This window comes from Vibrio sp. 1562, assembly GCF_033340155.1.
Classification (GTDB): domain Bacteria; phylum Pseudomonadota; class Gammaproteobacteria; order Enterobacterales; family Vibrionaceae; genus Vibrio; species Vibrio alginolyticus.
In genome coordinates this window covers 1-57,671 of record NZ_JAWOVY010000023.1, presented here as the reverse complement: position 1 = coordinate 57,671, position 57,671 = coordinate 1, and the positions used below count along the sequence as shown (strand labels likewise).

The 57,671-nt window shown below is 44.6% G+C and carries 54 protein-coding genes and 2 pseudogenes (1 of these 56 running past the window's edge); 19 read left to right on the top strand and 37 right to left on the bottom strand.

Translation table 11 applies throughout. The features are described 5' to 3' along the window. Positions 1 to 866: the 3' portion of a hypothetical protein gene (locus R7Z49_RS19490; RefSeq protein ID WP_025575956.1), read on the top strand. Its footprint begins 265 nt before the window's first position; 866 of the gene's 1,131 nt are visible here — the last part of the coding sequence; its start codon lies beyond the left edge, outside the window; the stop codon is at positions 864 to 866. A gap of 107 nt (positions 867 to 973) precedes the next feature. Here the strand turns inward: R7Z49_RS19490 and R7Z49_RS19485 are convergent. Continuing rightward, positions 974 to 1,384 (bottom strand): annotated as a pseudogene (locus tag R7Z49_RS19485) (type I restriction enzyme endonuclease domain-containing protein); the annotation flags it as partial. On the opposite strand from R7Z49_RS19485, the pseudogene R7Z49_RS19480 reads away from it, so the two are divergent. Together R7Z49_RS19480 and R7Z49_RS19475 are read left to right on the top strand one after the other, a co-directional pair. Further along, positions 1,350 to 1,697: pseudogene (locus tag R7Z49_RS19480) on the top strand (hypothetical protein); the annotation flags it as partial. The pseudogenes R7Z49_RS19485 and R7Z49_RS19480 sit on opposite strands and share 35 nt — an antisense overlap. Positions 1,698 to 1,808: 111 nt before the next feature. Continuing rightward, a complete protein-coding gene (locus R7Z49_RS19475; protein ID WP_238852393.1) occupies positions 1,809 to 2,549 on the top strand; it encodes a hypothetical protein in 741 nt (246 codons plus the stop codon). A gap of 173 nt (positions 2,550 to 2,722) precedes the next feature. Here R7Z49_RS19475 and R7Z49_RS19470 read toward each other — a convergent pair whose 3' ends face one another. Further along, positions 2,723 to 4,285 (bottom strand): sensor domain-containing diguanylate cyclase, encoded by a 1,563-nt coding sequence (locus R7Z49_RS19470; RefSeq protein WP_025576417.1) that lies wholly within the window; start codon positions 4,283 to 4,285, stop codon positions 2,723 to 2,725. A 368-nt stretch (positions 4,286 to 4,653) separates the two neighbouring features. Between R7Z49_RS19470 and R7Z49_RS19465 the strand changes: the two genes are divergently transcribed. After that, positions 4,654 to 6,189, top strand: a complete 1,536-nt coding sequence (locus R7Z49_RS19465; RefSeq protein ID WP_182016965.1) for a putative bifunctional diguanylate cyclase/phosphodiesterase — start codon at positions 4,654 to 4,656, stop codon at positions 6,187 to 6,189. Positions 6,190 to 6,657: 468 nt separating this feature from the next. Here the strand turns inward: R7Z49_RS19465 and R7Z49_RS19460 are convergent, their stop codons facing one another. From R7Z49_RS19460 to fabR, 4 genes are all read right to left on the bottom strand, one after another. After that, positions 6,658 to 7,563, bottom strand: a complete 906-nt coding sequence (locus R7Z49_RS19460) for a GGDEF domain-containing protein (protein ID WP_025576420.1) — start codon at positions 7,561 to 7,563, stop codon at positions 6,658 to 6,660. Positions 7,564 to 7,991: 428 nt separating this feature from the next. Then, positions 7,992 to 9,269, bottom strand: coding sequence for a tyrosine-type recombinase/integrase (locus R7Z49_RS19455; RefSeq protein WP_025576334.1), 1,278 nt, complete (start codon positions 9,267 to 9,269; stop codon positions 7,992 to 7,994). A gap of 295 nt (positions 9,270 to 9,564) precedes the next feature. Continuing rightward, positions 9,565 to 9,930 carry a YijD family membrane protein gene (locus R7Z49_RS19450; protein WP_186584597.1) on the bottom strand — a complete coding sequence of 122 codons (366 nt, stop codon included), beginning with the start codon at positions 9,928 to 9,930 and terminating at the stop codon, positions 9,565 to 9,567. Further along, positions 9,930 to 10,571 (bottom strand): HTH-type transcriptional repressor FabR, encoded by a 642-nt coding sequence (gene fabR, locus R7Z49_RS19445; protein WP_005378632.1) that lies wholly within the window; start codon positions 10,569 to 10,571, stop codon positions 9,930 to 9,932. Before fabR ends, R7Z49_RS19450 begins: the two co-directional genes overlap by 1 nt. Before the next feature lie 263 nt (positions 10,572 to 10,834). Here fabR and sthA point away from each other — a divergent pair, with 263 nt between their 5' ends. Beyond that, a complete protein-coding gene (sthA, locus tag R7Z49_RS19440; protein ID WP_186584596.1) occupies positions 10,835 to 12,265 on the top strand; it encodes a Si-specific NAD(P)(+) transhydrogenase in 1,431 nt (476 codons plus the stop codon). 57 nt (positions 12,266 to 12,322) lie between these two features. On the opposite strand, the gene dinF is transcribed toward sthA, so the two are convergent. The 3 genes from dinF to lexA form a co-directional block, all read right to left on the bottom strand. After that, on the bottom strand, positions 12,323 to 13,672 hold the full coding sequence (gene dinF / locus R7Z49_RS19435) for an MATE family efflux transporter DinF (RefSeq protein WP_186584595.1): 1,350 nt from the start codon (positions 13,670 to 13,672) through the stop codon (positions 12,323 to 12,325). Between the two features lie 55 nt (positions 13,673 to 13,727). Then, positions 13,728 to 14,522, bottom strand: coding sequence for a class I SAM-dependent methyltransferase (locus R7Z49_RS19430; RefSeq protein ID WP_025768172.1), 795 nt, complete (start codon positions 14,520 to 14,522; stop codon positions 13,728 to 13,730). Positions 14,523 to 14,706: 184 nt separating this feature from the next. Further along, entirely contained in the window at positions 14,707 to 15,327 is a 621-nt protein-coding gene (lexA, locus tag R7Z49_RS19425) for a transcriptional repressor LexA (protein ID WP_005378682.1), read from the bottom strand. 368 nt (positions 15,328 to 15,695) lie between these two features. Between lexA and plsB the strand changes: the two genes are divergently transcribed. Continuing rightward, entirely contained in the window at positions 15,696 to 18,122 is a 2,427-nt protein-coding gene (gene plsB / locus R7Z49_RS19420; protein ID WP_104979835.1) for a glycerol-3-phosphate 1-O-acyltransferase PlsB, read from the top strand. A 64-nt stretch (positions 18,123 to 18,186) separates the two neighbouring features. Here plsB and ubiA read toward each other — a convergent pair whose 3' ends face one another. Both ubiA and R7Z49_RS19410 read right to left on the bottom strand, forming a co-directional pair. Then, on the bottom strand, positions 18,187 to 19,041 hold the full coding sequence (gene ubiA, locus R7Z49_RS19415; protein WP_005378684.1) for a 4-hydroxybenzoate octaprenyltransferase: 855 nt from the start codon (positions 19,039 to 19,041) through the stop codon (positions 18,187 to 18,189). Next, positions 19,042 to 19,581, bottom strand: a complete 540-nt coding sequence (locus R7Z49_RS19410; RefSeq protein ID WP_005378686.1) for a chorismate lyase — start codon at positions 19,579 to 19,581, stop codon at positions 19,042 to 19,044. 161 nt (positions 19,582 to 19,742) lie between these two features. On the opposite strand from R7Z49_RS19410, the gene R7Z49_RS19405 reads away from it, so the two are divergent. After that, the gene (locus R7Z49_RS19405; protein WP_005378687.1) at positions 19,743 to 20,153 is read left to right on the top strand and encodes a flagellar basal body-associated protein FliL; all 411 of its coding nucleotides are present in this window, start codon (positions 19,743 to 19,745) and stop codon (positions 20,151 to 20,153) included. Positions 20,154 to 20,215: 62 nt separating this feature from the next. On the opposite strand, the gene glpG is transcribed toward R7Z49_RS19405, so the two are convergent. The 6 genes from glpG to ftsY form a co-directional block, all read right to left on the bottom strand. Continuing rightward, a complete protein-coding gene (gene glpG, locus R7Z49_RS19400) occupies positions 20,216 to 21,058 on the bottom strand; it encodes a rhomboid family intramembrane serine protease GlpG (RefSeq protein ID WP_017636076.1) in 843 nt (280 codons plus the stop codon). Continuing rightward, entirely contained in the window at positions 21,058 to 21,378 is a 321-nt protein-coding gene (gene glpE / locus R7Z49_RS19395) for a thiosulfate sulfurtransferase GlpE (RefSeq protein ID WP_005378691.1), read from the bottom strand. The genes glpG and glpE overlap by 1 nt, the downstream gene beginning before the upstream one ends. 493 nt (positions 21,379 to 21,871) lie before the next feature. Further along, complete coding sequence (rpoH, locus tag R7Z49_RS19390) at positions 21,872 to 22,729, bottom strand: RNA polymerase sigma factor RpoH (protein WP_005378693.1); 858 nt, start codon at positions 22,727 to 22,729, stop codon at positions 21,872 to 21,874. A gap of 187 nt (positions 22,730 to 22,916) precedes the next feature. Beyond that, positions 22,917 to 23,885 carry a permease-like cell division protein FtsX gene (ftsX, locus tag R7Z49_RS19385; protein WP_005378695.1) on the bottom strand — a complete coding sequence of 323 codons (969 nt, stop codon included), beginning with the start codon at positions 23,883 to 23,885 and terminating at the stop codon, positions 22,917 to 22,919. Further along, positions 23,875 to 24,549 carry a cell division ATP-binding protein FtsE gene (gene ftsE, locus R7Z49_RS19380; RefSeq protein ID WP_005378697.1) on the bottom strand — a complete coding sequence of 225 codons (675 nt, stop codon included), beginning with the start codon at positions 24,547 to 24,549 and terminating at the stop codon, positions 23,875 to 23,877. Before ftsE ends, ftsX begins: the two co-directional genes overlap by 11 nt. Before the next feature lie 22 nt (positions 24,550 to 24,571). Beyond that, positions 24,572 to 25,780, bottom strand: coding sequence for a signal recognition particle-docking protein FtsY (gene ftsY / locus R7Z49_RS19375; protein WP_065645992.1), 1,209 nt, complete (start codon positions 25,778 to 25,780; stop codon positions 24,572 to 24,574). A 230-nt stretch (positions 25,781 to 26,010) separates the two neighbouring features. Between ftsY and rsmD the strand changes: the two genes are divergently transcribed. Further along, positions 26,011 to 26,610 (top strand): 16S rRNA (guanine(966)-N(2))-methyltransferase RsmD, encoded by a 600-nt coding sequence (gene rsmD / locus R7Z49_RS19370; RefSeq protein WP_005378702.1) that lies wholly within the window; start codon positions 26,011 to 26,013, stop codon positions 26,608 to 26,610. A 25-nt stretch (positions 26,611 to 26,635) separates the two neighbouring features. After that, positions 26,636 to 26,902: a DUF1145 domain-containing protein gene (locus R7Z49_RS19365; protein ID WP_005378704.1), complete on the top strand. Its 267-nt coding sequence runs from the start codon at positions 26,636 to 26,638 to the stop codon at positions 26,900 to 26,902. A 56-nt stretch (positions 26,903 to 26,958) separates the two neighbouring features. On the opposite strand, the gene R7Z49_RS19360 is transcribed toward R7Z49_RS19365, so the two are convergent. From R7Z49_RS19360 to R7Z49_RS19345, 4 genes are all read right to left on the bottom strand, one after another. Next, positions 26,959 to 27,543: a YhgN family NAAT transporter gene (locus tag R7Z49_RS19360; RefSeq protein WP_005389671.1), complete on the bottom strand. Its 585-nt coding sequence runs from the start codon at positions 27,541 to 27,543 to the stop codon at positions 26,959 to 26,961. A 106-nt stretch (positions 27,544 to 27,649) separates the two neighbouring features. Next, positions 27,650 to 27,871, bottom strand: coding sequence for a YecH family metal-binding protein (locus R7Z49_RS19355; RefSeq protein WP_005378711.1), 222 nt, complete (start codon positions 27,869 to 27,871; stop codon positions 27,650 to 27,652). A gap of 69 nt (positions 27,872 to 27,940) precedes the next feature. Further along, entirely contained in the window at positions 27,941 to 28,561 is a 621-nt protein-coding gene (locus tag R7Z49_RS19350) for a lysoplasmalogenase (RefSeq protein WP_005389670.1), read from the bottom strand. A gap of 1,081 nt (positions 28,562 to 29,642) precedes the next feature. Then, a complete protein-coding gene (locus R7Z49_RS19345; RefSeq protein ID WP_005378717.1) occupies positions 29,643 to 30,011 on the bottom strand; it encodes a hypothetical protein in 369 nt (122 codons plus the stop codon). Between the two features lie 328 nt (positions 30,012 to 30,339). Here R7Z49_RS19345 and R7Z49_RS19340 point away from each other — a divergent pair, with 328 nt between their 5' ends. After that, a complete protein-coding gene (locus R7Z49_RS19340) occupies positions 30,340 to 30,669 on the top strand; it encodes a DUF2500 domain-containing protein (RefSeq protein ID WP_005378719.1) in 330 nt (109 codons plus the stop codon). Here the strand turns inward: R7Z49_RS19340 and R7Z49_RS19335 are convergent. The 7 genes from R7Z49_RS19335 to rhtB form a co-directional block, all read right to left on the bottom strand. Further along, positions 30,666 to 31,679: an acyltransferase gene (locus R7Z49_RS19335; RefSeq protein WP_132937315.1), complete on the bottom strand. Its 1,014-nt coding sequence runs from the start codon at positions 31,677 to 31,679 to the stop codon at positions 30,666 to 30,668. The genes R7Z49_RS19340 and R7Z49_RS19335 overlap by 4 nt on opposite strands. Positions 31,680 to 31,962: 283 nt before the next feature. Next, on the bottom strand, positions 31,963 to 33,180 hold the full coding sequence (gene arsJ, locus R7Z49_RS19330) for an organoarsenical effux MFS transporter ArsJ (protein ID WP_054575539.1): 1,218 nt from the start codon (positions 33,178 to 33,180) through the stop codon (positions 31,963 to 31,965). A gap of 254 nt (positions 33,181 to 33,434) precedes the next feature. Further along, on the bottom strand, positions 33,435 to 33,929 hold the full coding sequence (locus tag R7Z49_RS19325; RefSeq protein WP_053307418.1) for a cyclin-dependent kinase inhibitor 3 family protein: 495 nt from the start codon (positions 33,927 to 33,929) through the stop codon (positions 33,435 to 33,437). A 12-nt stretch (positions 33,930 to 33,941) separates the two neighbouring features. Next, a complete protein-coding gene (locus R7Z49_RS19320) occupies positions 33,942 to 34,943 on the bottom strand; it encodes an ArsJ-associated glyceraldehyde-3-phosphate dehydrogenase (protein WP_005383630.1) in 1,002 nt (333 codons plus the stop codon). A gap of 42 nt (positions 34,944 to 34,985) precedes the next feature. Then, a complete protein-coding gene (locus tag R7Z49_RS19315; RefSeq protein WP_258489826.1) occupies positions 34,986 to 35,321 on the bottom strand; it encodes a metalloregulator ArsR/SmtB family transcription factor in 336 nt (111 codons plus the stop codon). 154 nt (positions 35,322 to 35,475) lie between these two features. Next, positions 35,476 to 36,699: an EAL and HDOD domain-containing protein gene (locus R7Z49_RS19310; RefSeq protein WP_017636082.1), complete on the bottom strand. Its 1,224-nt coding sequence runs from the start codon at positions 36,697 to 36,699 to the stop codon at positions 35,476 to 35,478. A 24-nt stretch (positions 36,700 to 36,723) separates the two neighbouring features. Then, on the bottom strand, positions 36,724 to 37,341 hold the full coding sequence (gene rhtB, locus R7Z49_RS19305) for a homoserine/homoserine lactone efflux protein (protein WP_132937316.1): 618 nt from the start codon (positions 37,339 to 37,341) through the stop codon (positions 36,724 to 36,726). 65 nt (positions 37,342 to 37,406) lie between these two features. Between rhtB and R7Z49_RS19300 the strand changes: the two genes are divergently transcribed. Further along, positions 37,407 to 38,417 (top strand): alpha/beta fold hydrolase, encoded by a 1,011-nt coding sequence (locus R7Z49_RS19300; protein WP_005378733.1) that lies wholly within the window; start codon positions 37,407 to 37,409, stop codon positions 38,415 to 38,417. Between the two features lie 244 nt (positions 38,418 to 38,661). Continuing rightward, complete coding sequence (locus R7Z49_RS19295) at positions 38,662 to 39,486, top strand: Cof-type HAD-IIB family hydrolase (RefSeq protein ID WP_005378734.1); 825 nt, start codon at positions 38,662 to 38,664, stop codon at positions 39,484 to 39,486. A gap of 50 nt (positions 39,487 to 39,536) precedes the next feature. On the opposite strand, the gene R7Z49_RS19290 is transcribed toward R7Z49_RS19295, so the two are convergent. Continuing rightward, positions 39,537 to 40,007: an EVE domain-containing protein gene (locus R7Z49_RS19290; RefSeq protein WP_132937317.1), complete on the bottom strand. Its 471-nt coding sequence runs from the start codon at positions 40,005 to 40,007 to the stop codon at positions 39,537 to 39,539. Between the two features lie 47 nt (positions 40,008 to 40,054). On the opposite strand from R7Z49_RS19290, the gene R7Z49_RS19285 reads away from it, so the two are divergent. Both R7Z49_RS19285 and R7Z49_RS19280 read left to right on the top strand, forming a co-directional pair. Beyond that, positions 40,055 to 41,605 (top strand): COG3650 family protein, encoded by a 1,551-nt coding sequence (locus tag R7Z49_RS19285; protein WP_132937318.1) that lies wholly within the window; start codon positions 40,055 to 40,057, stop codon positions 41,603 to 41,605. Further along, positions 41,605 to 42,201: a tRNA-uridine aminocarboxypropyltransferase gene (locus R7Z49_RS19280; RefSeq protein ID WP_033907272.1), complete on the top strand. Its 597-nt coding sequence runs from the start codon at positions 41,605 to 41,607 to the stop codon at positions 42,199 to 42,201. Before R7Z49_RS19285 ends, R7Z49_RS19280 begins: the two co-directional genes overlap by 1 nt. A gap of 82 nt (positions 42,202 to 42,283) precedes the next feature. On the opposite strand, the gene R7Z49_RS19275 is transcribed toward R7Z49_RS19280, so the two are convergent. The 7 genes from R7Z49_RS19275 to lptM form a co-directional block, all read right to left on the bottom strand. Then, positions 42,284 to 44,770 carry an EAL domain-containing protein gene (locus R7Z49_RS19275; RefSeq protein ID WP_186584593.1) on the bottom strand — a complete coding sequence of 829 codons (2,487 nt, stop codon included), beginning with the start codon at positions 44,768 to 44,770 and terminating at the stop codon, positions 42,284 to 42,286. Positions 44,771 to 44,908: 138 nt separating this feature from the next. After that, the gene (gene yigB, locus R7Z49_RS19270) at positions 44,909 to 45,625 is read right to left on the bottom strand and encodes a 5-amino-6-(5-phospho-D-ribitylamino)uracil phosphatase YigB (RefSeq protein ID WP_053350826.1); all 717 of its coding nucleotides are present in this window, start codon (positions 45,623 to 45,625) and stop codon (positions 44,909 to 44,911) included. An 8-nt stretch (positions 45,626 to 45,633) separates the two neighbouring features. Then, entirely contained in the window at positions 45,634 to 46,566 is a 933-nt protein-coding gene (gene xerC / locus R7Z49_RS19265) for a tyrosine recombinase XerC (RefSeq protein WP_132937319.1), read from the bottom strand. Beyond that, a complete protein-coding gene (locus tag R7Z49_RS19260) occupies positions 46,532 to 47,263 on the bottom strand; it encodes a DUF484 family protein (RefSeq protein WP_186584592.1) in 732 nt (243 codons plus the stop codon). The genes xerC and R7Z49_RS19260 overlap by 35 nt, the downstream gene beginning before the upstream one ends. Further along, entirely contained in the window at positions 47,257 to 48,087 is an 831-nt protein-coding gene (dapF, locus tag R7Z49_RS19255; RefSeq protein WP_005378744.1) for a diaminopimelate epimerase, read from the bottom strand. The genes R7Z49_RS19260 and dapF overlap by 7 nt, the downstream gene beginning before the upstream one ends. A gap of 10 nt (positions 48,088 to 48,097) precedes the next feature. After that, positions 48,098 to 49,351: a diaminopimelate decarboxylase gene (lysA, locus tag R7Z49_RS19250; protein WP_005378745.1), complete on the bottom strand. Its 1,254-nt coding sequence runs from the start codon at positions 49,349 to 49,351 to the stop codon at positions 48,098 to 48,100. 61 nt (positions 49,352 to 49,412) lie between these two features. After that, a complete protein-coding gene (lptM, locus tag R7Z49_RS28140) occupies positions 49,413 to 49,529 on the bottom strand; it encodes an LPS translocon maturation chaperone LptM (protein ID WP_005378746.1) in 117 nt (38 codons plus the stop codon). Positions 49,530 to 49,603: 74 nt separating this feature from the next. Between lptM and cyaY the strand changes: the two genes are divergently transcribed. Further along, positions 49,604 to 49,918 carry an iron donor protein CyaY gene (gene cyaY, locus R7Z49_RS19240; RefSeq protein WP_005378747.1) on the top strand — a complete coding sequence of 105 codons (315 nt, stop codon included), beginning with the start codon at positions 49,604 to 49,606 and terminating at the stop codon, positions 49,916 to 49,918. Positions 49,919 to 49,987: 69 nt separating this feature from the next. On the opposite strand, the gene R7Z49_RS19235 is transcribed toward cyaY, so the two are convergent. Continuing rightward, positions 49,988 to 52,516 (bottom strand): class I adenylate cyclase, encoded by a 2,529-nt coding sequence (locus R7Z49_RS19235; protein WP_053350817.1) that lies wholly within the window; start codon positions 52,514 to 52,516, stop codon positions 49,988 to 49,990. A 346-nt stretch (positions 52,517 to 52,862) separates the two neighbouring features. Here R7Z49_RS19235 and hemC point away from each other — a divergent pair, with 346 nt between their 5' ends. The 4 genes from hemC to R7Z49_RS19215 are packed head-to-tail and all read left to right on the top strand — an operon-like array spanning position 52,863 to position 56,942. After that, a complete protein-coding gene (hemC, locus tag R7Z49_RS19230) occupies positions 52,863 to 53,801 on the top strand; it encodes a hydroxymethylbilane synthase (RefSeq protein ID WP_132937321.1) in 939 nt (312 codons plus the stop codon). Between the two features lie 2 nt (positions 53,802 to 53,803). Continuing rightward, a complete protein-coding gene (locus tag R7Z49_RS19225) occupies positions 53,804 to 54,532 on the top strand; it encodes a uroporphyrinogen-III synthase (RefSeq protein WP_005383386.1) in 729 nt (242 codons plus the stop codon). 17 nt (positions 54,533 to 54,549) lie between these two features. Then, complete coding sequence (locus R7Z49_RS19220) at positions 54,550 to 55,761, top strand: uroporphyrinogen-III C-methyltransferase (RefSeq protein ID WP_104979849.1); 1,212 nt, start codon at positions 54,550 to 54,552, stop codon at positions 55,759 to 55,761. Further along, positions 55,761 to 56,942 carry a heme biosynthesis protein HemY gene (locus R7Z49_RS19215; RefSeq protein WP_042523916.1) on the top strand — a complete coding sequence of 394 codons (1,182 nt, stop codon included), beginning with the start codon at positions 55,761 to 55,763 and terminating at the stop codon, positions 56,940 to 56,942. Before R7Z49_RS19220 ends, R7Z49_RS19215 begins: the two co-directional genes overlap by 1 nt. Positions 56,943 to 57,671: the final 729 nt, after the last annotated feature.

Below are 57,671 nucleotides of genomic sequence, written 5' to 3'. Positions count from 1 at the left end.
ACGTTAAGTACAAAGTGCTACATGAAAAGTGTTCAAGTTATGGCTGTGAGGTAAAGTTAGAGGTTAAGGTTGAGGTTGACCCTAGAGAGAAAATAAAAGATCAAAATGCCAAAAGAAGAACAATCGCTGTTGGTAGTTTTTCTGGCCCAAAAGGCACTATTATCGGCAAAAAAGTCGAAGAACTTTTGGTGCAAGACCGAAAGTTCAAAGTACTATATGACAGACTCGACCCAACGTTACAGTATTTTGTAACTGGTCAGGTTGTTACTGCTAACACTAACAAAAGTGTCGTCGATAACTCACGTACCGTAGAGCTCACAGGGGAAAGCATTAAAGATGTGAAAACCTACTATAGCTCTAAAGTTTTGGTAAAATTTCAAATTCTCGATGTTGTCAATAATCAAGTGAAATGGTCAGCAACTATTCCAACCACTTCAAGTAGAAACAATTTGAATCTTCTGGTTGATATTGCTTCGAAAAAAATATTTAACCAACTAAAAGATAACATTTATCCGTTAGTGGTTTTAGTTGGCGATAATGGCTCTTTAGTTTTGAACTCGGGCGGCAATACAGTTAAGCAAGGACAATACTTTGATGTCTTCAATTTGGGTGAAAAATTTATCGATCCAGTGACAAAAGAGAGTTTAGGCCACGATGAAATCAAAGTTGCGACCATTGAAGTGACCAAAGTATTGCCTAAGTTTGCCTATGCAAAAGTAGTAAAAGGAAATATTGCAGAAATCGAAAATCATAGTATTGCACGTAAGTCCGCTTATACGAAGTCAAAACGAAAGCAAACAGAGCATGCGAAGCCAAAAGTCGTTAAGCCTAAAGAGGAAAAGAAAACTACAGGGATCATTCTCTAAATACAAACACACTTTAAATAATATTCAGCAGAAAGTGGGATGATAAGACAGGACCAATGTCAGCACTAATGGAAAGGCAAGGCTCTCAGACCTTGCCCTTCATTTAATCATGCCGCATACCACCCGTCAGCCAGCACTTCAGCTTGATCCAGAACCAGCTTAATTGCCTCTTCTGCTGCATCAGGTGGATATTTCCAGCGACGCAATAAACGGCGTACAAGGTTGCGCATCCGCGCACGCACGCTTTCTCGTTTCTGCCAATCTACAGTAGCCGATTTACGCAGTTGGTGCGTGAGTTCAATAGCGAGTTGGCGCAAGTTGTCATCGCCTAAGGTGCGCACAGATGCCTCGTTGGTGACCAATGCACGGTAAAACGCAATTTCATCAGTGGAAAGCCCCAGTTTTTCCATCATCTCAGCGTCAGCTTGCATCTCTTTCGCCCACTGTATCAGCTCTTCAATCACCTGCGCGGTTTCAATGTTGCGATTATGGTATTTCTGCAGAAGAGCCATCGCTCTATTTTCTAGCTACCTGTTTGATATCAAAAGTGAAGAACATCATTTCTTCGATTCTAAGAACTTAATTCATCTTCTGGATAACGACCCTGGGCCAATCACAAAAGAGTGGTTTAAAGATGAATGCATCGAATGTTGGGAAGCGCTTTATGTAGATGGCCCACGTTATGCTTATACCGAGCTTGTCTACCCTGACGACAGTGGTGTCATTTTTGAAGAATACGTACCACTAGACATGGTAAGTGAAGATGTATGGGATTCGCTTTATGAGCGCTATAAAAACAAACTGAAAGAACATGTAGAGTTCGCCCAATAACTCTTGTGTCTTACCTCTCATCAAACTAAGAAAATAACCGTCAATAATAGGAACCAAGAGAAAATGACCGCGACAATTTCAGTCAGTAAAAGTGCGATATTTGAGCTAATCATGGCTGGTTTAGAGGCTTATGCGATAAAGCACGAGGGCAGCAAATCAGTCTCCATAGAGACAGCGGCCCACCTTTGGGGATATGCGAATAAAGCCCACCCATTTAAATGTACGATAAATCATGTTTCTGTTGAAACATCAGCTAAAAGAAAACGCTCTTCAGTTGAATGGAACCCACTCTCTCTTTCAATAAAAAAAGATATCGCTAAAGTTTTCGGCGAGGATTATCAATACATTGGAACGGCTCATTCTCATCCCTACTTACGCGAAGAGGTCATTGACGCAGCAACGATTAGAAGCAATAAACTGTACGAGCTATCTTCTTCGGATCACTGGTGTGAGCTTGCGCGTCCTGAAATACAGGTTGCAGGAAGATCATACAGTGTGGCAATGATATTAACGGTCCACTCTATGCTAAAAGCCAACAATCGAATGGATGGGATTTATGGTGAAGCACCGCTTATTGAATTTTCACTAGGAAATATCAAATGCTGGTTATATGGTCGAGTATTTGAGCACAAACTTAAGTCATCTTTAACTGACGAAGAACAACACAGCTTTGAGCGCTATCAACTGGATATTAACGATTTCTCAGACGATGAAACTATCGCAGTACCTGTAGAAACCATCTTAGAAAGCAACATCGCTCTTGATGTATTATGTGAAAGTTTTGGTCGGCTGAAATTTGAAGGGAATAACTCAACATATCACTCGGCTGACGATGCTGAGGGCAGATGGTAAAGAAACGAAGCAGAAGTCTCGTGAAATAACCACCTCTAGCCACCTATCAAAACTAATTCGCCCCCGACTTCTGTTCTTCCTAATACTTGAAATCAGGTATTAGGAAGGTGATTGCTCCTTCCTAATACTTAAGCACTGCGCATAATGGGGCTATATCATTAATTTCAGGCCTCTCACTTGAAGAGATCGAGTTCGGTGCGATTCCTACCATTATGTTTAGCTTGATAAAGAGCATCATCGGCACGTTTAAGAGTCTCGCTAATCGGCTCATCTTCTGCTGACCAATGAGACACTCCGATAGAAATCGTAACATGCCCTACGGCATCAAACTTGTTTAATGCAATAGATTTACGGATTCTCTCGGCAACGAGTTTAGCCTGATGTATGTCGGTTTTGACTAAGAAAACGATAAACTCTTCGCCACCAGAGCGGCAAACAATATCAACTTCTCGTGCCTGAGCCTTGATCATACTTGCCACACTGACTAATAAATCATCGCCGACATCATGACCAAAGCTATCATTCACTTTTTTAAAGTAATCAACATCCAAAACTAGCACAGAAAAGGGAGTTTTTTGTGCGAGCAAGGTATCAATCGCCTTACCTTGACCTCTGCGGTTCAGTAGCCCAGTCATGGGATCAGTTAAAGTATCTAGGTGCAGCTGATCAATAGTGCTGGATACAATATTGAACGTGCTGAGAAATGAACGTTTCAAGTATGACGCTTCAAAATACCAAGGCTTCACTTCATTTAAGTCTTGCTTGGTAGAGTTATGGCTTTCAAAACTTTTGACTACACTGGCTAATTGCCATAAAGGTTTCGATATAAAAATAGAAGAAACCCAAATAATCAAAAATATAAGAACACTAACTGGGAGTGACTCTATAAACATATGCCACATTTGATCGTCAAGCATAGACAAAACGCGCTCTTCTGGCTTCTCAGCAATAATCCCCCAGCCAGCATGTTTTACGGGCGCGTATCCAGAGAGCATGCCAACGCTCTGGGAGTTAACGATAGCTTTTCCCCCTTCCTCACCACGACTTACCGCTCTTATTGCTTCGTTATTAGTAATAACTTCTCCAATTCGTTGCGGATCAGGGTGATAAATCAACGTCTGATGCTTATCGACAACATACAAATATGACCCATCTTTGTAACTATGCTGCCCAAGAATTGTCCTTAATATATTTTTTTGATCGAGGTAGATGGTTCCCGCAACATAGCCTAAGTAATCGCCGTTTTCAGAAAAGATAGGATACGACATGCTTGTCAAATAGTTACCAGCAGGGGATACAAATGGATTCGTGATAAGTGGAGTTTTCGCGTTTAGAGACTGTAACGCGCTTTCTTCAGTTAATTGAACACCTTTCACTTCAATAGTTTCTGGTGAAACCGATATGATGACGCCGTCCGCATTAACAATTACGACAGAGTTGAAAGAGTCGGTTTGAGTTCGCAATCGATTTGCCTCTTGCTGCAATACAAGCGGTTCAAGCATTCTACGGCTGATTATAGGTGCGCTGTACTCTAGTTGGGATAAAGCATAATCAATAAAAGTATCCGTTATTTCCGCCATTTTAACGGCATATACACGGTTGGACTCTATGGTATTGTTAACTAGCAGCTCATGCTGAACTCTATATATGGAGTGAAAAGTATTAAGAAGAGTGACTAGTACACTGAACACACTCAGGCACAGAATTAACTTTCTCAGATTTAACTTATCCCTCATCTGTTTCATTTCCTCCATATACTCCATAAGTTAAATCATCCATTTTTTCATTAGATATAAAAGACATTGCCACTCACAGATCTATACTAACTCAAAGACTTAATCAGACCTTTGAATACTCTGTATGAAACATCACTCCTTACTTAGAGTTATCTTGAGCAAAACCCCATAGAGAGTAACTCCAAGACGTGACTAACCAACATACATTAAAACGCCAGAATAGCCCTAACAGTCTGTGATTGATGCTCGATGTAACATTTTTAACACTTTAGTGATGTGCCTCTAGATTGACATGCAATTTAATGATAATTTACTTATTTAAGTATAAACTTACTCATGGGCAGTACACAAATAATACTGTGGTCAGTATGAAAAGAGATATAAAATCCTCCACTAAGTTCGTTTTTACTTACTTTGTGTTTGCGTCGCTATGGGTTTGGTTCTCAGATAAAGCAGTAGAACTCCTATCGAGCAATACACAAGTCTATACCTTGGTTCAATCACTGAAGGGAATGTTATTTATAGTGGTCACATCTTTATTGCTGTGGGGACTGGTAAAAAAGAACAATCGAGAACTTGAACAAGCGAATGACATTGACTCTGTAACCGGTTTACACAGCCCTTTGGTATTTTTTCGCTACCTAGAACAAAAAATCCAAAGTGCCAAAGAAGATGAACACTACGTTCTTTTTCTTCTTGATATTGATAACTTTAAACCCATAGCCGATCACCTCGGTTTTACGAAAAGTAGTCAGTTTCTAAAGGATATCGCACAATCTATTGACTCTCATACGGTCTTTCCTCTTCTCTCATCACGAATACACTCTGATGGGTTTGCTTGTTTGGTACGAATGCATGATGAAAACCAAATAGCTCTGCACTTAGCTCGCGTTCAAAAGCAGTTTAATCAACATGCAAAAAATCATGAGATTGATGTGACATGCTCTATTGGTGTGGCCTTCTACCCGTATGATGGAGAGAGTGTCAAGCAACTCATGTCGTCGGCAAAATATGCTCTAGCTCAGGCAAAAAAAACAAAAAATACTATCCGATACCACGACAAAAAACTCGCTGAAGAAGATTTCCAAAAACAACGCATGATTATAGAGTTGCGTCATGCGATTCAAGAAGAGCAAATACAGATAGTCTTTCAACCAAAATATCGCCTAAAAGACAAGAGAATGACGGGAGTTGAAGTGCTATCTCGCTGGACCCACTCTCAATACGGAGATATACCTCCATCAGTATTTGTCACGCTGGCAGAAGAAAATAATCTTAGTAGCGCTTTAACGAAGCTAGTAATCAAGCAAGCATCAAAGCAACTTAAAGAAGCTCAGCTCCTAGGCCGTGTCATCCAAAGCGTATCTGTAAATATTTCAGCGACTGAGCTAAATAGCATTGAGGGTATTCATCAAATTGAGTATCAGCTAAATCAAGACACTGAACTTTCAAAGTACCTATGCCTTGAAATCACAGAGACAGCCACACTTAAGAATATAGAAAAATGTGCAAGCCTAGTAAAAAAAATGAAAAGGTCTGGTGTAGCGTTCTCTATCGATGACTTTGGGGTCGGTTATACCTCATTTGGAATTTTCAATAGACTCGACGTCGATGAAATCAAGATAGATCGTAGTTTCATCAAAGATATTGCGGTTGATTATCGTTCAAGAGCGATCACTTCAGGCATTATCGACATTGCAAAAGGGTTCGGAATTCAAGTCGTTGCGGAAGGAGTAGAAACCGATCACCAGTTACGAATTCTTGAAGAGTTAGGCTGTGAACAAGCCCAAGGTTTCTATCTAAGCCACCCAATACCTGTTGAAGAATTAAAAGAGAAATTAAATATAACTTCGCAAGACAATAAAGTTGATTTCATTGCAGTGTCTAGCAGGCCCAAAAACTGAAGGAGCGTTTGTCCCAAACGCATGCTGTGGAGGATTGCTGAACTGCCGACGACGAGCATCATTAATTGAGCGCGTTACTCAATACTGGAGTGATGCTAGACAACTTGTTCTATCGAGGAGAAACAGCTCCCCCTGAAACGGTTTTCAGTGCTTGATGTTTACTTTTGCTTTTTGTTTTTTTCTGCTTCAATTTTGCTAGTAGCTTAACTGCTTCAGCCCTAGTCAAGTGACGTTCATTTTTAAGCAGCTTCTCTAATTTTCTCTCTATACGACTGACCACAACTCAAATCACCTACGGCATCTTAGTTCATCAGTCAAACTACTAAAACTTTCGAGTAGATACCATACTCTTTGCAAATCGCTTTGTCCCATTGTGAGTTACGACACCAGCACATTCGCAGTACGACCTAGTTGTACTAACCTGTGGGTTTGTAAGGTCAAGCATGAGTTGCGACACTTTAGTTCAGTCTAAATCTTCTTTACTCGCGTTTTCTCGTAGTACATATTCTCATCGGCTTTAGTTATCGCTGACTCTAGGGAAAAGTCTGCTCCTTCAATAATATACTTACCTATTGACGTACCTACCTGCACCTTACCTTTGCCGATATTTATTGGACCAGCGAGTGCACTCTCAATTCTCGACATCACCTCTTCCGTGTAGTATTCCGCTTCTCTATTGCTACTCCCAACGCTCCCTAAAAATACGACAAACTCATCTCCGCCATACCTTGATACTAGGCCGGAAGCCCTCACACTACTTTTCATACGTTCACTTACTTCACGTAATATGTGATCGCCTACTGTATGGCCATGATCATCATTAATTTTTTTGAAATCGTTCAAGTCAATAAATAGAAAAGCAGAAAAAGTGTTTTCACTTATCCTCTTTTTTAGGTATCGTTGTACGCTTTCGATGAGTCCACGCCTGTTGAAAACTTTAGTTAATTCATCCATTTGAGCTTGCTGGCATGCCTTCTTTTCGAGTTCCTTTTGCTTTGTAATATCAGTCGAAATACCTAAGATAGCTACAACCTCATTAGAGGATTCGGGGCTATAAATTGGTGATTTCATCTCAAGATAAATCCGTTGCTTACCATTTGCATCATTAATGAAAACCTCTTCCCTAGTCGTTTCTCCCTTGATGACCTTAGCATCAATATGCTTTATGAACTCAACGGTATCCTCTGGTAAAAAATCCGAATCTCTTATTTGACCCAGTTTTTTCTTATCAATTCTCATTAACTGCAGGCTTAGGTTATTTGCATAGATATATCTGGATTGCGTATCTTTGATGAACACATATGTCTCGAGATGATCAAGAGATTCAATAAGATCATCAAGATTAACTCCCAGCCTTCCTAATTGAAGATACATTATGGCCTCCAGCATGCAGCAAAATATTTTATGTATATGATAATTTTTTGTTATTTTTATTGGTGTACTGTATTACATTTGAAAATATTGATTTTAGTAATACTAAAGAGGTATTAAACATACCACTCAATAGTACTAAAGCACCGTCAATGTGAGGGACTTTTTGGAGTAGTTATTTGATCTATATAACAGTCAACGTTTTGATGAAGGTTAACCCTAAGCTCGTTTAGTTGGAGAGATGATAGTGGATGCTGCCGATGGACAAGAGAAGGGAGCATACGAAAAATCTTAGCGAGTTATGTATTCTCTCTATCGTCTTCCAAAAGACTTCCCCATTCATGAAGCCCACATAGCCAAAGAGCCACGATTAAATTTCGCTCAGATAAAGAGTAACACCCCCTAACTAGTAAGAATAATCTCTAAGAATTTTACAAATGCTTAGGCAACTTCATCGACTCTAAAGGAATGACATTGCTTGTATCTAACGCTTGCAACTTTTCTCCCCATGCTTGCAGTACCACTAACTGCTCTTCAAGATAGTCGTGATGGTTATATACCCGCAACATACCTGGTAGCTGGTGACCAACCGTCTTTTCAATCGCCACGATATCCAGCCCCATTTCGCTACAACGGCTGATAAAGGTGCGGCGTAGATCGTGTGGCGAAAAACGCTCAAAATCTTCCGGTAAATTGCGTTTGATCAGAGCACGTACTGCTGCGGGTTCTTGAAGTTTGTCATCCATAAGCTGCGGCCAAACAAGTTTCCATTTGCTTGGTACATTCTCACGCTGCTCTTTAAGAAGTTTCAGTAGGTAATCACTTAATGGTACTTTTCGGCTCTCCTGACTCTTGGTGTGACGTTCTTTTGAACTGGCTGGCAACAACCATACCTTCTCTTGCAAATCTACCTCACTCCAACGCATTTCAAGCACAGCACTAATACGTTGCCCACACCCGAGCAAAAACTGCATTAGACGGACGTTTGAGGGCTCTGTACGCCAAGAAGGCAAGCTTGTTAGCAATGTTTTCAATTCTGAAAAGCTCAAATTGCGTTTTGTGACCTTAGAACCACCACCGACATCCTTGGATTTCAAATGTGGTGCAGGGTGTGCACCAATCATATTCAAAGCTAGCGCATGGTTGATCACCTGATTGATAATTCTATGGCATGCATTAATCGCACCCGCTTTTCGCTGTCCATTCTCATCAACCTTTGCATCAAATACTTTATTAAGATCATGAATTCTCAACTCTTCTAATTTGATGTGACCAAGAAATGGTTTGACATCCCGGCTATAGGTTGCCCTCGCTTGTTCTCCTCGTAGCTGCTTGGACAAACGCTTCTCGTCAAAACTGGCAAAAGCATCATCAAAAGTTTTTGCTTCCTCTTGCTCGCGCTGTTCACGTGCCAGTTCCTGTTTCGGATTTTTATTGTTTTCCAGCCAGCTACGGTAACGCCCCGCTTCTGTTCGAGCCTGTTCAAGTGTCATCCCCGTTTCCGGTTTCAACTTAACATACCGTCCCATGGTGATTTTTTCGTGTTTGTTACCAGCCTGAAAGCGAAAGATCCAAGTCATCGTGCCCGTTGGTCGAACGCGAATATTCAATCCTTCGATTTTCTTATCTGGAATTAAATATTCCTTGCCTTGTGGCTTCAATGCTTTCAGCGTGGCATTCGTACTAATTTTATCGACTGGCTTGATCATGACTGAAAAACCTCTGTATTTCTGGGTACAGCTCTGGGTACGGCGTGGGGTACGGGGAAAGACGAGTTTTCATTGTACGGCTAAAGACATCCTTGGACAAGGAACAATTAAAATCCGATTAAAAACAACATATTAAAATGAAAAGTTGGATTTTAGAAGACGTTACAAGATTCAGAGTTCGATTTACCCACCACATGGAAGCTGGCGTGCTATTGGAACGTAAAGCTTAGTCCACCAGCTTCAGACAAAAAAAGCGAGCTCAATGGCTCGCTTTTTTTAATTTGATTCGTTTTACTTATTCCGCAGAAGTCTTCTTGCTGACAAAACCTAGCTTCTTACCAATCCATGCGAGTAAGATCATTGAAACCATGATCGCAAAGAAGTTTGAGCCTGCTTCTGGGTATTGCGCTTTAATAAACGCAGAGTGACCAAACGCACCTACGAAGAAACACGCCAAGCCAACTAATGGGATATCTTCTGATACCGGATTATTTAGGTACTCTTGGTAAAGAGCTTGTACAGCCAGTACGAGTGCAATCAATGGGAAGATTGAAAAAGACACTTCACTCATGGTCAACCATGACAACAAAGCATCACCACACATACCTGCAACCAGTGCCAAAATCAGCGTTTTCTTTTCAGATTGATTTCCATTCGACATTATTCTATCCCGCCTTTTAATCGGTTACGTTCACGTTCTTTGCGATACCAATAGGCCCCTTTGGCTATCATTCGCAATTGCATGATCAATCGCTCGGCGAGTTCATCGCGCTCACGTCGATCTAAATCTAAAGCTTCAGCTCCCGAACTGAAAACCAAAGTCACAGACGCTTCTGCTTGAGTATACGCCTCTTCTCTGGTCACGCCGGTGCTCATTAAATACTCGGTTAATTCTGCCGCAAAATGCTGGATTTCTCGAGCAACAGCGGTACGAAATTCAGCAGAAGTGCCGGAGCGCTCACGCAACAACAAACGAAAAACGTTCGGACTACTTTCAATGAATTCCATAAAGGTTTCGACCGAGGTACGAATTACGCTACCTTCTTTCACAATACGTTGACGCGCCTGACGCATCAGTTGACGTAGTAGCAAACCGCCTTCATCGACCATAGTTAAGCCTAGCTCATCCATATCTTTGAAGTGACGGTAAAAAGAAGTCGGTGCAATCCCTGCCTCTCGGGCGACTTCTCGCAAGCTAAGGCTGGAAAAGCTGCGATCCGCACTTAACTGACTAAATGCCGCATCGATCAATGATCGACGTGTCTTCTCTTTTTGCTGTGCGCGGATTCCCATCGATTTCATTCTTAACTTGCTCTTTTTCTGTAGGGTACAAGAGCCTCAATATAACGCAATTTGCTCCTACGGAGAAAGATATGTTGCTTCGCTCGCTCTGAGCGCCGAGAACGTTACTATTGGCATGCATCTAATTGCAATGTTCTCGATGCAATTTATAGACATACAACATACCAAATCACCCTTTTGGTCGATTCTGCGTGATCACTTCCACTCTCTAACAGGCATTACGTGTACCAATAGAGTAAATGAGTTAAAATCGCGCTAAAGCAATGTTAAGCAAATATAACAAGGAAGGCATCATGGCGCATGTTAATCACTATGACGTGATCGTAATCGGTAGTGGCCCTGGCGGAGAAGGGGCTGCAATGGGATTAACCAAAGCGGGACTGAATGTTGCCATTGTCGAGAAAGAAAGCAGTGTCGGCGGCGGTTGTACTCACTGGGGAACTATTCCATCTAAAGCACTGCGTCATGCCGTTAGCCGCATCATCGAATTTAATAGCAACCCGCTATTTTGTCGAAACAACACCAGCGTTCATGCAACATTTTCTGACATTTTAGGTCATGCTAAATCGGTCATTGATAAGCAAACTCGACTTCGTCAGGGCTTTTATGACCGTAACTCATGCACACTTTTGTTCGGAACCGCGCGATTTATCGATAACTACTCAATTGCAGTGATGCAAAGCGACGGTACAGAAGAAATCTATTCTGCGGATAAGTTTGTCATCGCGACGGGTTCTCGCCCGTATCAGCCTAACGACGTAGATTTCTTGCATGAGCGCATCTACGACAGTGATTCCATTCTGAGCCTGAAACACGACCCTCGCCATATCATCATTTACGGTGCGGGCGTTATCGGTTGTGAATACGCTTCTATCTTCCGCGGCCTTGGAGTGAAAACCGACCTTATCAATACCCGCGACCGCTTGTTGGAGTTTTTGGATAACGAAGTGTCAGATGCGCTGTCTTACCACTTCTGGAACAGCGGTGTGGTAATTCGTAATGATGAGACCTATGAAAAAATCGAAGGCACAGAAGATGGCGTGATTATTCACCTACAATCTGGCAAGAAGATGAAGGCAGACTGCTTGTTGTATGCGAATGGTCGAACAGGTAACACCGATAAGTTGAATTTGGGTGCAGTGGGTCTGGAAGCGGACTCTCGCGGACAACTAAAAGTAAACCGTAACTACCAAACCGATATCGAACACATTTACGCTGTAGGCGATGTCATCGGTTACCCTAGCCTTGCAAGCGCCGCTTATGACCAAGGGCGATTTGTCGCACAAGCCATTACGAAAGGTCAGGCAGAAAACTATCTGATTGATGATATTCCAACGGGTATCTACACCATCCCAGAGATTAGCTCTGTGGGTAAAACCGAGCAAGAGCTAACAGCTGCGAAAGTACCGTATGAAGTAGGACGCTCTTCGTTCAAGCATCTAGCTCGTGCACAGATCGCAGGAAAAGACATCGGTAGCTTGAAGATATTGTTCCATCGTGAAACCAAAGAAATTTTAGGGATTCACTGTTTTGGCGAACGTGCCGCGGAAATTATCCACATCGGTCAAGCCATTATGGAACAAAAAGGCTCAGCGAATAACATCGAGTATTTCGTCAATACCACCTTCAACTATCCAACAATGGCCGAAGCGTATCGTGTCGCTGCGTTGAATGGTTTGAACCGCTTGTTCTAATCTATGCTTCTTGATAGCAGACAGAAAAACAGCAGGCTTGGACCTGCTGTTTTTATATCAACATTGTGCTAGGAAGGTATCCTTGTGCCATTGGTAGAGAAAGATAACCCCTAAACCAATACCCCGCATCAACATAAAGCTCGTCATTGCAAACCACAGCGCGTGATTTTCCCACTCGGCGAACAAGTAAAAGACAACGAAGAAACTGCTGGTCGCGACAAACATACTATTGCGCATGTCTTTGCCTTTGGTTGCACCGACAAAAATGCCATCCAATAGAAAGCACCACATCGACGCAAGTGGCATCACCACCAGCCAAGGTAGATACACCGCTGCTTGCTGTTGTACCGCCTCAATTGAAGTGATCATGGCGATCAACTGCGATCCCGCCAAACCAAAGAGCGCGGTCAGTCCTAAACAAATAACCAAACTCCAAAAGAAAGTGCCGACAAGCGATTCACTCAATTGTTGCCTATCTTTGGCACCAATCGCCTTCCCGACCATGGCCTCCATTGCGTAAGCAAAGCCATCCATGCCATACGAGATAATCATCAGGAAGCTCATCAGAACCGCATTTGCAGCGACAACCTCATCACCAAAGCTCGCACCTTGGAACGTCATAAAGCTAAAAGCCGCTTGCAGACACAAAGAGCGCAAGAAAATATCGCGATTCAATTTCACGAAGCGCCCTAAACCGTGTTGAGTGCTGGTTAGCAACTTTTGAGGTGATGGTAATTGCCTCTCTCGCCAGGTTTTCCAGACACACATGAGACCAAAACCCATGCCTGAGTAGTCAGCAATCACCGATGCCAGCGCAGCGCCTTCTACTTTCCACCCCAAACCAATCACAAACAACAAATCGAGGGCAATATTAGTCACGTTGGTGATGATCACCATCCACATTGGTGCTTTGGAATTTTGCGTCCCGAGCAGCCACCCCAACAACACAAAGTTCATTAGCGCAGCGGGGGCACTCCACACACGGATAGAGAAATATTGCATGCCGTAGTGTTTTACCTCTGCGCTGGCGTCACTCCAGCCAAAGATCAAATCAGCAATCGGGTTATGGGCAATAAGGAAGACTAACGCAAACAGCAGTGCCATGAGTGAGCCTTGCATAAACACCAAGGCAAGTTGCTTTCGGTCTTCACCGCCATAGGACTGCGCCGCCAACCCTGTAGTCGACATACGCAAAAAACCAAGCAGCCAAAACGTCACGCTGATCATGGTGCTGCCCAACGCAACACCGCCCAAATACCAAGCGTGGTCTAGATGACCAATCACCGCAGCATCGACCAAACCGAGCAATGGAACAGTAATATTCGACAGCACCATAGGTATCGCTAAAGCTAAGACTTGGCGATGAACTTTTGGGTTAGATAAAGGAGAGAAGATTGAATTTGTCACAGGCACCTCATCAGTAAGATCGACGAGTGTACCTGAGCGCTTAACGACTAGCCAATTACCACTTGATGTGAACGAGGACTGGCGTGAGGCGATGCTTCAACATTGGAATCTTATTAAGCCAACGCTGCCAAGCTTTCCAACGAGAACAGAATCTATCGAATGGCGAGAAAGCTTTCGCCCATTGTGCCCATGGTAACCATTGCAATATCTGTGCTGCAGGCGCTTCAAAGCCATGAGCATAACGATCAGAGCCAAGCTTTTTCCCCCACTTGGTTTCCGTTAAATCTCCTGCCAGCACCATACACAGTTCAGCAGAAACAAAATGTCGACCCAAGGTTTGAATAAATTTCGCGACTTGACGCTCTGTGCAATCGAGCAGTGCCATTTCACATAAAATGAGTACCGGTGCTTGCTCTGGAATGGCTAACGTCTCTAGCCACGACATTTCATCCACACTGCCACAGCGATGTTCATAACGTTCATTTTTGTGGAACAAACGCTGACGCCATACCAAATTTTCCGTCACATCCAGCTCTATCCAATGGCAGCGTCCATTATCCAAACGATAAAAGCGGGTATCCAACCCCGCTCCAACATTGATTATCCAAGCATCGGGATACTGCTGTAAGAAGTGACTAACCTGCTGGTCACAAAGCTGAGTCAGCGTCACGTGCAGCAATTGCTTCTGCGCAATATCACCACTCAAACAGTCCGGCGCCATCTTACAGCTCAAACACGCTTTAGCAGCTATCGGATCGTACACCAAGCCATTGTCGACCATGCTTTCACGGCTACGCAATAACAGTGGCTTTAATAAATGGTTAGGAACTTGATGTTTAGACTGAGACATGGGCATTTCCTGCGCCAGAGAGAAAACATAGACATTAATAAAGATGATAATGAATATCAATTACATTATCAAGCTTATAAATTGGTCAAAACAAACAAGGTCAAGATGATGAGCAAGCTTTTGGAGGAAGTAGAAAAAGAGAAAAGACAAAACAGCCCAGATGAACTGGGCTGCTTAAATGCACTTACATCCAATCGGTATTACGAATAATACCAACGGCTAAGCCTTCTATCGTAAGGTGCTGAGACGTTAAGTCCACTTGAATTGGGGCAAACTCTTCATTCTCAGCATGCAGTAATATGGTTGAACCTTTGCGCTCCAAACGCTTCACAGTCACATCATCATCAACACGCGCAACGACAACTTGACCGTCTCTCACGTCTTGGGTTTTATGCACCGCGAGCAGATCGCCATCCATAATCCCGATGTCTTTCATACTCTCGCCATTTACACGAAGTAAGAAATCCGCTTGCGGTTTGAACATCGCAGGATCGACTTGGTAGTGCGCCTCTACGTGCTCTTGAGCCAAGATTGGCTCACCCGCTGCGACTTGACCAATCAAAGGCAAACCCTGCTCATCATTGGCTGCGTCTTCAAGCAGGATACGAATCCCACGAGAAGCGCCTGGAATAATTTCAATTGCTTGCTTACGAGCAAGCGCTTTTAGGTGTTCCTCTGCGGCATTCGCAGAGCGGAAGCCAAGCTCACGCGCAATCTCTGCACGAGTTGGTGGCATTCCGGTGTCGTCGATTTTACTTTTAATCAAATCGAAGACTTGTTGTTGGCGTGGCGTTAACGGCTTCATGTCTCACCTGTCTTTTTATACAGTTAACTGTGAGTATATCCAGTAAATGCTCAAATGAAAACCCAATTGGTTGTTTTTTAATTTATTTGTGGGGAGCTTTCAGCTTACCGATTAAGTTCATTCTTTATTCGTTTAAAACACCGACTTTTCAGTTAATCAAGTCAAAGCAATAACTTAGGGGTTCGACTAATTTACAGCCAATAAAATTAAAAGGTTTGACCAGTTTCTGGTATCCTTGCAGCGCTTAAATTTTATCGCCTAGGCTTATTTCTATTGCCCTACTCATCTCTTTTTATAGAGAAGACATGCAAAGCGGAAACTGAAATAAGGTTAGGCCTGTTTGAATACCTATTGAGGCTGTGAACTTTATGTCTTCTGGACAATCATTTTCACGTTCATTACTAAAACTACCTTTATCGGTACTGGTAAAGGGCACCACAATCCCGTCGAACCCGATTGAAGATCTGAACATCGACCTAACTAAACCGATTGTATATGCCCTGCCGTTCCGCTCGAACGTGGATTTGCTGACACTGCAAAAACAAGCCATGAGCCTTGGTCTACCCGACCCGCTCAGCCCGCTGGAAATCAATGGCAAAACGCTGAACCGTTTCGTCTTTATCGCTGCGCGTCCAACTGTGATGAACAACGATAATGATGTCCCAACCGATTCTGTTTCTCTGTTCACTGACTTACTGGAACTGCACAAGCTGGATAGTGAGTTGGATGTTCAAATGATCCCTGCAACCGTGCTTTGGGGTCGTAAGCCAGGTAAAGAAGAGAACCAAAAACCTTACCTTCAACCGATGAATGGTCCGCAAAAAGCCAAAGCAGTAATAGCGGCGGGACGCGACTGCTTAGTTCGCTTTAGTCCCGTGGTATCTCTGCGTTATATGGCAGACTCTCACGGTACCGACAGCGCAATTGCGCACAAACTGGCTCGCGTGGCGCGTATCCACTTCTCACGCCAGAAACTGGCTGCTTCAGGCCCAAACTTGCCACAACGCCAAGTGTTGTTTGCTCGTTTACTAAAATCTCCAGCTATTGAACTGGCGATTGCTGACGAAGCCAAGAGCAAAAACATCTCGATTGATAAGGCACGTAAAGAAGCCCACGACATCATGGATGAAATCGCCGCCGACTTCTCCTACAGTCTGGTGAAAAACGGCGACCGCATCCTGAGTTGGTTATGGACAAAACTATACCAAGGTTTGCACATCAATAACGCCTCGACTGTGCGTCGTTTAGCGCAAGACGGCCACGAAATTGTGTACGTTCCGTGTCACCGTAGTCACATGGACTACCTGCTGTTGTCTTATGTTTTATACCATGAAGGCATGGTGCCTCCGCACATTGCGGCAGGCATTAACTTGAACTTCTTCCCGGCCGGTCCTCTTTTCCGTCGCGGTGGGGCGTTCTTTATTCGTCGTAGTTTTAAAGGCAACAAACTGTACTCAACCATTTTCCGTGAGTATCTAGCTGAGCTGTTTGCCAAAGGCTATTCAGTCGAGTACTTCAGTGAAGGTGGTCGTTCACGTACAGGTCGCTTACTGCAAGCGAAAACGGGTATGCTGGCTATGACCATCCAAGCAATGCTACGTGGTCTAAACCGCCCAGTAACACTAGTACCGGTCTACATCGGTTACGAGCACGTAATGGAAGTAGGCACTTACGCGAAAGAGCTGCGTGGCAAACGCAAAGAGAAAGAAAACGCAGGGCTTGTACTGCGTACTCTGCGTAAACTGCGTAACTTTGGTTTGGGCTATGTGAACTTCGGTGAGCCAATTCAGCTCAACCAATACTTGAACGAGCATGCTCCTGAGTGGACGAAAGACATCGACAGCATGGGTGGTAACAAACCACAATGGATGAATCCTGTGGTCAACGACCTTGCTAATAAGATGATGACGCACATCAATGATGCGGCGGCAGCAAACGCGTTGACCTTGTGTGCAACCGCACTGCTTGCTTCTCGTCAACGTGCACTTTCTCGTGACTCGCTGATCAATCAGATCGAGTGTTACTTAAAGCTACTCAAAAATAATCCGTACTCAAGCACCTCCACTATCCCTACCGAAAGTGCTGAGGAGTTGGTCGATCATGCAATTTCGCTTGATAAGTTCGTGATTGAAACCGATAGCATGGGTGACATCATTTCGCTGGACCGTAGCCAATCGATCCTGATGACTTACTATCGCAACAACATCATTCACTTGTTCGCTCTGCCGTCATTAATTGCCCAAATGCTCATTCGTCAGCGCAACCTTTCGGTAGCCAAGATTCAAGCGAATGTCGCGCAAATCTACCCATTCTTGAAGAAAGAGCTGTTCTTAAGTTACCAGGAAGACGAGTTAGATGAATTGGTCGTTAAAACGCTGCATGAATTTGCCGATCAGAAAATGATTAGTCTTGATGGTGATAAGCTAGAGATCAATCAATCGAACAACCAGCCTTTGGTTCTGCTAGGTCGTACGATAACTGAAACGCTGCAACGCTACTCTATCGCGATGAACTTGCTTGTTGCTTACCCTGAGCTGGGTAAATCGGACCTAGAGCAGAAGAGCCAAGATATTGCTCAGCGCCTAGGGCGTTTGCACGGTATTAATGCGCCAGAATTCTTCGATAAAGGTGTGTTTACCGCGATGTTCAATACGCTCAAACAGCAAAAATACCTCGATAACGATGGTAACTGTGACACGAAGAAAACGCAGCAATTTGCACGGCTACTGTTCACTCTGCTTTATCCAGAAGTGAAACTGACGATCGAAGAGAGTATTCACCAACTTCGGTCGTAACCGTTTTACCTTCGTCCAATAAGAAAAAAGGCATCCAATCGGATGCCTTTTTCTATTTCTTCGCTTACCAAAATGCGACCAGTAACCCTATCGCTATCACCATGCCAACATAATTGTTGTTAAGGAAAGCCTTAAAGCACAACTCACGCTCACGGTGACGAATTAAGTGCTGCTGATAAACAAACAACGACGCTGCAATCAAAAGGGTCCAGTAGTAACTTTGTCCCAATTGGTAGAACTGCCCTAACCAAACCAACATCGCGAGTGTAATCAGTTGCAACACACCAATAATAAGCTTGTCATGACGACCAAACAGAATTGCCGTCGATTTAATGCCAATCTTTAGATCATCATCTCGGTCTACCATCGCATATTGAGTGTCGTACGCAATGGTCCACAAAGCATTAATGAGGAACAAAAACCAAACAATTAATGGTAATTCCCCAGTTTGTGCAGCCCACGCCATTGGAATCGCCCAGCTAAAAGCCAAGCCTAAAAATAGCTGTGGAATATGAGTGTAACGCTTCATAAATGGATAGATGAACGCCAACACAATGCCAGCGAAGGATAGCTGAATCGTCAGCGGGTTCATGGTCAGCACTAACAAAAACGAGCTGATACCCAAAACCAAAAATAATCCAATCGCTTCTTTTGCTGTCACTTTCCCTGATGGCAGTGGACGTTGCTTAGTACGCTTTACATGGCCGTCGACTTTGCGATCTGCAAAATCATTAATCACGCACCCCGCACTACGCATTAGGAAAACACCCAATACAAACACGATGAATACATCCCAACTTGGCATCCCTTGGGCTGAGATAATTAGCGCCCAAATCGTTGGCCACATCAGTAACAGTGAACCAATCGGGCGATCCATGCGCATCAGTTGCCAATATGCTTTGGCTTTTTCTGCGGACATTTACACTGTCTCCTTAGCGTAAACTGGTGAATTAGATAAGAATAACTCGGCGACTAGCATCGGTTTGTGATTCATCCACAACCTTGAGCGTCGTGCTAACAAACGTCCTTCTGGTACGGCTACCCATCCCATTTGCAAAGAGTCCCGCTCAACGTTATCTGCGCTAAACACAGTTAGTCCTAATGGGATATCCCCTTGTTGAGCCAAATCATACTGCTGATCAACTAAGGTTGAACGAGGAATCAATGTCCGCCCAATAACCCAGTTATTATTGTCACCGCACAAAATTACCTCTCTCAGTAAGCAATCTTGTTCGGACAATAACTGGCTTTCGTCCTGTTTTAATGTCGCTGCAGTGACGATCTGATTTTGTAGCAATTCTACCGTTAACGCTTGGCAGTGCTGTTTTAAACGACGTGACAAAGACCCTTGCTCTTCAAGCCAATGCTTGGCAAATTCATTTGGAAATTCGAATTCTTCGGGGTTTTGCCACTCTACTTCCAATAAAGAAGCAAGATAGAGTGATGTTGGCTGATTCATACTAGTATTCAATTGGAGGCTTTATGCGTACAATAAAGCAACAACTTACCGTCCATAGTAATGTATGTAACCGTAAGTTCCGTTATTTGTTATAGACGGCCCATTGTATCAAGACTGAAGCGATTCGAATATCGCGATCCAGAGAAAGAAAAGTTAGAAATATGTACAAACGTTATATAGCCCAAATTATTTTTGCGTTAACCATACTATTCGCCGCACCAAGTTGGGCTGAAACGGAAGAAGCTGGACCTAAGTTGGCATACTTTACCCTAGAGCCTGACCTCACTACTAACTTTTACACCAAAGGCAAAAAGTTAGGTTATGTGCAAGTGCGCATCGACATCATGGTAATGAGTCAACAAGATTTATCAGTTGTTGAGCATCACCAACCTTTGATTCGCGATGCAGTGATTGAATTATTGGGTAAGCAAACAGAAGATACGATTAAGTCCCTGTCTGGCCGAGAAGATCTGCGCAAAACCTTAGTGACGACCCTCAACGAAACGCTTTTGCCTGAAACAGGTAAAACCATCATTGCCGATTTGTTGTTTACAAAATACCTTTATCAATAAACCCAAATCCGTTTTGAACATAAAAAAGACCGCTCTTGAGCGGTCTTTTCATTTCATCTGCTTTAGGCTTGCTGTTGGTATTTCATCTTGCCTGAATCAAACAGCGCAATCGCCATCCCCGACAGTAGCCCAACTAAGTGAGCGGTGTTTGCAATCGCCATAAATGGCTGCACAAAACCAAGAACTAACCATACCAACATAAAGACGATGATTGGCTTGGGTAGCGTAAGGCCTAAATGTGGCAAGCGGTAACCCAATATCCACAAATAACCAAGCAGTGCATAGACCACACCAGACAAGCCGCCGAAGTTAGCCCCTTCAACATAGAACTGGCCTGCCCCTGAAAGCGCTGCCGACACCACAAAGAGTTGCAATAGCTTACCGGAACCGAGACGACGTTCGATGTCGCCCCCCAACTGCCACCACCATAGTAAGTTAAACACGATGTGAGTTACTGAAAAGTGCAGTAACGCATGACTTAGCCATCGCCACACTTGCCATTGTTGCCCCTCAAAAGCCGGGAAGTGCAACAACTTAAACACGCCATTGCCAAAGCCAAACATTTGTAACAAGTAGATGATGATACAGACTGTCATGATCAGCAAAGTCATGGGGCCAGCTTTCGCTTTGACCATGCTCATGATACTCGGGCTGGAATAATGAAATGTGCTCTTACGAGTATCGGCAACGTCCCACGAGGCGGCGCTGTATTTTGAATCAGACGGGTTAGCAAGGAACAGCTTAAGTTCGGCTTCCGCTTCTATTTCATGCTGGCTATCAGTCAGCCACAGCGCAAATTGCCCATCCCCTTCAGGCATCATTTCGATGTCAATTTGGCGAGAGGCCATATAATCAATAAAGGCTTGCGCCATACGTGGATTATTTAACGTTACCAATCTCTTCATTAACTTCTCACTATCGGTAGTTCTGCTCGATGCCAGGCTTCAAAGCCACCATCTACACTGTACACCTGTTCAAAGCCTTGGTTAACTAAATATTGCGCCGCACCTTGGCTACTAATGCCGTGGTAACACATCACCAGAATAGGTTGTTCGAACTCCACTTCATCCATAAACGCAACGATCGTATCGTTAGTTAAATGATACGCAGACTCCGCATGCGCAACGGCAAACGATTGAGGGTCACGGATATCTACAAGCTTCGCATCACCCTGCTCGAGCAGCGCTTGCGCACCTTGTACATCGATATGCTTAAACTGATCCATTTACTTTCTCATTGTCTTATTAATATACCCAAGCAACCTCGAACCTAACGTACTAATCAGCACCCGTGGTACAGCATAAAATCCATATTTGAAGCTGCTTGGGTATACTGCCGCTATTGTAACCTATCCAACGGCAAACTTAGACACATGGATAATCAGGTTTTCCAAAAGTGTACACATTCCAACCATTTGTGGATAAAGCTGTGAATTGCGTTGATAAAGTGTATTTGGATCTTTTGATCCACAATATGTAGTGATGATCCTGATCTAACTGTGTGTATATCTATAACTATCCCCAGATGGAAAAGTGCTTGAATCCCTTATTTTGTCCGGGTTTCGAACAGTTGATAAATAATTACTTCACAGAGTTATACACAGGTAGCACATAAAATCCGGATCGCAAACGCTATCGATTTTCGATCGACAATAAAAAAGCCGAGATCACATGATCTCGGCTTTCTATGAAAATCTTACTTTCAATTAGCAGTGGAAATTAAAATTCACCCACGGCCAATTTTAGTTTCTTCATTGCATTTTTTTCTAGCTGGCGAATACGCTCGGCGGAAACACCGAACTCATCAGCTAAGTCTTGCAATGTTGCTTTCTCATCATCTAACCAACGAGAACGCACGATGCGCTGACTACGCTCATCCAAACTCGCTAATGCATGACCCAAGCGATTGTTGGTATGCATTTCCCAGTTGGCGGCTTCAATGTTGTCGGCCACATCAGACGATTTGTCTTCTAGGTATAGCATCGGCGCTGTGTAAGCGTTTGAACTGTCGTCTTCATCAGTTGGCATATCAAAGGTTGAATCCACCGCCGCTAAGCGTGATTCCATCTCGCGAACTTCAGAAGGCTCAACACCTAACTCGCGCGCAACGGTTTCCACTTCACCGTTGTTAAACCAACCCAAGCGCTTTTTCGACTTACGCAGGTTGAAGAACAATTTACGTTGCGCTTTAGTGGTCGCAATTTTCACGATACGCCAGTTACGTAGCACGTATTCGTGGATCTCTGCTTTGATCCAGTGGACAGCGAAAGAAACCAAGCGAACCCCTACTTCTGGGTTAAAACGCTTAACGGCTTTCATTAGACCGATGTTACCCTCTTGCACAAGATCCGCCATTGGCAAACCGTAGCCAGAGTAACCACGAGCAACGTGAACAACGAATCGTAGGTGCGAAAGAATTAGACCTTTTGCAGCCTCAATCTCACCTTTATAGTGTAATCGTTCTGCCAGCTCACGCTCTTCGTCTGCAGTCAGCATTGGGTAGCTGTTTACTGAGCGAATATAGCTATCAAGGCTATCTTGCGTGACTAGAGCCATCGGATACGCTTCTTTTGTCATTCAATTCCTCATCAATCTCTGATCAATCTCTGATCTGGAGCATTACATTGCAATTTAGCTTCGATATCTTGAACTCAAAATGAACAAGTTTCAAGAAGGGGAAGCAATTATCCATAAACATTTGGTCTAAGCAAGGGTTCAAAATTAGCTAGTGCTAATAAAATCCAAGTAATAAGACCGCCATCACTTAAACTGGTTCAATTTCTTTTAAATGTCGTTGCGCAGAAAAGCGCGCCGCAATACATCCCAAAAGACTCCCAATGATGATTAGTAACAAAGATTCATCCCAACTTAGACCAATCAGGCGGAACTGGCTATCGTACAACGCAGCAAGGTCTTCCACCGCACTATTCATGACAATGGTCACTAAAGCCGTTACCAACCACGCAATAGTGGCACCTAACACGCCAAACCACATACCTGTGTACAAGTAAGGGCGCAGAATGAAACTGTCCGTCGCACCGATCAGTTTCATGGTTTGAATCTCTTCTTTATTCGCCAGCACATTAAATCGCAATGTATTGCCAACGATTAAAAATACCGCACCGAGCATCAGCACTGTCAGGGTAATGACAATAATACTCGCGAGAGTTTTGATTGCATCAAGACGCGCCAGCCAGTCTTCGTCAAGTCTCACGTCGGTCACATCTTGTTGCTCTCGAACGTCTTTGGCTAATGACTGAATATCACTTTTTAGCTCCGAATCTGGCGTAATCACCAACACACCAGGAAGCGCATAGCCACTTAAAAGACTGATAGCTTGGTCGAACCCTGCATATTGGCTTAAATCAGATAGACCTTGTTGCGGTGAAATATATTCTACCTCTTTTACCAAAGGCCAAGTTTCAATTTGATCTTTGAGAACCATCACTCGCGCATCCGGCATGCCTTCAACTAAGTAAGCACTAACTTGTGAAGGAGAAGCGACATCTTCCGCTGCCCCTGCAACGTTTTTCCCCAATAGATACAAACAAGCTGGCATGGCAAGTGCCATGGAGATGACCGCTAGGGTCAGAATGTTGCCTAGTGGTCGTTGCCATAAGGCGCTAAAAGAGGATTTAGCTTGTTTTGCGTGGACAGAGAAAAAACCATCGGTATTCGCACGCTTGGCACTGCGGCCTTTCCCCTTCTTTTGGGAGTGCTTGTTACCTGCCATAGTCTTCTACCTCACTTAGGAAGCCTTGGTTCAATTCAAAATGACGATACTGTGGGCGAGTGTTTACTAACCCCACATCGTGCGTGGCAAGTAAGATTGTCACGCCCGCACGGTTAAATTCTTCGAATAGACGCAACACACGGTTGGATAATTCTGGGTCAAGGTTACCCGTAGGCTCATCAGCCACCAGCAACGTTGGTCGATTAACCACAGCACGGGCAATACCGACGCGCTGTTGCTCACCACCAGAAAGTTGACTAGGTAGACAACGAGCTTTATCGAGTAAGCCCGTTTTATCTAACGCCGCAGAAACACGGCGTTTGATTTCGTTTTCAGAAATCGATTCGATACGCATTGGCAGAGCGACATTGTCGTACACACTGCGATCCATCAATAGGCGATGATCTTGAAAAACAATCCCAATATTGCGGCGCAAAAAAGGGATGTCTTTGCCTGGAATACGCGTGATGTCGTGGCCATTAAAATGGATTTTGCCATCGGTTGGTCGCTCTATCGCGCAGATCAATTTCAGCAAGGTACTTTTACCAGCCCCGGAATGTCCGCCTAAAAACGCCATTTCACCGCGCCTCAGGTGAAAATCGACTTTTTGCAGTGCTTGTCGACCACCTCGGTAAGCTTTGCTTACTTGCTGAAATTTGATCACCGTTGATTTCCTCTAACTCTTTTTATTCTTCACGACTAAACAGTGCGTCAATAAACTCTTGAGTTTCAAATGGACGCAAGTCTTCGATACCTTCACCCACACCAATGTAACGAATTGGAATACCGAACTGATCAGCGATAGCGAAAATTACGCCGCCCTTGGCTGTACCATCCAGCTTAGTCAAAGTAATCCCGGTTAGAGGGGCAACATCACTGAAAAGTTTCGCTTGGCTAATGGCATTTTGTCCTGTACCTGCGTCAAGCGTTAGCATGATCTCATGTGGTGCAGAGTCATCAATTTTCTTCATCACACGTACAATCTTACGCAGCTCTTCCATTAGGTTCGCTTTGTTCTGTAGACGACCTGCTGTATCAGCAATCACCACATCCACACCACGTGCTTTTGCCGCTTCAATCGCATCATAGATAACAGAGGCACTGTCTGCGCCAGTATGTTGAGCAATCACAGGAACATTATTACGTTCACCCCACACTTGTAGCTGCTCAACCGCTGCGGCACGGAAAGTATCTCCCGCTGCAAGCATCACTTTTTTGCCTTGAGTTTGGAACTGCTTGGCAAGCTTACCGATGGTCGTGGTTTTACCCACGCCATTTACACCCACCATCAAGATGACGTAAGGCGTTTTGTTGCTATCGATTTCTAGTGGCTGTTCGACTTTAGAAAGAATCTCAGCCATTTCTTCTTTCAACAAACCATAAAGGGCTTCGCCGTCTTTCAGATCGCCACGTGTGGCTTTTTCTGTCAGGTTGTTGATAATTTTTGTTGTGGTATTCATGCCCACATCAGCAATAAGCAGTTGCTCTTCTAGCTCTTCAAATAAGTCTTCATCGATTTTCTTACCGCTGAACAGACCGAAGAAGCCAGCACCAATATTTGCTTTTGTTCGGCTTAGGCTGCGTTTAAGACGAGCAAAAAAGCTTTCTGTTGGCTTTTCTTGTTCTTGAACACGAGGCGCGGCCGATACGACTTCTGGCTCCTCTGCTTCTGCTTCTGCTTCTGCTTCTGCTGGGGCAGCCTCTGATTGTTTCTCTTCTTCTTCAAGTTCTGGCGTTGCTTCCGCTTGCTCAGCAACCGCTTCGGTTTGCTGCTCTTCAGAAGGCGCTTCCACTGCTTCTTCTTTTACTGTTTCTTCAGTTTTTGGTTTTGGGCTTTGTTCTTCGTCACCAAAACCTAGCCACGAAAGTAATCCGCGCTTCTTTTTTTCCGTCATCTGGGGCTATCCTAGATTGTTCTTTTATCTATTAATGACTCTTTTTTGACAAGATTATTATCTGTCTAAAAAAGGCTAATGACAAAGTTCTGAAAACTTTCCGATTAGGTAATTCTAATCTTATTAGTGTTACACTCTGTCATCTTGAATATTCTGGGCTGTATCCAAGCTCCAAGCTTATTGCTTGGGCGATTAGATATAGTATCACTTTATTAGCGGTCAAAAAATCTATGGTAAGACGTCGCCAGCAAAACTCATCACAAAAAAAGCCAACAACGGGCTTTGTTCGCATTATTAGTGGCTTATGGAGAGGCAGAAAACTTCCTGTACACGATGCTGAAGGCTTACGCCCCACGACAGATCGCGTCAAAGAAACGCTGTTTAACTGGTTAGCTCAAGATGTACCACAGGCAAAATGTCTCGACTTGTTTGCTGGCTCTGGCGGCTTGGGATTTGAGTCAGCTTCGCGCCAAGCAGAGCAAGTGACCATGGTTGAGCTAAACCCACAAGCTTTCCAACAGTTACAAAAGAATGTTGCCTCTCTTAACGCGAACAACATCCAAGTGGTAAATACCGACGCACTGAGTTTTTTGAAGCAACCGGGTTCTGCTCACCATGTGGTGTTTATTGACCCACCGTTTCGCAAAGGTCTATTGGATGAGACCGTGGCTCTGCTAGAACAAAATGGCTGGCTCGCGGAAGATGCGATGATTTATATTGAAACAGAAAAAGAACTCAATATTGCCGACTTACCAGAAAACTGGCAATTACATCGAGAAAAAACAGCAGGCCAAGTGAGCTATCGTCTTTACGAACGTACCTCCGCATAACGCCTCGATTTAAAAGGATACTTAAATGAAAGCACTAATTATGCTGGCCAAAGCGGCTATCGCCTTTGTTTGGTTAGTATTAATCCTAAATATTTTTATGCCCTTTCCCGGCAATGCCGCGATTGCGCTTTACATCATGACCGCTTTTTTGTTCATCATGCACGGTTTACAAATGGCCATCTTCATTGGTGCATTTGGCGACAAAATAAAAATGAGCAGTTGGGAAAAATATTCAATCCTGATTTTTGGTATTTTTGCCCTACTCGATATTCGTCGTAAACACATGATGTAATCGCTAAGATACGAAAAAGCCGCTCTTGTGAGCGGCTTTTTTCTGCGTTTCGTTCGTCACCCAATGTAACTTTTTACACCATCCAAGAACATTTGAGTGGAGATCATCACCAGTAACAAGCCCATTAAGCGTTCTACCGCCTTCAAGCCACGTTCACCCAACAAGCGATTAAAGAAGCCATAAAACATCAGTATAAAAAATGTTGCGCCCCACGCAATTACGACTGATGCTGACATTTCCAACATTTTCTCTGGATGTTGCGAAGACAGTAAAAGCAAGGCTGCAATCACTGAAGGGCCCGCGATCATAGGAATGGCCATCGGAACAATAAAGGGCTCCTCGCCTGCTGCCAGTCCAGTGATGCTGCCAGCACTCGGGAAAATCATCTTAATCGCAATAATGAAGAGAATAATGCCACCTGAAATGCTGAGCGTTTCTGGCTGGACATGCAAAAAACTTAAGATGCTTTGTCCTGCAAACAGAAACAACATCAAAATCAGTAAGGCAAACAGTAGTTCACGAATCAATACCTTACGACGACGCTTGGGATCGATATGTTTGAGAATAGACAACACAATCGGCAAGTTACCGAGAGGGTCCATGATTAGAAACAGCATGGTCGCTGCAGAAAGAATGTCCATATTCTGGCCTCACCTCAAAAATGGCGGCCAGTGTATAGCAAACTGACAACATGAGTATATGACTGAGGGCGAAAACACCATAGTCACCCTCGATCTTAGCCGCCGTTTAGTGATTGCAAACTCGCGCCATATTGACCACAAACTTACCTTCAAGCTCACGAATTTTGTCGCGCTTGAGCAAAAATGCTAGTAATGCATCTAAGTCTAGATCATTCAGTTTACAGGTGTGAAAGCGAACGCTAGCACCAAAGTGCTGTGTGAGGGCTTCGCGATCCATTGGTGTTTCTCTAAGTAGGTTTAGCAGCTCGTGAGCATGGATTTCACTCATTATTGACTCCAGTTATTAAGAACAATGCGTTCAGTTTACTGAAATCCTCAAGAGCTGCTTTGACTTAAATTAGTAAATGATTGAGGCAACAATGAGGGCATGAGCAAAAAAGTAACTGCCACTCACCCACAAATAGGCGTGTTTCATCGGTTTTCGATAACCGTGTATCGCGTATGCCAGCGCCGAATAGATGAGAACTAAGGTTCCGCTAAAGCCGATAGCATTGGCGTAACTCGGCACTTGTAACCAAACTTCACCGGCTGCCCAAGCAAGTTGAACCAGCATCATCCCCATGATCACAACAGGGAATACTAGAGAGTCGAGTTGAGGTAGCAACAAAAAGAACGCCACGATACTCGCTGCAAGCAACAGGGCCAACAGCCACCAGACAATCTCACCATTAAGCTGCACCCAAAATGACTTGCTGTAGCATACCTGGGCAACCAGATAAGCCGTAAAATAGATTAGCTTACGAGTTTTAAACGAGTGCAGCGTATCTGCCACCATAGACACAATAAGCCCACCCGCAATCCAGTAGGTATATGTTGCGGATGCACCTTGAGTTAACACCAACACAAGAAGAAGTAGCAGAGTAAAGATTTTAAACACGAGGGATTGTGTCGGGTTAGCTTGCTTTGCTCCCAACACGGAATACACACCTGATAGCCCTATCGCCAGCCAACTCCACATGCAGTATACACCTTTTACTTAAACTCGCCGCTAGTCTAGGTAGACCAGTTTTGATGTAAAGACACAATCTACGAAAGTTGGATCTCGCTAGCGATTCGAAACATTTTGTAACCCTCAGCCTACGTAATAATAAAGCCGATGAGCCTGAATGATGCCACTAAACATTGGGGCCAAGCTTTGCTCATCAGCCGAACCCATCAAATCACACGACACAATAACCAACGCTTTCTAAAACTATTTAACTGAAAAACAGATAAGTGCTCCAGGTAAGCCGCCATTTCACAAACTGACGATTAAACCACCAGGATGTATGTAATGCAGGCAACAAGAATAAATAACAGACACAAAATAGAAAATAGTCTTAGTAGCGCTCTAAGAGAGGAGAAACCACTGATGACTAGGGGTAAAAACTAAGAAAACCGACCTTAATTCAGTAAAAAAAACATCAGACAAGAAAAGTAAGTCAATGATAAATAAAACCATAATTTCAATAACAGATAAAAGTGCGGACTTCATAAACCATAGAATCACTAAACACTTTTGAAGCCCATATTTTCTCATAAGGTAAGAAAATCTCACTCCATGCTTTCGATTTGACGATGCAACCTCATAGCACATTTTTTAATTTTCTCAATTTTTGAGAAATACAGACAAAATAAACACCCAACATACCACTCGAAACAAAAAACAATTACAAAGCCAACATCACAAACCATTTAACATTATAAAATCATACACTTAAAACAAAAAAGGATAGAAATAAAACAATGTGAACACTTTAAATACAGCACAAAAAACATAGTTTCATTAGTCAGAATCACGTAAAACCAGACAAGTTAAGTGTGGTTTTTGAAAAGATTAACGAGCATATGTTGATCAAACCCCAAAAACAGTGCTATATTAAATTCATCGAGTTCATCAAAGATTAAGGGGTAGTGTTATGATTTCATCTTCTCAAAAACAAGGGCTGGTTATGATTGCAGTGGTTGTGGGTTTAATGACACTGCCAATGATGTACTAACCCAATGATTTAAAATAAAAAAGGACGCAAATGCGTCCTTTTTTATTTATCTGTATAGCTCTACTGAATGTGCTTAGACAAAATATCCCAGTGCATATAGTAGAAACCAAGAGCGGCCAGCGTAATCAACGTCATTAGCAAAATTGCTGTACGCCAAATAAAGCGAGAGCTTCTTGGTGTCAGCTCTTTTTCACAAGCATCACATGCCGCCATAAAGCCTTTACGATCATCCAGCTTGTAATCGTCTTCGTGCACCACTTTGTTACGCACGGTTGCGATGAATCGAAGCTTTGCTATCACGTCATGCGGTAAACGTTCTTCACAACTATTAATAAGTTGGTGCAACCCTTTCCCTTCTGCATGGTACTGAGTACGCAAAAGTTTTTCGATCGTTCGGGTACGCATGACTACTTTTTCAATATCTGACATCGTAACCCTCCTTACCAGACCCTTCCTATGTTCATTATTTTTATTCTTCTATAAATTTAGAGCTTTTTCGAGCCGTTAAGTGCAATTTTACTTTCAATTTGTGCCCTTGAGCTCATATAGCCAGACAAGTGAAAGCTGCTTAGTTCAGCTTTAGTGACGTAGCTTACAGATGAAGCAACAATTTCATCGCGTCCCCATTGAGATAAACCGTGAAGTGCGCCGAATAAAATTCATGTCCCTTTCATTAGATTATGAATAAGTTACCTCAACTCATCGTTTCGTCAGCGAGTTCTGTAGAATGGGACCCGATAAAACATTGGAGGTTAATATGCCAATCTCACTTATTTTCGCCCTATTCGCCCTTATTGCCTTGGGCGCGTGGGTGTTTTTCCGTTTTTATAGTAAGCACTATGTGGGCGAAGACGCTCCAGAGCAAAGCGCGCAGGTAACGGTTTTAGATAAACAAGCGATAGACATACCAAACGCACCACCAGGTCAAGACGATCAAGAGTATTGGATTTACGTTCAACGTGGTTCTATCGGTCCAAAGCGTGAATTCCAAATTGGAGTACATTACTACCATGCACTCAACCCTGGAGATAAGGGAACACTGACCTATCGCGGCAACAAGTTCCTTCACTTCGCTATCAAACGTTAAGGCAGTAACCAACGAGTCTTGGCAGAACGAGAAAAGAGATAGCTCATCGCCAAGGCTCCAGATCCACTTAGAACGATCCAGACTGGAATCACCCAAGCAGGATGTCCTGTGTACCAACCGAACTCTTTCATCGGCCATAAGAAAATAGGGTGAAGTAAGTAAATCCCCAAGCTGTGCTGACTGATCACACTGACCACTTTTTGTACTTTTGGTGATAAGCCTTCACCAAAGTAACGCCCGATCATAAAAATCATCGAAGCCGCTAGAATCACATTCAGTGTTTTATAAGAGAGCCAGCGCCCAACCGTATACTTCTCCGCCTCTAAGCTATTTGTCACAACCATCGTAAAGGTCACTGCCAACGCCACGAGTCCTAGCCCAACAAATAAGGTCACCATAGAGCGATTCAAAGGTACCTTTTGAAATAAAACATACCCCAGTGGAAGGTAACCCATATAAAGCCACATCTGATTACTCCAAGGGCCATCAATCTTGAACAAGAACAGAGTGCTGGTGAAAAGCCAAAATGCGAGATAGGTATACAAGACGTTGTCATCCACGTTGCGTACCATCCATTGAAACAGCGGAATCACAAAATACAGTGGTATAAAGTAATAGAAAAAGCCGAGATGGTAATACGTTGCTTGGAATGGGCTATTGCTTAATACCTCTTTTACGGTTTCAAAATCAAAGCCTTGAGAAGTCCAGCCTGAAAGGTATGCATAAAACATCGACCAAATAAGAAATGGAACTAAAACTTTGCCCAAACGCCTTTTGATATAATACTTACCGTCAAATGGTCGAGTGTCACTGAGCATTAGCGCTCCGGTGATCAAAATAAAAACTGGCACTGCCCAGCGGGTTACGCTATTCACGCCTACCGCTGTCAGCCATTGGTCAAATGGAATCACTCCTAACTCATTTCGATACGGTGCCAAGACGTGAATGGCGATCACTGCTACCGCTGCGAAGCAGCGCAATAAATCAAAAAACAGAACCCTTTCTCTCATACCTTTCCCTACTTTGAGTCGCTTATCGTTTATAGCATAGGGTAAATCTCAACCAGTGAAATAGTTAACAATCTGTTTTTGCTTATTTTTAACTCAACAATGACCTACAACGGGGATTTCATCACCACTCTAATCACTTAACGAGAACCAAAAACCAAGCATCAGTATTCACTCTCCATGCCAAACCGACACAATCTGATTACACCAAACGGCGCATAAGAAACAAAAATGGCTCCGATTTGGAGCCATTTATACCATCTACAGATAGCGATACTGGGGATAGTTACGCAGTAGCAACATCAGCTTTTGGCAACTTAATTGAAATCAGCGTCGTCAGTGCCAAGAAAGCAAAAGAAACCCATAAGCACGCCGCAAGACCAGCCTCTTGGTAGATCCAACCCGATAATACCGTGCCAATCAAACGTCCCATCGCATTGGCCATGTAATAAAAACCGACATCCAACGAGACGCCATCGCCTTTAGCGTAGCTCACTATCAAGTACGAGTGCAGCGAAGAGTTAATGGCAAACACAGCGCCAAAAATCATCAAACCTACCACAATCACCAATTCAGGCTGCCAACCGATTTGCACACCATAAGCAATACCAGCCGTAATTAACGCTAGGACTCCTGCCCACACCAATGCTGCACTACCATCAGGCACACGACCTTGCGCTTTGCCAGTAATACGCGGCGCAATGCCTTGCACAAACCCATAAGCAATGACCCACGCAGCGAGAAAGCTACCAACCCACAAGTGATCCCAGCCAAACACGCTACCAAGATAAATAGGCAGAGCAACGACAAACCACACATCACGAGCACCGAATAAGAACATGCGAGCTGCGGATAAAATGTTTATCGATTCAGACTTGGAGAATATTTGGCGAAACTTAGGTTTACTCTTTGCTTTACCCATGTCCGCTTCTAGCCAGATCATGCTGCAAACAAACACTAATGTAAGTACACCCGCCATAATAAACATCGAGTTTTGAAAACCCACCCAAGACAGCAGCAAGCCGCCAACAAAAAAGCCCGCTCCTTTGAGTGCATTCTTCGAGCCAGTTAAAATCGCTACCCATTTGTAGAGCGCACCTTGCTGCTCGTCTGGTACTAGCGTTTTAATCGCGCTCTTAGCACTCATTTTGTTCAGATCTTTGGCAATCCCCGACAGAGCTTGCGCTGCCATCACCCAAGGAATGGTCAGCCATGCATTTGGTACTGCGAGCATCAGCAACGCAAACACTTGCATCGCTAAACCAATGTTCATGGTTTTATTTAGGCCTAACCTTGCGCCCAACCAACCACCAACCAGGTTTGTCACCACACCAAAAAATTCATAGAAAAGAAACAGTGAGGCAATAGCTAACGTGGAATAACCTAAGTCATGAAAATAGAGCACCACCAGCATACGCAGTGCGCCATCGGTCACCGTAAAGTTCCAATAGTTAAACGTCACTAACATGTACTGACGAATACTTTTGCTTAATTGAGAAATCATATTGACCTCATATGTACAGCGATAGAAGCATTTAGATCATCATGTTCTAAATACTTTCTAACCTGTACAGCAACATTGACCAATATAATGTTGCTGTGATTTTTAAAAAATGCCCCAACATCAATAAAAAGCAAAATACACCTTAAAAACAATGCATTAGTTAATATTAATGGCTTTTTTTGTAAACAGTCGTATCCTGAAGAAGCTCGAATTTAGCTTTTGGATCATAATGAACCAAAAGCTATTTAAGCTGATCAAGCGTCTTGAGCCACGCGTTCGATGTACTCAACTTGCACAGGTTTTGTAAATGCACCAGGGCGCAATGCCTGCACTTCTCGCACGATATCTTCTAACTGCCATTCCTTTTCTAGGAGTAGGTGAGCAGCGAACAAACCTGTGCGCCCCGAACCACCCATACAATGCATCGCAATTTTGCCACCTTGAGCAAGAATCTCGTGCAGTTCCGGACTGGCTTGTTGCCACTTCGTCGCAAATTCTTCATTTGGTGCGCAGTCGTCTTCAATCTCGATCTGGAACCATTTCATACCCAGTTGCTGAGTGGCTTCACCCAATGCAGAGACATTCTTCGCAGCTAATTCACTATCATCTAATGCAGTAACGACCGCTTGAACACCCTGCTCTTTCAACTGTTCTAACGACGCATGCAAATCGACACCTTTCGTTCCTGGGCACGGTGTTAAGATTAAAGCACCGGAGTCCAAATCTAATTGCCATGTAGGATGAGACATTGTGACCCCCTTTTAAGCCAAACCAACGTTACGAACCAGCTCTGCTGTGCGCGTTGCATAACCCATTTCGTTATCGTACCAAGCATAAATCTTAACCATACGAGAACCCACAACCATGGTTGATTGCGCATCAACGATGGTTGAACGTTGGTCGCCTTTATAATCGATAGAAACTAAAGGACGCTCTTCGAAGCCAAGGATGCCTTTCAAATCACCTTCAGATGCTTCTTTTAACAGTGCATTCACTTCTTCTGCTGTGGTATCACGCTTCACATCAAAAATGATGTCTGTTAACGATGCGTTTGCTAGAGGTACGCGAACCGCATGACCATTAATTTTGTCTTTTAATTCTGGGAAAATTTCGACAATCGCCTTCGCGCTACCCGTCGTAGTCGGGATAAGGCTCATGCCGCATGCTCTTGCACGGCGTAGATCTTTGTGTGGCGCATCCAAAATAGTTTGCGTATTCGTCAGGTCGTGAATGGTCGTAAAAGAAGATTGTTCGATACCCAATTTCTCATGAATGACTTTAACCACAGGTGCGATACAGTTAGTCGTACACGAAGCTGCTGTCACGATACGATGTTTTTCAGGGTCGAAAATATGGTCGTTCACGCCCACCACAATGTTCGCGATACCTTCTTCTTTCACAGGTGCGCTTACCACGACACGTTTCACGCCTTGCTCTAGGTATTTGTTTAGGAATGATGTTTTGCGATGTACGCCTGTCGCTTCAATCACAACATCACAATCAGACCAGTTCACCGCATCGATATCGCGTTGTTGAGTCGTGGCGACACGCTTGCCGTTGATGACGAGCTCACTGCCTTCGACCTGAACTCCATGATGCCAACGACCTTGCACTGAATCGAATTCTAATAAGTGACCAAGCGTAGCGGCGTCACCTGCGACATCGTTGATTAACACAAACTCCAATTCTGGCCAATCAAATGCCGCTCGCAGCGCTAAGCGACCAATTCGGCCAAAGCCATTAATTCCTACTTTAATTGTCATAGTTTTACCCTCTAATCTTCTACCTTGAATCTCTATTCGCTGTTAACAGCAAGCCTCACGACTTTTATCGTGTAAGCGTGTGATGTCGTCTTGGTATTCCTGCTTCAAACAGTTTGATGCCACTAAGTCTTCAATTAACTTTCGCACCCAACCTGGCAATTGCTGTGATAACTCGTAATACACCCATTGCCCTTGGCGTTTATCCACCAAGATGCCACTGGACCGTAACTGAGCAAGATGACGAGAAACTTTCGGCTGGCTCTCTTGCAGAGCAAACGCCAAATCACCAACGCAAGTTTCACCTTCACGGGCCACGAGCATTAAACAACGTACGCGTGTTTCATCGGATAACAGCTTAAAAAACTGATGTGGAAGCATAATGAACATACCTATATATGGATATGCGTATATGTTTATTTAATTAAGATATATCGTCAAGAGGAAACCGTCCATCGTCATAAAAGTTTCACATCTAACGAACAGCTTGATTGTAAAGAGAGAGATTCAAAGAGATAAAAGATAAGACACGAAATTATGCAGTCGCGATGCTTTGACTCCAGCGAACCGCTTCACCTAAGGAGAGCTTCACTTCCTCTAAAGGCAACCCCAATTGCATCGTGATTTTTTCAACCCCTGACCAATCGGCACGCTCGTAGCACTCTTCGAGGGAAATAAGTGCACCATAAACCCCTTTGCGATGTAATAGCGCTTGTTGTACTGAATGACTAAGCGGTAACTGCCTAACTAAAGATTCCACCGAAAGATCCAACAGCGCATCTAGAATCGACAGCAAACCAACCATAAAACCTTGTTCGTTGAGGTGAGAGAAGGGCTGATAGCGCGACATCAATTGGCAAAATTGAGCTCGTTGCAATGAAAGGTGATACAGCTCTCGAGGCTTGTTACTGGAGATATACGATGCCACAACCAAAGAGACAAACTGCTTAAGGTTATCCTGGCCAAGATAAATCAATGCCTGACGAAAAGAGCTGATTTCGACAGCCAAATTCGGCGCTTGCGTATTTACAAAACGCAATAATTTATATGACAACGCGACATCTTGCGTAATGATGGACTCGATACGAGTAAAGTCAGGCTCAGGAGCACAAACTTCACGAAACAGTTGCAATGCCAACACTTGCTCAGGACTGACGTATTTAGTCTGCGAGACGAGTGGCTTGCTAAAAAAATAACCTTGGAAAAATTTAAAGCCAGCCGCTTTCGCTTGCTCAAACTCTTCTGCGGTTTCAACACGTTCTGCTAAAAAGTGGTATTTGACGCGTTTGGCAAGGTGTGTTGTGACAAGTTCACAGGCCTTTTCGAGCCCCATCGCCATAATGTCGAGCTTCACAATATGCACATATGGCAAAAAACGGCGCCATTCTGGTGTTAGGGTGAAGTCATCCAAAGCGATCAAGTAACCTTCTCGATAAAACTCACGAATCGCATCAAGAAGCTCATCCGTAGGTTGGCACGTTTCCAACACTTCGATGACAATTTTGTTTTTCGGCAAACTGCGCGGCAAACGTCGCACCAAACTTTGATGAGGAAAGTTAATAAAGCATCTTGAAGAGGCAATCACTGGGTTAGTACCCAGTGATAGGAAGTTTTCGACGATCAGTCGGTATGTCGCTCGATTTGAATCAATATGTGAAGGGTATGCGTTACTCTCCCCGTCTCGAAACAACAATTCATAACCCAGCGTCTGTCTTTTTCGGTTAAAGATCGGCTGGCGAGCGACATACGTTGTATTCATGCTAAAGAAGGACCTATAAATGGCTTATGACTTTGCAGCTGCTAATAATGCACCACAACCCATGAACATTGAACCGAATACTTTGTTTATTTTTCCCATGATTTTATCGGAGCGAATAAAGCGTCCCATTTGTGCTGCCAAGCTCGTGTAACCCAACATTACACACGCATCAATCACGACCGTAGTGACGCCAAGCACCAACAGTTGCGTGATTTGGTCTTTTGCCGGGTCAATAAACTGCGGGAACAACGCCACCAGAAAAACAATCGATTTAGGGTTGGTGAGGTTAATTAACACAGCCTTGTACAACAGCGCCGTGCCTGACATCTCGTTGTGGTTTTCAGCTGCGACTAAGCTTGACGTATCGCGCCATTTCAGAATCCCCAACCAAACCAGATAAGCGGCACCAACCCATTTAATGACAGAAAATGCGGTTGCTGACTGCGCGACAAGCGCACCAATACCCGCCCCCACCAGCGCGATGTGGATAACTAAACCAATTTGTAAGCCAATAATGGCACCCAGTGATTTACGGGTACCGTAACTCAAACCATTACTGATTGAGTTCACCGTGCCAGAGCCCGGAGCCAAACTAAAAACGATTGCTGTTACTACATAAGCTAACCAGACATGGGTATCCATTGCATTTCCTCACTAATTCTTCGATGATACATCGCGTAAACAACGTATCTTCAGGTAATCAACTAATGGCGACTAACCATTCACCTTTGACTTATACTCAAGAGACATTATTTGAGCAAGCAATTGGTGGTCCGATCGCAGCACTTTGGCAAACTCGCCAAGAGGGCTTTGTTAAAGGGACTGAGAAAAAGAACATTTACTGGTGCAAGCTAACCAACCCAGAGCATAAAAAAGCCGTGCTCATCGTAAATGGACGCATTGAGTCTTCCTGGAAATACCAAGAGCTGTTTTACGATCTCTACCGCCAAGGTTTCGATGTCTATTCCTTTGACCACCGCGGACAAGGTTTATCAGATCGTTTATTATCTGACTCAGATATGGGTCACGTCTATGACTTTACTGATTATATTGATGATATGGACATCGTCGTAAAAAAACACGACCTTAGCGAATATCAACAATGCTTCATCATCGCGCACTCTATGGGCGGCGCGATCGCCACACGTTACCTGCAAACTCACCCAGAACACCCTTTTACTGGTTTGATTCTAAGTGCGCCCATGTTTGGCATTAACCTGCCATGGTACCTATCACCAATAGCGATTCCGGTCACACAAATTATGTCAGCGGTATCGACTTTGCCACGCTATGCACCAGGACATCAGGCCTACTTCCCTAAGCCCTTTGAAGATAACCCACTTAGCCAAAGTTACGGCCGCTACCAATGGTTCCGAAACCTATATACGGAAAAACCGGAACTGCAAGTCGGTGGGCCAAGCACTCGCTGGGTTTGGCAAGGGCTCATGGCCGCTAAGCAGTGCTTTTTATTAACTCGCCAAGTCAAAATACCAGTAATCCTAATCCAAGCCGGAAACGATCGGATTGTTAGCAACCTCGCGCAAAAGCGTTTTATTGATAAATTGCGGAAAACCAACCCGCACGCGGAGCTGCTTTCTATCGAAGGCGCACAGCATGAAATCTTGTTCGAGACCGACAAGTATCGTAATCAAGCGCTCGATGCGATTTTCCGCTTTATGAATGACCCTAAATCACCATCAAACGAACAAGCACAATAAGAACTCTAGGCGACCATTTCACGACTAAGATTAAAGAGGAAATGTCTACACATCGATTTACCCTCTTTTTCATCCTCATTTTGGCGTACACTGCTTGAACTTGGCTACTTTGACACTGTGTTTAACCGCATAGTGCTATGAGCCCAAGTTCCCCCGCATTCGGAGCAGTACGATCTAGTCAGTCTGCTGTACTCCGTTTGCAATTCACCTGTTCCACACTATCCAAACCGTTTACGAGGACTTCATGAGCACATCGCTACCTTGCAAAGAGATCACCAAAATCGTTGCCTCTGATCTGGATGGCACGTTACTCGCACCTAACCATCAGCTCAGTGCTTACTCAAAAGAGACGCTAAAAGCGCTGCATGAAAAGGGTTATACCTTTGTCTTTGCAACCGGCCGTCACCACGTAGACGTTGCGAGCATCCGTCGCCAAGTTGGCATTCCAGCTTATATGATCACGTCGAATGGTGCCCGAGTGCATGACCAGGAAGATCAGCTAATGTACAGCGAGAATGTCCCTGCGGAACTGGTACAAGGCGTGATCGACACGATCAAACATGATCAAGAAATACTTATTCACATGTATCAAAATGATAGCTGGTTGATGAACAAGGATGATGAAACGTTACGTGACTTCCACGATGAATTCACTTACGTCTTATTTGATGAAGACCAAGCCCCAACTGACGGTATTGCGAAAGTTTTCTTCACGCATCCTGGAGAAGACCACGAACGTTTGGTCGTATTTGAAAACAAACTACGTGAGCAGTTTGGTGATAAGCTGAACATCGCATTTTCAACGCCTTGGTGTTTGGAAGTAATGAGCGCTGGCGTGTCTAAAGGTCATGCTCTTGAAGCGGTAGCGAAAAAACTCGACCTCACGTTAGAAAACTGCGTAGCATTTGGTGATGGCATGAATGACGTAGAAATGCTGTCGATGGCAGGTAAAGGGCTAGTTATGGGTACATCACACGAAAAAGTGATGAAAGCTCTACCAAATAATGAAGTAATTGGCAGCAATGCAGAAGATGCGGTTGCACACTACCTACAAGAACACTTGCTGTAAGCTTCAATACTCCAAATTATGAAGGGCTGCACATTCGCAGCCCTTTTCTTTTATCGCTGACTTGGCAGCTTCTCTTTGCCAAGAATCGCGTCCCATTCTTCTTCTATCACGGGCATAATCGACAAGCGATTTCCACGTTTCACCAACGGCATGTTCTCAAGTTCTGGCATCGCTTTCATCACCGACAACGGAATCACTCGCGCCGTTTTACGTACAAACTCTACATCCACCATAATCCAACGCGGGTTGTCTGGGTCTGACTTTGGATCGTAATAATCGCTTTCGGGATCGAATTGGAAATGATCGGGATAGGCTTCTCTCACAACTTTAGCAATACCTGCCACGCCAACATGTTTACAAGAAGAGTGGTAAATCAGGACTAAATCGCCCACCTTCACTTGGTCACGCATCATATTGCGCGCCTGATAATTACGAACTCCCTCCCAACATGAAACCTTTTGAGTTCGAAGCGTGTCAATAGAAAAGGTATCTGGTTCAGTTTTAAATAACCAATATGCCATAATGCCATCCGATGCCGATTGAGTAACAATAATGAGGAAGATATAACATGAAGGCTTTGAAAAACCCAGTGGCGCTTGCCACCCTGCTGGTTCTGCAAGCATGTAGTTCACAGCCGCCACAATCTGGTGCTGCTGACCCAACCTCTCCACCAGCAACCTTAGATAAGCCTGAAACCATTCAACCTCAAACTTTTATGCTACGCGGAAAAGTGATCGTCGGTCACGAGAGCCAATACATCATGCCTTGTGGCAGCGACAAGCAATATTGGTTGCAACTATCACCACAGCAAATGCAACGAGCAATTCAGTTAAATAACGAGCCTTACCAGACTATGTATGGCGAGGTTATCGGCCACCTCAACCCACCGGGCATCGATGGGTTTTCTGCTGATTTCGATGCTAACTTTGTAGTGGAACAAGTGAACTTCCTCACAACGGAAAACCCAAACCGTTGTCAGCAACCAAACAAACCAACTCGCGTGTTTGGTAATGAGCCTTCTTGGTCGGCAAGCTTTGAGGCTAATGGACTAACATTCCAGAAAATCGGCAAACAAACCACAAAATTAGCGATTAACAGCAGTCAGCTTCAACCTCGCCAGCGCACTTATCAACTGCAAGGTGGTGAGCTTCGCTTAACAGAAAACCTCTGCTCAGACACAATGAGCGATTCTTTATATGGCTGGAAAGCAACACTAAAACATGATGGCGAGACGTATCAAGGTTGTGGTATGGCTGCAAACGTCGATGCAACGCTTGGCTGGGCTAATACCTATGTCGCGACCTCAACCCAATCACAAGGCTTTGAAGTACAAATGACCTTAAACCCAGACCACAGCGCCACAACAAAATACCGTTACGCCAATGGACAAGCACCATTAATCGAGCGTGGTTACTGGCAACAGTTAAGTCCGTCTCAGGTTCAAGTTGTCATGACGCATCATCAACAGCAAAGGCTAATGTTAGAGCGACTGTTTACTCGAGAAGGCAATCAGCTCAAAGCGACCAAAGAAAAAGTCGGTAACTTGGTATACCCAATCGCCGATGGTGGTTTAGTCCTTTATCCTGCCACCGTTCGTGATGAAGGCATCATGCAACCAGCCGAAAAACGCACCAACAACCCCATCGGTAGTGCTGACGTACCTTCTAGTGCAGAGTTTGATTCAAAAGTAGATGCCGCGGTGCGCAACTACTTCTTTATCCATCAAACCAACCCCAACAATAACCAATACCGTTGGCTAACTTACGACCTCAACAGCGATGGTAACGAAGAGCTATTGGTACAGTTGGATTGGTGTGGTTCCGGTGGCTGTACATTGCTAATATTTGAACATCACGAAAAGGAATGGCGCTTTAATAGCCGCATTACACTAGTGCAAAGCCCGATTATGCTCGGCCAACAAACCTCTCATGGTTGGCGAGATCTGATTTTTAATGTCAGCGGTGGCGGAGCTAAAGCGGCTCAACATGTGATGCAATACACTGGGGTTAGCTACCCACTCAACCCAAGCATGGCGCCAACGGCAACGCCGAACCAAGTCAGTGGCGTGCGTCTGTTCTCTGATGGGATAAGCCCGGTGCGAGAAGGAGTTCGTCTGTAATGTCACAACCGTGTCCAACCTGCGGTTTTCAATTCAATTGTATGTGCTCGCTAATGCCGAAACTTAACAGTGAGCACAACATCCTGCTGTTAATGCATCCGAATGAACTGAAGCGTGATACTAATACCGGCCAGCTACTAGAGCAGTGCCAACTCAACATTGAGCGAGTAATCTGGGATCGCAAACAGCCACCAGCAGAATTGCTCACTCTATTAGCTGATCCGTCGCGGTATCCGGTGTTGCTCTTCCCCTGTGAAGAAAGTATCACACTCGAACATGTGGTACTCCAAAGCCAGCAACAAACCAAAACTCCGCTGTTTATTATTTTGGATGCCACCTGGCAAGAGGCGCGCAAGATGATCAATAAGAGCCGTTGGTTAGAAGGTATCCCTACTATGGGATTGTCTGCGTCGGCGGACTCACAATATCAGCTGCGACGCAACCAACAACAAGGTAATTTGTGTACGTTTGAAGTCGCTGCACATTTGCTCGGGCAACTTGGAGAACAAAACAACCAACAACAAATGCAGCGCTTTTTTGCCCATTACCTCGCTCTGTTCCAAGCTGAAAAGAGTGGACACGCTCTTAAGCGTTAACCATTAAGCTCAGTAGAAGAACCAAACAAAAAACGCAGCCTACGCTGCGTTTTTACGACAAGAAGTTTCACGTGAAACATCATTAAAACAGTCGAGTCGGCTCGCCAAGATAGTAACCCTGCAAATAATCCACCCCCATGTCTTGTGCAATGGTACACACCTCCTGATTGTGGACGAACTCCGCCACCGTCTCCGCGTTAAACACCTGGCACAAACGCACCAACTGGGAAGCGATCTTGCGCTGTTTTAAGTCTTTATCAATATCACGAATCAAGCTGCCATCGAGCTTTATGACTTCTGGCTCCAACTTTAGGATTTCATCGATATTCGAATAACCGGACCCAAAGTCATCAACAATGATACGCGCCCCTAAGCTTCTAAAATGACTGCACACTTCTATCATTCGGCCGTAGTCTTTGATCTGCTCAGATTCCAGCACTTCTAAACCAATTCGCCTTGGGTCATTTAGCTGGCTAATTTCATGCTCTAAAAGCATTAAAGTTTTATCACTGAGCAAATCTTGCGGCGATAAGTTTATAGAAAAGTCACCTTGCTTATCTCGCATATAATGCAACGTAGAATGAATCATGTGCCGACTTAGTCGAGTGTAAAGATGCGTATCAGAGATAATTGGCAGAAAACGCCCTGGCGCAATCACCGTTCCATCGGCTTCCAGAATACGAACCAAACATTCTTGGCTTGCCAGTTTGTGGCTACCCGCATGCACAATAGGTTGGCTATAAGTGATGATATTCTGTTTAAGAATGGCTCTACTGACGCAACTTAGCCATCCAAGTTGCTCTTTACGCACATCCTCACTGACTTCAATATCTTTCGCATTACAGATATGGGTATTACTGCGTACACCGGAGCGCCTCGCTTCGATGCCTTTGAGTAAGAGCTCATCTACTGAAGCGGATGGAAAGTCTCGACGACTCACTAAGCCGCCGCATAGCGAGATAGAAAGATAATCTATTTCACGTAGGCCAATTGGCTCAAAATTAGTTTGTTCTACCGCGTCAGCAAAACGCGTAAAGTGCTGTTTGATGGTCTCGCTGCTTTGATCAGCTTTAAATATGAACGCCCACTCACCAACCCCAATACTATAAAGCTGCAAAGCCGTTGGCATGCCGAAACGCTTTCGTAGTCGATTCGTAAAGTGCATTGAGAGATCTTTGAGTAATTGATCTCCCACTCGGTAGCCGTATTTTTCGTTGATATGACTAAAGTTAAGTAGCTTTAGAGTCAACAAATGCTCATCCAAATCGATGTTACTCAGCCGCTCTTGCAATGCGACCCGGTTTTGTAACCCCGTACGACTGTCGCGTCGATAGCTTTCTTGTAACTTGCGCGTTTGGCGATCGAGTTGATATCCCATATGCGCGTTCATATGGTTGAGATCGCCGATCGCATTTCGAATCAAGCTAAACAACGGTGAAATAGAGGAGCTAACGGGCGACTTAGGCAAGTTCAATGTTTGCACTTCGTCTCCCTCTCGCATCGCTAAATACGTCAGGCTGTGATGAAGAATTTCGGGCTGACCAATACCACCATGCAGTTCCCCCATACAGTAACTACCAAACGTCGTCGCAATATCTTTGAAGGCTTGGACTTCGTCGCTGCTGTCAATAAAGTCTAACCGTGACGCGCAGTTAAAAATCATAACGACTTCAGGTTGGTGCATGGCTAACTCAACCACACCATGCCGCACTTGCTCGAGCGTTAACGAGGGATGGTTATAGCAAAATTGCACTTCGTCACCAAGACACCAGGGCCTGTCGAAGCTCATACTGCCATCAGCGTGTAGCTCCGTTACCGTACAAACTTCCTTTCGCCCTAAGCTTTCTCGATACAAAGGAAAGCTGAGCAGTTGACTCAGCGTCACGTCATGGCCATCCGCCAAGTAACGCTTGTATACGTCCAGCGCTTTCTTCTCACCTAAACAATACAAGCGCGTTCCTTTTGCATGAGTGACTTTGTGTGGCATGCCAATCGGGTTCCACTCCGAATACGCATCAGTCCATAGCTTCAAAGTATCACTGTGCAAAGCTACGGCAACCACAGCGTTATCGTAAACTCGGTTTTGATATAGCACCCAGCAGCCATCGTCAATACTCTGCGCCAACCCTCCAGAAATCACTACTTCTTCACTGGCGAAGGTTTGAAACAAGGGATAGTCACGTCGTTCAATTTGCACAGCAAAGCTGAGGATCACCTGTGAATTATGCTGCATTAGAAGAGAGCGCTTGAGCTCCCCGCCATCAATGTCAGGGGAGTAAGAGTATGTTTGTACCGCAGAAGTCAGCGTGGTTTGCTCAAATTCAATCACACTCACTAGGCAACCAGAGGTAAATATCTCCCCTTCCAGAATTACATTACGCGTACTATGCCCCATAACATGAGCATTCGGCAGCGACGACAAAACGGCGTCTGCAAGTGTGGTCGTAAATTCGCGCGATTGCGTCGACAATATTTGTACTAAATATTGTTTATCTGAGGAAGTCGGAAAAGTGACTAAAAAGTCATTCAGTTGACTGACATCGTGAACCAGTTTTGAAAAAGCTCGCATGGACCTACCACTGCCGTAACACTATCTTCACCACGACGTGTGGCGTTACTATTTTTATTTAATAGAGAATAATTTACGTGGCTTTGCGCTGCTTTTCTAGACACAAAATGAGATTAGAATGGATTAATGCGAAAGCAATTAAAAAAGTGTGAGTAACGGCTGCAAACTATTGATTTCAATATCAGGTAAAGTACGTGTTTTTGAATGGTTAATGACATTTTTATTCATATCATTAAACCAACAGGCTGCAAAACCAGCCAACTTTGCACCATGCACATCCGTGGTTAGGTGATCACCGACATGCAGAATATTCTCCGCAGGGATATCCAAGAATCGCTTCGCTTTAGTAAACATATCGGTTGCGGGTTTCGCCAATCCATCTGGTCCTGCTTTAAGTACCTGTTGGAAATAAGGCGTAAGACCGATGCGGTCTAAATCCACATTACCGTTGGTGATTGCCACCAACGGGATGTGCTGCGCGAGTTCCTCCAGTACATCGAGGCTTTGCTGCGGCACTTCAAAACGGTTACGCCAGTCCAACGCAACGTCTACTGCGGCTTTCGCAGCGGCATGTGCTGCGTCTTCGTCGTAGCCTACTTGGGAGAAGGCTTGCTGAAGTTGCACTAAACGCCATAAAGTGACATCGCTCTTCAGCTCGGGTTGTTGCTGCACAACACGCTGTTTGAGAGCAAACCAATCCGCTTTGTTCATATGAGCAACCGCTGGATGATGGTGCTTGAGCCAAGATAGCAACTCACGCTCCATGCGAACGATCACAGGATAGTTGTCATAGAGGGTATCATCTAGGTCAAAGGTCATTGCCTTAATAGGCTCGATACGGCGATAAAATTTCATACTTCGGCTCACTCCCCGTTCTTTTTACGTGCGCGTGGGTGGGCTTGGTCGTAGGCTTGCGCCAAATGTTGGAAATCCAAGTGCGTGTAGATTTGGGTCGTCGAAATGTTCTCGTGCCCTAAAAGCTCCTGTACCGCACGTAAGTTATTGCTTGATTCGAGCATATGTGTCGCAAATGAGTGACGCAGTTTATGCGGACTAATATGGCTTGCGACAGACTGTTTCTGCCCCCATTCAGCCATGCGCTTTTGCACGCTACGATGCGAAATACGCGTTCCGAGCTTAGATACAAACAAGGCGGGCTCACCTGGAGCGGCTAAATCACCACGAACGCGTAACCACTTCCCGACCCACTCGGTTGCCATCCCAGAGAACGGCACTTTACGTTCTTTATCGCCTTTACCAATAACACGAAGCTCACCACTACGCAGTTGTACATCACGTACATCCACACCCACCAACTCAGCCAAACGTAAGCCGGCACCGTACATCAGCTCCATCATGGCGCGATCGCGCACAGCCAGCGGATCGTCCTCGTTGACTTCAAGTAATTGGCTCACTTCGTCAACATCGAGGTTTTTGGGCAACGGGCGTTTTTTGCGAGGTGCTGAAACCCCTTTGGCTGGGTTAGCAGACATCTCGCCACGCAGAATAAGGAAATCGAAAAAGCTACGCAGTGATGAGAGTCGCGTTGCCAAACTGCTGGCTTTCATGCCTTCTCGCATGCCCTTACCTGCTAATTGGCGCACCCAACCAGCATCCACTTGAGACCAATCTTTGAGCCCCATTTCAGCTAAGTGCTGCGCCATAGTTTCTAGCTGCTGTTTGTAATTGCGCTGAGTATGTAGGCTAAGCCCCTTTTCGCTTCGTAAGAATTCATAGAAGCGCTCAAGAGGCTTTTGCAGACTATTTGGCAGAGGATTGTTGGGAGTTGTCGTCATCGTAACTTTGCCATACCAGTGTTTGAGCGAGATGTGCCACTACTAATGATAGGTGACGCAAAAACAAGGTATCCATATCTGGCTGAAAATGGCCGCCATCTTCACTAGAAAAAGCAAGCACGCCCAGTGTTTGCTGTTTCACGAGCGGCAGTACCACATAGGAACCCATTTCCGGCACTTCCATGTTGCCAAACAAAGCTTCACGATCCACTTTGCGAAGACGTCCTAAGTACGCATCTTTGCCATTTAAGTGAGTGGTCGCAAAGCGTTGATAACTTTCCTTACTCAATTGAATCGATGCGTCGCATTGACTAAACAATCGAACAAACGCACGTAAGCCCAATGCTTTGGCTTTATCTTCGATAGAATGAATGACTTGTTTAAAGTCACCACACTTTAGAATCTGCCCCTGCAAATCCATAAATTCGTAAAAGGTGCGATCATTGTTCGCCGCAAGCGATATTAGTGTAGTGATCTCTTCCTCTAACTCTTCAATGCGCTGACGTTGACGATTCATTTGGATGTGCACCAAAGATACCGCGCCTAAGTCTGAGTGTGGGAAAGATAAACGATCCACAAGCTCCGGACGTTGCACAAAAAAGTCTGGATGATCTTTGAGGTACTCGGCCACTACTTCAGCCGTTAAGGCATCTGCTTCTACTTGAGACAAACCGTTTCCTTTTTCTTCAACTAGCAAGATAATTGACCATCAAATACATGCGTTGTAGGTCCGGTCATAAACAACGGCTTGCCAGGACCTTGCCATGCAATTCGCAATTCACCACCAGGTAGAGAAACCTTAACGTTTTCATCCAACAAGCCCTGCAGAATCCCAACCGCGACTGCCGCGCATGCACCACTACCACAAGCTTGTGTCTCTCCTGCGCCTCGCTCATAAACTCGAAGACGAATATGGTCACGACTCATCACCTGCATAAAGCCAGCGTTGACGCGCTCTGGGAAACGCTCATGCGACTCAAGCAGCGGACCGAGAGTTTCCACTTCTGCCGTATCCACATCGTCGACCACGGTCACTACGTGCGGGTTACCCATGCTCACAGCACCACAAAACAAGGTATTGTCGCCTGCTCGCATGATGTAAGTTTTCTCTTTTTGCTTCGCTTTGAAAGGAATTTTGTTCGGTTCAAACTCTGGCACGCCCATGTTGACCGTCACTTCCCCATCATCTTCGATGTTGAGAATCATCTTTCCTTTCTTGGTGCTCACGCTGATGCTGTATTTATTGGTCAGCCCCTTCAAGCGAACAAAGCGGGCAAAACAGCGTGCACCGTTACCACACTGTTCAACTTCACTACCATCGGCATTAAAAATCCGATAATGGAAGTCGGTTTCAGGGTCGTAAGGGGCCTCTACCACAAGCAATTGGTCAAAACCAACGCCAGTATGACGATCCGCCAAGCGGCGGATCAGGTCTTGCGAGAAAAACACGTTCTGGGTAATACAGTCGACGACCATGAAGTCGTTGCCCAAACCGTGCATTTTGGAAAAGTGGAAATGCATTTGTTGTGTGTTACTCCGGTAGAATCTGTTCCAGCTGCCACAAACTGGTCAGCTCCTCACGCTGGCGAACTAAGTGGCTTTGTTTACCGTCCACCATCACTTCTGCCGCTCGGGTACGAGTATTGTAGTTCGAAGACATCACAAAACCATAGGCACCTGCTGAACGAACCGCGAGTAGATCACCTTCTTGCAAAACGAGTGCGCGATCTTTACCCAAGAAGTCGCCGGTTTCACAAATAGGACCAACCAAGTCGTAAGTCTGAGCTTCACCCTTTCGCGGTGAAACTGGCACAATATCTTGCCATGCTTGGTATAGCGCAGGACGCATCAAGTCGTTCATTGCAGCGTCGATAATCGCAAAGTTTTTATGCTCAGTATGTTTTAAAAACTCAACACGCGTTAGCAATATACCTGCGTTCGCAGCAATTGCACGGCCTGGCTCAAAGATCAGCTCCAAGTCTTGGTGATTTTCAAGACGGCCTAGTAACGCTTTGGCGTAATCAGAAGGCTGAGGTGGTAATTCATCACGATAGACCACACCCAAACCACCGCCGACGTCAAGGTGACGAATGTTAATGCCTTGCGCTTTTAAATCATCAATCAGGGCTAATAAACGGTCTGTCGCGTCGATAAATGGGTCTATATTGGTCAGCTGAGAACCAATGTGGCAGTCGATACCTTGCACATTCAAGTTCGGCAGGCTTTGCGCGAATTTATAAACATCTGGCGCACGATCAAACGCAATGCCGAATTTATTGTCGCGAAGACCAGTCGAAATGTAAGGGTGTGTTTTCGCGTCGACATCTGGATTGATACGCAGAGAAATTGGCGCAATCACACCAAGCTCACCCGCAACCTTGTTCAAACGTTCTAGCTCTGGCTCAGATTCAACGTTGAAACATTTGATACCTAGCTCAAGAGCGCGCTTCATCTCTGCCGGTGTTTTCCCAACACCAGAGAAGACGACTTTCTTCGGATCACCGCCTGCGGCAATCACACGCTCAAGTTCACCACCCGACACGATGTCAAAACCCGATCCCAAACGCGCTAGCGTGTTCAATACGCCTAAGTTTGAGTTGGCTTTCACCGCGTAGCAAACCAGGTGAGGATGCTGACCCACAGCACTATCAAACGCCTTCCAATGGCGCTCTAGCGTGGCTCGAGAATATACATAAAGAGGAGTGCCATATTGCTCTGCAAGAGCTTGAAGTGGGACGTCTTCGGCCCAAAGCTGGCCATCATCCTGATAGTTGAAGTAATCCAAAATTCGCTTCCCTTATTTTATTCGACTGCTGAACCCTAATTTCACCCTAAGGTGCGGTTATTTATTGTGATTGCTCATTCTGTTGAGTGTCATCTGGAATGTATAGTGAGCCAGACTGACCACACCCCGCTAAGGTCGCGGCAACCATCACAAACAACACAGTAACTAATTTTTTCATTTCGCATATCGTGATTATTGAATCAATGCCCCCTATAATCGCACCACACTCAGGAAAAGCAATAGGATAGACGGATGAACGATACTGAATTTCATCAACTGGTGGATGCGCAGATGCAAATCATCGAAGAATCCATCGATGATTCAGGCGCAGACATTGATTACGAAGTCACTGGCAACGTAATGACATTGGAATTTGAAGACCGAAGCCAAATCATCATTAATCGCCAAGAGCCGATGCATGAGATCTGGCTAGCGTCCAAATCTGGTGGTTTCCACTTCAAGCTTATTGAAGGTAAATGGACCTGCTCAAAAACGGGTATGGAGCTATTTGAAATGGTGAAGAAAGAGTGTGAAAAGCACGCAGGCGAAGCCATTGATTGGGCATAATTCTGGTCAATCGTCACCAAAACAAAAAGAGCACCGAAGTGCTCTTTTTGTTTATTGATACGGGTTTAATTACGCGTTCACAGTTTTGGTCGGGCGACTCGGTGAACAACCGTCATTACGGTAAGGAATGATATACGCATTCCCCTCTTCAGGGTGAATAATTTGATAGTACTGAGGCAGGTTAAAATTAATAAACTTCGACGCGACGCGACTATCGTCTTTTACCGACGTGTAGAAACTGTTTACAGACGAAATCATTTCATCTTTGGAGCCACTAAATTGGTGATACACTTCTACTTGATTTGACTCATCCAACACATAAATATTGAAGCCATCTTCGTTATCTTCAAAGAAGAACTGCACCAGACCTTCACTGGCAAACCCATCCACCGCTTCCGGCATTTGATATTCTTGCTCACGATCGAGCATTAACAGCGGCGAGCCTTTGAGTTTGTTAGTGGAAATGCTGCGGTAGAAATCGATGGAATTTTCTAGCTTCTGCACCGACACACCACGACGTTCAAAGAACAACCCATAAGTCTGGTTACCAAGACGCATCGCTTTAAAGCGGCGACGTTTCTCTTGCTCTACTGGTTTCAAGCGTAAGTCGATACATTCAGCTAAAAGCTGGTAAACCATATTACGCATCACACCACGCATGTTCTTCGCATAGCAGAACACATCCACTGATTCTGGTGGCAACGCATCTTGGTGCATTTTGCCCAAAATGGTTTTCAGTGCATCCAGCATCGCCGTTTCCCCTTTGAAATGCAGCGTACGCACTTCATGCCAAGAATTACGGTAAACAAGGTCAACACTGCCGACTAAATTTTTATGTTCTGGACCAAAGCTAAAAATATCGGTGTTCTTAACATCCACTTTCAACGAACGACCAGAAAGTTCAGACGTCGGATCATTTTCAAAGTTGATGAACATCGCAAGCTGGCTTATTTCACAAGGACTCGCTAGCGCCTGCATAGATGGACGACGCTTACGCAACGCAAAAGTATTTCGTAAGTCACTCACCATTTGGTAAAACTTATCAATATCTAGCTGCGCTTCACGTACCACGGCATGTAAACGAGTCGATTCAGTAATCAAGCCATTGAAGAATGCCCAAGCAACCAACTTACTCAAGTATTCATGATGCTCTAGATATGGTTGCCCCAAAATGCGGTGCGCAATAAGTGGTTGTTTATAGAGGTACCAACCAGACTTGTTCACTCCCCCTTTTTTCACTTCGATAAAGCTCAAGTCAGGCTCGTGCAGATCAGGTGAAATCTGTGGGTTTAGTAACGTTACTTTGCCCGGCAATACTTCAAAAGCTGCGTAAAGTTTACGGGCCAAAATACTGATGTCTTGCGGACTGATAGCAGAAGTGATGTCGTTACGACGCGCAAATTGAATCAAGTTACGGTAGCTTTGCATCAACGCATCCAGCAATGCATGATGTACCACCTTTACTTGTTCAACCTTCCAATTACGGCGGTCATCGAGCTCTGCAACGACACTGGCATCCCAATTCCATTTTGCAATCATATCGCTCAGCGCTTCACGACGCCAAGCTACTGAGCCAACATTCGGCTCACGAGATAATTTTTCATGGGTTTTGAGATAGAAACAGCGACGCACTAAATCCAAACGTGTATCGTCTTGAATTCGCTCTAAGTAACGGGTTACTTTTTCCAACATTAAGTAGTACGCATCCATGCCATAGAGATCAGGCTCATGGGCAAAGAAACGACGTTTAGTGTCGATGCTTAACAATTGAGTATGCGGGTATTCCCACGAGTAAGCTTCTAGCAAGATGGCTTTTAATACCGATTTGTAGGGAGAGTCGATGCTTTTGTATAACTGCCACAAGTTCGAGCCGAAGTATTCTTCAGCAGGAATGCAGTTCAATTTACCAAAGTCGATCCATTCACTACAGTCGATGTAACCATCACTGCACAGTTGAGAAACGTACTCGTCGTAACACTCTTCCATTTCTGGCGGCACGATTTGCCATAACAAACGCTGTCCGGCAATACGCACCGCACTACGATAGAATTCATCTAGCAAAAGTAAGTGCTGAGATGAACCACAGTTATCACCTGTCATCTCCTCAGAATGATTGCTTCTAAAGCGCTCTTTATCCATTAAGAAAAAGTTCGCTTCCACGCCTTTGCTTTGTGCCCAATCCGTGATGAGTAAGCATTTATTGGTCAATAACTCGCGTTCGTCACAATCCATCTCTGGTGAGATACACACCCAAATATCCAAATCACTGGAAGTACTTTGACCAATCGAGGAGGTACTGCCCATGGTGTACAAACCCAATATAGCGGGCTTTTCTACCGTCTTGAGCGGCTGACCAATGGCAAGTTGAATATCATCTATGAATTGTTGCTGAATGCTATTTAGTTCAAGCCCATGCACACCAAAAGGGACATCGGCATCATAATAGCCAGGAATTACAGGATGGTTGTAGTTCAACAAGGCAGGAATCAAATGGAAGACTTGCTGGCTTTGCGAATCCATAAGCGCCAGCGCGCGATCAACTCGCTGCTGATTCAAATTATCTAGTCGCTGGATGATTTTTTGGGTGTAAGCCTGCAAGGGGAATTCCTTGGTTGAACAATCACGAAAATCTGCTGACGTTTTAAACCAAAATGGCTTAAAAACGTGATCAATTTAACACTTTTATTGGTGCGGGTAAAGCTTCACGCCCGCGTATCACTCTGGATACAAAACCATACTTTAGTCACAAAATTAATCGCGCGGTAGTGTCGCTCTTATTACCTATTACTAATAATAGTCCTTAGTCTAATTGAGAATCCAGTCACACTATTTTCATAACGTCATGTAATTCCATTCATAGCCTTCAGAGATAACGAACTAACAGTAAGCATTTCTTGATGAGAATGGTAGGATAAACCCAAATCCAAACAGCATTGAGAAGATCATGACACAATCCACACCGATTCGCATTGCAACTCGAAAAAGCCCTCTTGCTTTATGGCAAGCTTACTTTGTTAAAGACGCCCTTCAAGCCGCTCACCCTGGCTTGGAAGTCGAGTTAGTAACCATGGTGACCAAAGGTGACGTGATTTTAGATACACCACTAGCAAAAGTTGGCGGCAAAGGCTTGTTCGTAAAAGAGCTTGAAGTCGCGATGCTAGAAGGACGCGCAGACCTCGCCGTTCACTCAATGAAAGACGTACCCGTCGATTTCCCAGAAGGCCTTGGCCTCGTGACCATTTGTGAGCGTGAAGATCCTCGTGATGCCTTCATCTCTAATACCTATAGCCACATTGATGAGCTCCCTCAAGGTGCCGTGGTTGGTACTTGCAGTTTGCGCCGTCAATGCCAACTGAAAGAATATCGTCCGGACATCATCATCAAAGAGCTTCGCGGTAATGTGGGCACTCGCCTTGGTAAGTTAGATGCGGGTGAGTATGATGCAATCATTCTTGCTGCGGCTGGCCTCAAACGATTGAAGCTTGAAGAACGCATTCGTAGCTTTATCGAACCAGAGCAATCACTACCAGCGGTAGGCCAAGGTGCTGTCGGTATTGAGTGCCGCCTTGACGATGAAAGACTGCTTAAGCTGCTTGAGCCACTTAACCACCAAGACACCGTAGACCGCGTTTTGTGTGAGCGCGCAATGAATCTGACCCTAGAAGGCGGCTGTCAGGTACCAATCGGCAGCTATGCCCTACTAGACGGCGACAACATTTGGTTACGCGCATTAGTTGGCGAACCAGATGGCAGCGTAATTGTTCGTGGTGAAATTCGTGGCCATCGTAAAGATGGCGAAGCATTAGGAGTGCAGCTAGCCAATGAGCTGCTAGATAACGGCGCTCGTGAAATCCTAACTAAGCTGTACGCAGATCACGAATAACCATGGCAGTGTTGGTCACTCGGCCGGGAGAGCAAGGCAACGCGCTTTGCTCTCTGCTCGAAAGGCACGGCATTTCCGCATATCACCATCCTCTGATCGACATTGTCGCCGATCTCACGGACACGCACCTCTCTAAACATCTACATCAAGCTCAAATTGTTATCGCTGTTAGTCGACATGCAGTGCAATGTGCACAGCAAATCTTAGCCAGCAACGGGATGTCATGGCCGAAACAAGCTATTTACCTTGCCGTTGGTCAAAAAACAGCACACTATTTAAGCAAATGTACCCAACAGAAAGTACACTATCCCCAAGTCAGTGATAGTGAACACTTATTGCGACTGCCAGAGCTCAACAATGTGGCACAACAACAAGTTCTTATCCTTCGTGGTAACGGCGGAAGAGAGCTGATCAAAGATGCATTGGTGAGGCGTGGCGCAAAAGTTCACTATAGTGAGACTTACAAGAGAGAATTCATCCCATTCGATCCAGTAAGCTGTATCTCACTATGGAAAAACCTACAAATTAACCAGATTATTGTCACCAGTGGTGAACAACTGGATTATTTGTGCAGCCAATTGACGTCGGAGCAATTGACTTGGCTTAATCAACAAGAGTTGTATATCCCCAGTCAGCGTATCGCTGACATCGCAATTCAAAGGGGGTTCACTCGCGTGAGATGCACGGGAAGCGCATCCAACCAAGAATTACTGGCGGCTCTCCAGCCCTAGCTACACAGGATATAGGCATGACAAGTAAAAATAACGACCAAAAAAATAACGATAAAAACCTTTCCGAAGAAACCTCATCGGCACCGCTAGTCGAAAAAACCACATCGCAGCAGGATGCGGACCTTAAAAAAGAGCAACCACAAGCGGCCGAGCCCCCAAAAACAGCAGAGCCAACCAAAGTCGAGTTTGAAGAAAAACAAGGTAAACGCGGTGTCAAACTAGGCACGGTCGCTATCATCTTATCGATTATTTTTGGCGGTGGCCTCGCGTACAAGGTGCATCAACAGCAAGCCGATTACCAAGCGCAGATCGCCCAACTAAAAAGTCAGCTAGAAAGCACTCAAGCTTCCATGAAGCAAGAGCTCAGCCGGGTACAAGAAGAAACCATCGAGAAAGCAACAACCGTGACACACAAAGCGGAAGTGGTACTTGGACAGCAACAGAAGAGCATTGAAAGCTTACAGCTCGCCGTTGCCGATGTGAAAGGTCGTCGACCAAACGACTGGCTATTAGCGGAAGCCGATTACCTTGTCAAATTAGCTGGTCGTAAATTGTTCTTAGAGCACGATGTAGAAAGCGCGACTCAACTGATGGAAAGTGCAGACCAACGCATTGCAGCACTGAATGACCCTAGCCTCGTCAAACTACGTAAAGCAATGGCGAACGATATCACCAAACTTCGCACTATCCCGCTAATTGACCGTGATGGATTGGTACTACGCTTAACTGCCCTACAACAGCAAGTAGACAAGCTCCCTCTCGCCAATGCACTGCTACCTGAAGCTGAAGCCGTAGAAAACACTGAAGTGTCTGAAGATATCGCAAACTGGCAAGATAACTTAATGACCTCTTTGAAGGACTTTTCAGAAAACTTCATTACCTTCCGCACGCGCGATGGTAACGTCATTCCACTGCTTTCTCCTGAGCAACACTTTTACCTGAAAGAAAACATCAAAGCCAAATTGGAAACGGCAATAAAAGCGGTGTACCAAGAGCAAGGTGAAATTTACACCACGTCTCTAAAAACAGCAGACAAATGGGCATTAGCTTTCTTCAACCAAGACGATAATTCTGTTAAAGAGTTCAACAAAACGGTTAACCTACTAAGTCAGCAAAATATTCAAGTGGAATACCCAACAAAACTGCAAAGTCAGTCTCAACTATCAGATGTCATCCGTGAACGCCTACGTCGTGAAGTCACAACGATGACAGGCATGGAGGATAAGTAATGTTTCGTCTTATTTTCCTATTTGTTGTACTAGGCGCAGGACTATTTGTTGGCACCCAGTTTTCTGGTCAGCAAGGCTATGTACTCATCTCCATTGCCGAGAAAACGATCGAGATGAGCGTAACGACATTAGTGGTTTTCGTTATCGCTGCACTCGCAGGTCTTTTTCTGCTTGAGTACCTGATTAAGAAGTTAGTTTATGCTAGTTCTACAACATGGAATTACTTCAGTGTTCGCAAAATGCGCCATTCCCGCCGATACACCAATGAAGGCATTATTAAACTTCTAGAAGGTGACTGGAAAGGTGCTGAGAAGAAAGTAACTCGCTGGGCAAATCATCACGATATGCCGCTGCTTTGCTACTTGGTTGCGTCTGAAGCCGCACAAGGCCAAGGTGATAAAGCAAAACGAGATCACTATCTAGAGCTAGCGAGCCAACAAGAGAACGCCCATCTCGCAGTAGAACTGACTCGAGCGAAACAATTTATCCGCGACAACGAGTTCGAGTCCGCTTTCGATACCTTGCAATCGTTAAAAAGTCAGTATGCGAGTAACTCTATTGTATTGAACTTGCTGAAAACAACGTACATGCAGCTAAAGTTGTGGCAACCTCTTATTGACCTCTTGCCACAACTAACCAAAGCAAAACTCATCACGGAAGAAGAACATGCAGAGCTGATTCAAAAGGCGCAGTGCGGCTTACTCCATGAAGTAGCGCAGCAACAGGGTAGCGAAGGGCTAATCTCCCATTGGAATAGCCTCTCACGTAAAGTGAAACAAGACACACACCTCGTTGCCTGTTTTGCTCGAGAACTCATCACACGAAAAGCTGATGCAGAAGCCTTTACCGTGCTAAAAGAAGCATTAAAAAAACAACCAGCCCCAGAGCTTTATCAACTACTGCCAGATCTAAATCTGCCAGATACCCACCCTGTCGTGGTCTTCTTAGAGGGAGTAGTGAAGAAAGAACCGGATAACGCCGCTGCCCATAGCGCATTAGCGCACTTCTATTTCCGTCAAGAGAAGTGGCAAGAAGCCCAGGATCACTTTGAGATCGCCTTAAAGCTTCGCTCTGACGTCTCTGACTATGCATTCCTAGCAGACACACTAGAGAAGCAAAATCTAACCAAAGCTGCTCACGAAGTCTCTCGTAAAGCTCTCACGCTAGTACAGAATGACTAACTAAAGGTGACCTAACGAAGCCGGCAGCTTACTGTCGGCTTTTTTATTGCCTGCTACTAACCCTTTAGTCCTTGGTCATCAAGATGTTTATCAAATTCATTGGCTCCCAAGTAGTGCCCGACTTCCTAGTAACTCACTATCGTTTCACTTTCACTCTTCTCTTTTGACTACTCTGATCCTGTCATTCCAGCAGAATCCAAAACAATTTTAAAAGATGCAGGAATACGTAACTTTAGCCTGTAGAAGTATGGTTTTAAGACGTAGCTAGATTTAGGCAATAGAGCACGCGCGTCGCTAGACTGAGTAAAACAAAAAGATACATCAGTGAAACAGTGGCTATTTGAGTATGCTTATTCCCGTAAAAGGGGCTAGAGAAGCAATGGTAGTGCTTTAAGAGAACGATAAGGCAATAGATGGTTCAACAGCATCTCCAACAACCTTATCGGGACAGCATGCAGTGATGAGGATGAACAGCTTTAGAGGCAACTGCACTTCTTAGCAAAAATCAAAACGTCACAACCAATACCGATACCAATATTACTTTGTCGAAAAGTAGATCGCATATGGAATTGATTTTTGACAAGCACAGATAGAGTAATAAAGATGTGCGGAAATGAAAAAAGCCTCGCTATTTCTAGCGAGGCTTCTTAATAGTGGCGGAGAGATAGGGATTTGAACCCTAGATACGCTATTAACGTATGCCGGTTTTCAAGACCGGTGCTTTCAACC

What these genes read in the sequence shown, in the direction of transcription:
- R7Z49_RS19475 (WP_238852393.1), top strand. Translation starts at nt 1,809, where the DNA reads ATGGCTGGTTTAGAGGCTTATGCGATAAAGCACGAGGGCAGCAAATCA.
- R7Z49_RS19470 (WP_025576417.1), bottom strand. Translation starts at nt 4,285, where the DNA reads ATGAGGGATAAGTTAAATCTGAGAAAGTTAATTCTGTGCCTGAGTGTG.
- R7Z49_RS19465 (WP_182016965.1), top strand. Translation starts at nt 4,654, where the DNA reads ATGAAAAGAGATATAAAATCCTCCACTAAGTTCGTTTTTACTTACTTT.
- R7Z49_RS19460 (WP_025576420.1), bottom strand. Translation starts at nt 7,563, where the DNA reads ATGTATCTTCAATTAGGAAGGCTGGGAGTTAATCTTGATGATCTTATT.
- R7Z49_RS19455 (WP_025576334.1), bottom strand. Translation starts at nt 9,269, where the DNA reads ATGATCAAGCCAGTCGATAAAATTAGTACGAATGCCACGCTGAAAGCA.
- R7Z49_RS19450 (WP_186584597.1), bottom strand. Translation starts at nt 9,930, where the DNA reads ATGTCGAATGGAAATCAATCTGAAAAGAAAACGCTGATTTTGGCACTG.
- fabR (WP_005378632.1), bottom strand. Translation starts at nt 10,571, where the DNA reads ATGAAATCGATGGGAATCCGCGCACAGCAAAAAGAGAAGACACGTCGA.
- sthA (WP_186584596.1), top strand. Translation starts at nt 10,835, where the DNA reads ATGTTAAGCAAATATAACAAGGAAGGCATCATGGCGCATGTTAATCAC.
- R7Z49_RS19430 (WP_025768172.1), bottom strand. Translation starts at nt 14,522, where the DNA reads ATGTCTCAGTCTAAACATCAAGTTCCTAACCATTTATTAAAGCCACTG.
- lexA (WP_005378682.1), bottom strand. Translation starts at nt 15,327, where the DNA reads ATGAAGCCGTTAACGCCACGCCAACAACAAGTCTTCGATTTGATTAAA.
- plsB (WP_104979835.1), top strand. Translation starts at nt 15,696, where the DNA reads ATGTCTTCTGGACAATCATTTTCACGTTCATTACTAAAACTACCTTTA.
- ubiA (WP_005378684.1), bottom strand. Translation starts at nt 19,041, where the DNA reads ATGTCCGCAGAAAAAGCCAAAGCATATTGGCAACTGATGCGCATGGAT.
- R7Z49_RS19410 (WP_005378686.1), bottom strand. Translation starts at nt 19,581, where the DNA reads ATGAATCAGCCAACATCACTCTATCTTGCTTCTTTATTGGAAGTAGAG.
- R7Z49_RS19405 (WP_005378687.1), top strand. Translation starts at nt 19,743, where the DNA reads ATGTACAAACGTTATATAGCCCAAATTATTTTTGCGTTAACCATACTA.
- glpG (WP_017636076.1), bottom strand. Translation starts at nt 21,058, where the DNA reads ATGAAGAGATTGGTAACGTTAAATAATCCACGTATGGCGCAAGCCTTT.
- glpE (WP_005378691.1), bottom strand. Translation starts at nt 21,378, where the DNA reads ATGGATCAGTTTAAGCATATCGATGTACAAGGTGCGCAAGCGCTGCTC.
- rpoH (WP_005378693.1), bottom strand. Translation starts at nt 22,729, where the DNA reads ATGACAAAAGAAGCGTATCCGATGGCTCTAGTCACGCAAGATAGCCTT.
- ftsX (WP_005378695.1), bottom strand. Translation starts at nt 23,885, where the DNA reads ATGGCAGGTAACAAGCACTCCCAAAAGAAGGGGAAAGGCCGCAGTGCC.
- ftsY (WP_065645992.1), bottom strand. Translation starts at nt 25,780, where the DNA reads ATGACGGAAAAAAAGAAGCGCGGATTACTTTCGTGGCTAGGTTTTGGT.
- rsmD (WP_005378702.1), top strand. Translation starts at nt 26,011, where the DNA reads ATGGTAAGACGTCGCCAGCAAAACTCATCACAAAAAAAGCCAACAACG.
- R7Z49_RS19365 (WP_005378704.1), top strand. Translation starts at nt 26,636, where the DNA reads ATGAAAGCACTAATTATGCTGGCCAAAGCGGCTATCGCCTTTGTTTGG.
- R7Z49_RS19360 (WP_005389671.1), bottom strand. Translation starts at nt 27,543, where the DNA reads ATGGACATTCTTTCTGCAGCGACCATGCTGTTTCTAATCATGGACCCT.
- R7Z49_RS19355 (WP_005378711.1), bottom strand. Translation starts at nt 27,871, where the DNA reads ATGAGTGAAATCCATGCTCACGAGCTGCTAAACCTACTTAGAGAAACA.
- R7Z49_RS19350 (WP_005389670.1), bottom strand. Translation starts at nt 28,561, where the DNA reads ATGTGGAGTTGGCTGGCGATAGGGCTATCAGGTGTGTATTCCGTGTTG.
- R7Z49_RS19345 (WP_005378717.1), bottom strand. Translation starts at nt 30,011, where the DNA reads ATGTCAGATATTGAAAAAGTAGTCATGCGTACCCGAACGATCGAAAAA.
- R7Z49_RS19340 (WP_005378719.1), top strand. Translation starts at nt 30,340, where the DNA reads ATGCCAATCTCACTTATTTTCGCCCTATTCGCCCTTATTGCCTTGGGC.
- R7Z49_RS19335 (WP_132937315.1), bottom strand. Translation starts at nt 31,679, where the DNA reads ATGAGAGAAAGGGTTCTGTTTTTTGATTTATTGCGCTGCTTCGCAGCG.
- arsJ (WP_054575539.1), bottom strand. Translation starts at nt 33,180, where the DNA reads ATGATTTCTCAATTAAGCAAAAGTATTCGTCAGTACATGTTAGTGACG.
- R7Z49_RS19325 (WP_053307418.1), bottom strand. Translation starts at nt 33,929, where the DNA reads ATGTCTCATCCTACATGGCAATTAGATTTGGACTCCGGTGCTTTAATC.
- R7Z49_RS19320 (WP_005383630.1), bottom strand. Translation starts at nt 34,943, where the DNA reads ATGACAATTAAAGTAGGAATTAATGGCTTTGGCCGAATTGGTCGCTTA.
- R7Z49_RS19315 (WP_258489826.1), bottom strand. Translation starts at nt 35,321, where the DNA reads ATGCTTCCACATCAGTTTTTTAAGCTGTTATCCGATGAAACACGCGTA.
- R7Z49_RS19310 (WP_017636082.1), bottom strand. Translation starts at nt 36,699, where the DNA reads ATGAATACAACGTATGTCGCTCGCCAGCCGATCTTTAACCGAAAAAGA.
- rhtB (WP_132937316.1), bottom strand. Translation starts at nt 37,341, where the DNA reads ATGGATACCCATGTCTGGTTAGCTTATGTAGTAACAGCAATCGTTTTT.
- R7Z49_RS19300 (WP_005378733.1), top strand. Translation starts at nt 37,407, where the DNA reads ATGGCGACTAACCATTCACCTTTGACTTATACTCAAGAGACATTATTT.
- R7Z49_RS19295 (WP_005378734.1), top strand. Translation starts at nt 38,662, where the DNA reads ATGAGCACATCGCTACCTTGCAAAGAGATCACCAAAATCGTTGCCTCT.
- R7Z49_RS19290 (WP_132937317.1), bottom strand. Translation starts at nt 40,007, where the DNA reads ATGGCATATTGGTTATTTAAAACTGAACCAGATACCTTTTCTATTGAC.
- R7Z49_RS19285 (WP_132937318.1), top strand. Translation starts at nt 40,055, where the DNA reads ATGAAGGCTTTGAAAAACCCAGTGGCGCTTGCCACCCTGCTGGTTCTG.
- R7Z49_RS19280 (WP_033907272.1), top strand. Translation starts at nt 41,605, where the DNA reads ATGTCACAACCGTGTCCAACCTGCGGTTTTCAATTCAATTGTATGTGC.
- R7Z49_RS19275 (WP_186584593.1), bottom strand. Translation starts at nt 44,770, where the DNA reads ATGCGAGCTTTTTCAAAACTGGTTCACGATGTCAGTCAACTGAATGAC.
- yigB (WP_053350826.1), bottom strand. Translation starts at nt 45,625, where the DNA reads ATGAAATTTTATCGCCGTATCGAGCCTATTAAGGCAATGACCTTTGAC.
- xerC (WP_132937319.1), bottom strand. Translation starts at nt 46,566, where the DNA reads ATGACGACAACTCCCAACAATCCTCTGCCAAATAGTCTGCAAAAGCCT.
- dapF (WP_005378744.1), bottom strand. Translation starts at nt 48,087, where the DNA reads ATGCATTTCCACTTTTCCAAAATGCACGGTTTGGGCAACGACTTCATG.
- lptM (WP_005378746.1), bottom strand. Translation starts at nt 49,529, where the DNA reads ATGAAAAAATTAGTTACTGTGTTGTTTGTGATGGTTGCCGCGACCTTA.
- cyaY (WP_005378747.1), top strand. Translation starts at nt 49,604, where the DNA reads ATGAACGATACTGAATTTCATCAACTGGTGGATGCGCAGATGCAAATC.
- hemC (WP_132937321.1), top strand. Translation starts at nt 52,863, where the DNA reads ATGACACAATCCACACCGATTCGCATTGCAACTCGAAAAAGCCCTCTT.
- R7Z49_RS19225 (WP_005383386.1), top strand. Translation starts at nt 53,804, where the DNA reads ATGGCAGTGTTGGTCACTCGGCCGGGAGAGCAAGGCAACGCGCTTTGC.
- R7Z49_RS19220 (WP_104979849.1), top strand. Translation starts at nt 54,550, where the DNA reads ATGACAAGTAAAAATAACGACCAAAAAAATAACGATAAAAACCTTTCC.
- R7Z49_RS19215 (WP_042523916.1), top strand. Translation starts at nt 55,761, where the DNA reads ATGTTTCGTCTTATTTTCCTATTTGTTGTACTAGGCGCAGGACTATTT.